Consider the following 57479-nt stretch of genomic DNA (forward strand, 5'->3'; position numbering starts at 1 on the left):
CCCCCCCCCCCCCCCCCCCCCCCCCCCCCCCCCCCCCCCCCCCCCCCCCCCCCCCCCCCCCCCCCCCCCCCCCCACCCCCCCCCCCCCCCCCCCCCCCCCCCCCCCCCCCGCCCCCCCCCCCCCCCCCCCCCCCCCCCCCCCGGGCAGCCCTCAGGGCTGCACGTGCCGCAGGGCGAAGGACAGGGCGACCTCGACCTGGCGGATGGTCTCCTCGATGACCAGGGAGCCGTGGCCGGCGTCGAAGCGGTACACCTCGTGCGGCTTGCCCTTCTCCGCCAGCGCGTCGATGTAGTTGTCGATCTGCCGGATGGGGCAGCGCGGGTCGTTCGCCCCGGCGACGACCAGCACCGGCGCGGTGACGTCGTCGACGTAGGTGATCGGCGAGGACCGCACGTACACGTCGTGGACCTCCTCCGGTGACCCGCCGAACAGCGCGCGGTCGTAGGCGCGCAGCCCCTCCATCTCGTCCTCGTAGGCGGCCAGGTAGTCCGCGACCGGCACCTCGGCGATCCCGGCGGCCCACCGGCCCGGCTGGGTGCCGAGCCCGAGCAGGGTGAGGAACCCGCCCCACGAACCACCGGTCAGGAGGGCGCGGGCCGGGTCCACGACGCCCTCGGCGACCAGGGCGTCGAAGACGGCGGCGACGTCCTCCAGCTCGGTCAGGCCGGGCCGGCCGGTCAGGGCGTCGCGCCACTGGCTGCCGTAGCCGGTCGAGCCGCGGTAGTTCACGTGCACCACCGCGTAGCCGGCGTCGACGTAGGCCGCCCGGCGAGCGCGGTAGGAGTCGTCGTCCTGCGACTCGGGGCCGCCGTGCACCAGGAACGCCGTGGCGTACGGGCCCTCCCCGGCCGGCCGGACCAGCAGCGCGTGCACGTCGCCACCCGGACCGGGCACCCAGCGGTCCTCGACCGGGTAGGCGGCCGGCGGCGCCTCGCCGGGCGCGGCCAGCACGACCGGGCCGTCGGCCCGGCGGATCACCGGCGGCAGTTCGGACGACGACCAGGCCAGCTCCACCGTGCCGTCGGGCCGCACCGTGGCCCCCCGGACGACGCCGCGCGGGGTGTCCAGCTGCTCCAGCGACCCGGAGCCGAGGTCGTAGCGGTACAGCTCGGTGCGGGCGGCGTGGTCGTGCCCGACCAGGAGCGCCGAGCCGTCGGGGTACCAGCCGGCGGTGACGTCACCGGGCAGGTCCAGCACCAGCTCGGTCTCCTCGCCGGTGGCGACGTCCCAGATCAGCAGCTCCTCGCGGCCCCGGCGCTCGTGCCCGACCAGCAGCCGCTGGTCGCCCGTCACGGGGGAGAAGCTCAGTGCGTGCAGCCCCCGGCCCTCGCCGTCCCACTTGTCGGCGACGACCGACAGGTCGCCGGTGCGCAGCACCCGCAGCGCCGGGTACCGGGGGTCGCCGTGCTCGGAGTGGGAGTACACGAGCAGCGCGTCGTCGCGGGACAGCGCGTCGACCGACGCGGGGTCCGGCGAGGTGTAGAAGACCGCTGGGGTACCGCCGGACGGCGCGATCCACAGCTCGCTGCCCTCGTCGGTGGAGCGGCCGATCGCGACCACGGTGCGGCCGATCTCCAGGCCCGCCGGGTAGGCCGGCCCCACCTCGGGGACGGCGACCTCGTCGGAGCCACCGGCGAAGGGCTGGACGCGCCAGACGCCGAACTCGTCGCCGTCGGTGTCGGCGAACCACCAGATCCGTTCGCCGTCGGGGCTGATCGTGGCCGCCAGCGTGCCGTTGGGCCGGTCGGTGACCTGCCGGTGGCCGTCGGTCTCCCGGTCCCAGGCGTACTGCTCGACGACCCCGCTGGCGTCGGAGGCGTACACGTTGCGGTGCGGCGCGTCCTCCGCCCAGTCCGGCAGGCTGATCCGCGGCGCACGGAAGCGGGCCTGCCAGCGGGCGGTGACCTCCGGCGGCAGGGCGGGGGCTGCGGAGGCGGGGCTGGCAGCGTTCTGCTCGTCGGTCACCGGGTCATCTTCCCCCGGCACCGACCACGGCCTCCGCGGCGGGCGCCCGGCCGGCGGGGGGCGGCTCCACGCCGGCGTCGCGGACGTCGCCGATCAGCTGCTCGAGCACGTCCTCCAGCATCACCACGCCGAGCGTCCGGCCGTCGGCGATCACCCGGCCGAGGTGCGCGCCGCTGCGGCGCATCGTCTGCAGCACCTCGGGCAGCGGTTCGTCGGCGGACAGCTCCACGAAGTCCTTGACGGCGCTGTCGGGCACCGGCTGGTCCCGGTGCGACGGCCCGGCGTCCAGCACGTCCTTGACGTGCACGTAGCCGGCGAGCGCGCCGTCGGGCCGGCGCAGCGGGTAGCGGGAGAAGCCGTGCTCGGCCACGACCGACTCCAGCTGCCGGGGCGTGGTCTCCCGGGGCACGGTGACCAGGTCGTCCACGGGCAGCAGCACCGACCGGGCGTCGTTCTGCTCGAAGGTCAGCGCCCCGGCGGCCAGCTCGCTGACCTCGGTGCCCAGCAGGCCCTCCCGCCGGGACTGGGTGATCATCGAGCGGATCTCACCGGCGTCGAAGCTGGCCGAGACCTCGTCGGTGGGGGTGACCCCGAACAGCCGCACGAAGCCGTTGGCGACGGTGTTGAAGAACCAGATGAGGGGCTTGAGCACCCGGACGAGCACGGCCAGCGGCGGGCCGAGGGCGATCGCCGCCCGGTCCGGGCCGGCGATGGTGATGTTCTTCGGCACCATCTCGCCCAGCACCATGTGCAGCACGGTGACCAGCGACAGGGCGATCACCAGCGCGATCGGGTGCAGCAGCGCCTCCGGTACCCCGGCGGCCTCCAGTGGCGCCTCGATCAGGTGGGCGACGGCGGGTTCCCCGATCGCGCCCAGACCCAGCGAGCACAGCGTGATGCCCAGCTGGGCGCCGGCCATCATCTGGCTGACGTTGTGCATCGCGGCCAGCGTCTTCTGTGCGCGCACCGACCCGGCCTCGGCGCGCGGCTCGATCTGGTCGGCGCGGGCGGAGACGAGGGCGAACTCGGCTGCGACGAAGAAGGCGTTGCCCAGCAGGAGCGCGACGAGGACCAGCAGGCTCAACCCGTCGTTCATGCCCGGGCCACCTCTCGCTCGGGCCGGACGGCGGTGGCGCCGGGCGGTCGTGCGGCGTCGTCGGGGCCCGCGTCGGCGGTGTCCTCGCCGTCCCGGACGGAGGTGGGCGTGGCCCGCAGCCGCGCGACTCGCCGCCCCTCGACCGTGTCGACGGTGAGGCGCCAGTCCTCGATCTCCACCGACTCGCCCTCCGCCGGGAGGTGGGCCAGCTGCTCCACGACGAATCCGGCGACGGTCTCGTAGCGCCCCTCGGGCACCGCGATGCCGGTGCGCTCGCGCAGCTCGTCGGGGCGCAGCAGCCCGGAGACCAGCCAGTCGTCCGCGACGCGCCGCAGCTGGCGCAGCGGCCGGTCCGTCTCGTCGGCGATCTCCCCGACCAGTTCCTCGACGATGTCCTCCAGGGTCACGATGCCGTGCGTGGCGCCCCACTCGTCGACCACCAGGGCCAGCTGCAGCCCCTGCTCACGCAGCAGGTCCAGCAGCGGGTCCAGCCGCAGCGACGACGGGACGGCGAGCACCGGCTCGGCCAGCTCCCCGGCGGTGCGCTCGAGCCGGTCCTCGTCGGGGACCGCGACCGCGTGCTTGACGTGCACCACGCCGGTCACCTCGTCGAGGTCGGCGCCGTAGACCGGGAAACGGGAGTTGCCCGACCGGATGGCGGCGTCGATGACGTCGGCCGCGGTCGCCGACGAGCTCAGCGTCCACAGCCGCGTGCGCGGGGTCATGACGTCGGTGGCGAACTTCTCCCGGAGACCCAGGGACCGCGCCAGCAGCCGGGCCGCGACGGGGGAGAGGTCACCCTCCTCGGCCGAGCGCCGGGCGACGGCGGCCAGGCCGTCGGCGTCGCGGGTGTCGTCGAGCTCCTCCCGGGGCTCGAACCCCAGCCGCCGCACGATCGCGTTGGCCAGGTGCTGGAGGGTGCGCACCACGGGGCCGGCCACCGTGGTGAACAGCCGCATCCCGGGGGCGACGACCGAGGCGGTCGGCAGCGGCCGGGCGATCGCCAGGTTCTTGGGGCCCAGCTCGCCGATGATCATCTGCAGGAACGTGGCCAGGAAGATGGCCAGCGCGATCGCGATCGGCGTCGTGGTGCTCTCCGGCAGCCCGAGGGCCGCCAGCACCGGTTCCAGCAGGCCGCCCAGGGCCGGCTCGGCGAGGAAGCCGACGACCAGCGTGGTCAGCGTGATGCCGAGCTGGGCCGCGGACAGCTGGGTGGACAGCCCCCGCAAAGCCGTGACGACGCCCGCAGCGCCGGTCACGCCGGCCTCCGCGGCCTCCTCGGCCTTGCCCCGGTCGACGGTGGTGAGGGAGAACTCGGCCGCGACGAAGAACCCGGTGAGCGCGGTCAGCAGCACGGCTGCCAGCAGGAGCAGCCATTCGGTCACCGAGGGGCAGTGCCCGCAGCGCGTCGGCCGGAAACCGTGCCGTGCTGTGACCTTCCCCCGGAACGCACTCAGGGACCGCCGGATGGCGGTCCCTGAGTGACTGGTCGGGGTGACAGGATTTGAACCTGCGGCCTCGTCGTCCCGAACGACGCGCGCTACCAAGCTGCGCCACACCCCGAGGTGCGTCGACAACTGTAGCCGATGCCTGATCGAGCTCAGCGGCCGCCTTCGGCCCCGCTGCAGGGTCCCACCGCGAGCCTGCGAGTGGTGGGGGCAGCGGGGTCCTTCAACGGGCGGTGAGGGTGAGCAGCGTGGCCTCCGGCGGGCAGGCGAAGCGGACCGGGGCGTACGGGCTGGTGCCCAGCCCCGCGGACACGTGCAGCCAGGTGCCGGTGGGGTGTTCGGGGGTCGGCTCTGCCCAGCGGTGCAGCCAGCGCACGTGTGCGCGATCGATGCCGCAGTTGGTGACCAGGGCGCCGTAGAACGGCACCCGGAGCTGCCCGCCGTGGGTGTGCCCGCACAGCAGCAGGTCGTAGCCGTCGGCGGCGAACCGGTCGAGCACCCGCGGTTCGGGGGAGTGGACCAGCCCGATCCGGACGTCGGCGGCCGGGTCCGCCGGGCCGGCGACGTCGTCATACCGGTCCAGCTTCAGGTGGGGGTCGTCGACGCCGGCGAAGGCGATCCGGGTGCCCGCGACGGTGAGCGACCCGGTGCCGTTGGTGAGGTCGAGCCATCCGCGGCCGGTCATCCCGTCGCGCAGCTCCTGCCAGGGCAGCTCGTCGCCGTGCACCCGCTTGTGGTCGGTCTTGAAGTACTTCAGCGGGTTCTTCGGCCGCGGCGCGTAGTAGTCGTTGCTGGCGAGCACGAACGCGCCGGGGAGGTCCAGAAGCGGGTCGAGGGCGCGCAGGGTCGGCGGGACGGCGTCCATCCCGGCCAGGTTGTCCCCGGTGGTGATCACCAGGTCCGGCTGCAGCCCGGCCAGCCCGGCGACCCACTCCTGCTTGCTCCGCTGGCCGGCGGTCATGTGCAGGTCGGAGATCTGGAGCACGCGCAGCGGAGCGGAGCCGGGCGGCAGCACCGGGACGTCGAAGCGGCGCAGCGTCCAGCGGGTGCGCTCCACCAGGCCCGCGTAGGCGACGGTGGCCGCGCCGGTGGCGAGCACGGCGGTGGGGACGGCGGTGATCGCGCGCATCCCCTGAGACTAGGGGCCCTGGGGAACTGCGTCGCAGCCGTGGTGGCCCAGGTGGCAGGCTCGGCTGCGTGGCTGAGCTGAAGGAACGACTGCGCACCGACCTGACCACCGCGATGAAGGCCCGCGACGAGCTGCGCACCGCGACGCTGCGGATGGTGCTGGCCGCGGTCTCCGCCGAGGAGGTGTCCGGCAAGGAGGCCCGCGAGCTGTCCGACGACGAGGTGCAGGCGGTGCTGCGCCGGGAGGCGAAGAAGCGCCGGGAGGCCGCGGAGGCCTACGCCGGGGCCGGCCGCGCCGAGCAGGCCGAGCGCGAGCGGGCCGAGGAGGGCGTCGTCGCCGGGTACCTCCCCGCTCAGCTCGGGGACGCCGACCTGACCGCGCTGGTGGCCGACGTGATCACCCGCACCGGGGCGTCGGGGATGAAGGACATGGGCCGGGTGATGGGCGCGGTGCAGGGCGCCGTCGCCGGGCGCGCGGAGGGTGGCCGGGTGGCCGCCGAGGTCCGCCGCCAGCTGGGCTGACCCGGCCCCGTCCCGGCAGGCGTACCGACGACGGCGGGGCCGGGCCCGCAGGCCCGGCCCCGCCGGTCGTTCAGTCGGTCGGTTCCCCGCCGGTCTCCGCGGGCGGGTCGGCCGGGGGCGGGTCGGCCGGGGGCGCCGGGGGAGCCGGCTCGGACGGCTGCGCCGGGGGTGCGCTGGACGCCGGTGCCCGGCGCTGGGTGCTGGTACCGCGGTCGTCGGACCGCGTCCGCTCGGTCCGCGGGGGCGCCGGGACCATGCCGCTGCCCTTGGTCCCGGCGGCGACGGCGGGGTCGGCCGGCGGGAGCTCCCGGGTCGGTCCCTGGTCGAGGATCGGCTCCATGGCGTCGTGCCAGATCCGCGCCGGCCGGCCACCGCCGTAGCTGCCGGCGTCCTGCTTCTCCTTGGGGTTGTAGATCATGACGCTGGCCGCGTAGTCAGGCATGAACCCGACGAACACCGCCGAGTCGCGGTCCTGCGAGGTGCCCGTCTTGCCCGCGATGTCGTGGCCGGGGACGTTGGCCGCGGTCCCGGTGCCGATGCGGCTCTGCACGTCGGCGGTCAGCGCGTCGGCCAGGGTGTTCGCCACGGCCGGCGGGATCGCGTCCGGGGTGCAGTTGTCCCCGCTGACGATCGGCTGACCGTCCTCGCCGGTCACCGGCTCCCCGTTGCGGTCGAGGATCGCCACGACCGGCGTCGGGTCGCACTGCGTGCCCTCGGCCCCGAGCGTGGAGTACGCGCTGGCCAGGTAGAGCGGGCTGGTCTCGAACGGGCCGAGGGTGAACGAGGCCATCTCGCCCTCGATGATGTTCTGCGCCTGCTGCTCCGGCAGGTTCAGCCCCATCCGCTGGGCCATCGTCACCGGGCCGCGGACGCTGCCGAGGGTGTCCTCCATCGCCACGAAGTAGGTGTTGGAGGAGCGGGCCAGCGCGTCGTGCATGGTCAGGTTCGTGGGCAGCGTGCCGACGTTCTCGATCGGGCCGTAGGCCTCGCCGCGGGTGGTGCCGCCGTTCTTCTTGAAGACCCGGGAGTAGTAGGGGTCGCTGGTGGTGAGCCGGTAGTTGATCCCGTAGCCGGCGTCGAGGGCGGCGGCGGCGGTGAACACCTTGTACGTCGAGCCCGAGCCCTTGCTGGCCGCGACGTTGAGGTTGACCGACTCGCAGGCGGCGTCGACGGCGCGGTCGCAGCCGTACTTGCGGTTCGCGCTCATCGCCAGGACCTTGCCGGTGCCGGGCTCCACCGCGGTGTAGACGGCGGCGAGGGAGTCGCCCATCGGCACGTGGTTGAGCACCGCCTGGTCCCCGGCGATCTGCATGTCCGGTCGCAGCGTGCTCTGGATGGTCCAGCCGCCGTTGTCGATCTCCTGGGGGGAGAGGCCCAGCGTGCCGGTGAGGTAGCCGTACAGGTAGTCGCAGAAGAACCCGCCGATGAGGGCGTTGGTGCAGCCGTTGGGCGCATTGCCGCCTTCGGCGACCGGGATCGGGGAGGCCTGGACCTCGGCCAGCTCCTCGTCGCTGATGTGCCCGAGCTGGTGCATCCGGGCGAGCACCTGGTCGCGGCGCTGCTGGGCGAGCTCGGGGTAGTCGATCGGGTTGTGCTTGGGGGTCTGCACCAGGCCGGCGAGCACCGCGGCCTGGGGGAGGGCCAGGTCGACGGCGTCCATGCTGAAGTACTTCTGCGCCGCGGCCTGGATGCCGTACGCCCCGCGCCCGAAGTAGGCGATGTTCAGGTAGCGGGCGAGGATCTCGTCCTTGGAGTACTCCTCCTCCAGGGCGAGGGCCAGCCGCGCCTCGCGCAGCTTGCGGCCCACCGTCTCGTCGAGGGCGGCGTCCCGCTCCTCCTGGGTCTCCGCCGTCTCGACCAGGGTCTGCTTCACCAGCTGCTGGGTGAGCGTCGATCCACCCTCGAGGACCTCACCGGCCGCGATGTTCTTCATCAGCGCCCGGGTGGTGCCCTCGACGTCCAGGCCGCGGTGCTCGTAGAAGCGCGAGTCCTCGATGTCGACGATCGCCTGCTTCATCACGTCGGAGATCTGGTCGGGCTCGACCGGCGTCCGGTTGCGGTCGTAGAACTGGGTGATCATCGAGCCGTCGGCGGCGAGCACCGTGGTGTTGCCGTTCGGCGTCTTGTCGGTGAGCTCGACCGGCAGGGCGTCGAGCAGGCTCGCCGAGTTGCGGGCGACCAGTCCGGGCCCACCCACCCAGGGCAGCAGCAGGGCGGCGACGAGGGCACCGGCGACGACGACGGTCGCAGCCAGCTTGGCCAGGGCGCCCAGACGGGGGTTCGCAGACTCGGACATCGCAGGCCAAGGTACCTGTCGGCGGCGTGCCCGTGGAGGCCTCGACCGGCGACGCGCGGACGCCGGGCGTGGCGTCCGCGCGTCGCCGCCCGGGCGCGTCGTCCGGGTGGTCGGACGGGACTCAGGCCGTGTGGTACCGGTTGGCCCGGGCGAACGTGCCCATGTCGTTGAACCGGACGCCGTTGGCGGCGAGCACCGGGTGGATGTCGCGCTCCATCAGCTGCCGCACGTAGAAGGGGTCGGCCACGTAGAAGTGGTGGATCGGGTGGGTGCTGCCGAAGTTCAGGCAGAACACCTGGAACGGGGCCAGGTACCACTTGTTGAACACCTGGGTCTGCTGCAGCACGTTCCCCTGCTCGACGTCGCCCTGGTAGTGCATGTTGCTGCTGATGAAGTGCAGGCAGAAGCCGCGCCAGACGTTGGGGCCGACCCAGACCACGGTGAGCACGGTCAGCGCCTCCAGCAGCCCGGCCGGGACGGCGGCGCCGGCCCAGGCGGCCACGTGCAGCGTGAGGAAGCCGTACCAGATGGTGATCGCCACCGGGGTCAGCCCGATGCTGGCCTTGAGGATGGTGCGCCGCCACAGCGCGTCCTCGGCGTCGGTCGGCCGGGTGGTGACGATCCGGATCAGCGCCGGCACGTACGGGTCGAGCAGGCTGTAGAGCCGGACGGGGCCCCACGGCTTGCCGTTGGTGATCGACACCTCCTCGATGTCGTCGGGCAGGCCGGAGTAGGCGTGGTGCCGCAGGTGCAGCCGGATCCGGTAGACCGGGTTGATGGTGTACGGGCGGATCGCCCAGACGCCGAACAGCAGCGCGTACCGCACGCCCTTGCGGCGGCGGAAGTAGAGCGCGTGGATGAGGTCGTGCTCGACCTCGTGGCCGACCGCGGCGAACGCCGCGGACAGCAGCACGGTCACGTACCAGGGCAGCACGCCGGTCAGGTAGAGCGCGCCGGAGCCGGCGAACCCGGCGACGGCGACGGCGAAGGCGGCCAGCCCGAGTGCGTCCTGGTGCCGCAGCACCGGGTGGTCGCGCCGCAGCTCCTGCGACCGGCGGCGGATCGCCGCGGTGATGACCTTCGTCCGGGCCTTGTCGTCGGCGGAGAGCCCGCTGGTGTCGACCGGGATGTCGACCTCGTCGACGTCGAAGGCGACGGGTCTCGTGGCTCCGGCGGGCGGGGTCGTCGACGTGCCGAACACCCCGATCCCGGACGGCGTCGGCCGCGGCCGGTCGGCGTCGGGGACGTCGACCCCTGGGGCTGTGGTCATGCGGCTGCCTCACTCCTCCGGCTGACGGGTCGCGGCGGACCGTAACGGAGGGTGAGGGGTGGGTCCAGCGAATCGGGTGGTCAGCGGGACACGTTCGGGTGGCGTACGCCTGTCGTTCGCTCCGGAGCGTGAACGGGGGATCAGGCCGCCGGGCGGCGGGCCGGCAGCACCCGGCTGCGCGGGGTGCCGGTGCCGGTGTCGTCCTCGTCAGCCAGCAGCGCGGCCGCCATCACCCGCAGCCCGTCCAGGTCGTGCACGTCGCCGGCCGCGGCCGGGACGGTGCGGACCGGGACCTCTGGGTGCGCGCTGGTGAACCGGTCGGCCAGCCGCTGCTCCCGGGTGGCCTGGGCCATCCGCTCGGCGTGCACCCGCAGCGCCCCGGCCGCGAGCGCGGCGTCCGGGCCGCCCGCCTCCGCGACCGCCTCGGCCGCGGCCTCGGCGCGGGTGGCCGACAGCCCGGTGGTGGCCGGCGGATGGGTGCGGTTGAGCACCAGCCCGGCCAGCGGCATCCCCTCGGTCGAGAGCCGGTCCACGAAGTAGGAGGCCTCCCGGAGGGCGTCGGGCTCGGGGGCGGCGACGACGACGAACGCCGTGCCCGGCTGGCGCAGCAGCTCGTAGGTGGCGGTGGCCCGCTCGCGGAACCCGCCGAACATCGTGTCCAGCGCGGAGACGAACGCCGAGATGTCGTTGAGCAGCTGACCGCCGAGGATCTTGCCGATGATCCGGCTGAACAGGCTGAAGCCCGCGCCGAACAGCCGGACCCCGGCCCGCCCGCCCGCCCGGGCCGGCGCGGTGAGCAGCCGGATCATCGTGCCGTCGAGGAACCGGCTCATCCGGTTCGGGGCGTCCAGGAAGTCCAGCGCCGAGCGGGACGGCGGGGTGTCGACGATCACCAGGTCCCAGCGGTCGCTGGCCCGCAGCTGCCCCAGCTTCTCCATCGCCATGTACTCCTGCGTGCCGGCGAAGGAGGACGAGAGCGCCTGGTAGAAGGGGTTCTCGAAGATCACCTGCGCCCGCTCGGGCGTGGAGTGCGCGGACACGACGTCGTCGAACGTCCGCTTCATGTCCAGCATCATCGCGTTCAGCTCGCCCGAGGCGCCCGGGACCTCGACCTTGCGCGGCTCGTTGTCCAGCTCGACCAGGCCGAGCGACTGGGCCAGCCGGCGGGCCGGGTCGATGGTGAGGACGACGACCTGCCGCCCGGCCTCCGCCGCCGCCACGGCCAGCGCCGCCGACGTCGTCGTCTTGCCCACGCCGCCGGAGCCGCAGCAGACCACGATCCGGGTGGCCGGGTCGCGGACCAGTGCGGCCAGGTCCATCGCCGGCGCCCGGTGCTGCGGGGCGCTCACGCGGCCGCCTCCGCCGTGATGCGCCCTTCCAGGCGCTGGGCGAGCTCGAACAGGCAGCCGAGGTCGATCGGCCCCACCGACAGCGGCAGCTCGACCGTCGGCCGGCCCAGGGCCGCGACGTCGTCCCGCAGCGCGTCCTGCGCCGTCCAGCGGCGGGCGTGCTCCACCGCCTCGGCGACGAGCCCCTCGGCCAACCGCTCACCGCCGGGGAGGTCGGCCGCGGCCAGCGCCGGCGCCAGGTCCGCCGCGCTCAGCCCGCCGTCGGCCGCCCGGGCCAGCGCCTCGGCCGGCAGCAGGGGCTCGCTGGCCATGTTGACGATCACCGAACCGACCGGCAGCCCGGCCTCGCATAGCTCCCCGATCGCGTCGGCGGTCTCCTGCACCGGCATGTCCTCCAGCAGCGTGACCAGGTGGACGGCGGTCTGGGGGGACCGGAACACGGCCATCACCCCGTCGCTCTGGGTCTTGATCGGGCCGGAGCGGGCCAGGCCGGCGACCTCGTTGGTGACGTTGAGGAAGCGGGTGATGCGCCCGGTCGGCGGGGCGTCGACGACGACGGCGTCGTACACCGGCCGGCCGTGCTCCCGGCGGGTGACCGCCTCCTTGATCTTCCCGGTGAGCAGCACGTCGCGCAGGCCCGGGGCGATCGCGGTGGCGAAGTCGATCGCGCCCATCCGGCGCAGCGCGTAGCCGGCCCGCTTGAGGTTGTAGAACATGTCGAGGTACTCCAGGAACGCCGCCTCGACGTCGATGGCCAGCGCCTTCACCTCGCCGCCGCCCCGGGCGACGGCGACCCGGCGCTCCTCGTAGGGCAGCGGCGGGGTGTCGAACAGCTGGGCGATGCCCTGCCGGCCCTCGGTCTCGACCAGCAGCACGGAGTGCCCGTCGGCGGCCAGCGCCAGCGCGAGCGCGGCGGCCACCGTCGTCTTCCCGGTGCCGCCCTTCCCGGTCACGACGTGGCAGCGCACTGAGCGGGGGTCGGGCGTCACCGGATCAGCGTACGAGCGGTCCTCCCCGCCCGCTGGGGCTGCGCTAGCGTCGCGGCATGAGCGAAGCCCGCCGTACCTGGGAGTACGCCACGATTCCGCTGCTGATCCACAACACGAAGGCGATCCTCGACTCGTGGGGCGTCGACGGCTGGGAGCTGGTCACCGTCCTGCAGGGGCCCGGCGGCGGCGACCAGCTGGTGGCCTACCTCAAGCGCCCGACGAGCTGAGGCCGGCGTGAGCACCCCGCAGAGCTGGCACGCCCGGCTGGCCGAGCTCGGTGTCCGGCTGCCCCCCGTGGCGGCCCCGGTCGCCGCCTACGTCCCGGCGATCCGCACCGGTCAGCTGGTCTTCACCTCCGGGCAGCTGCCCTTCGTCGACGGCGGGCTGCGCCGCACCGGCAAGGTGGGCGGCTCGGTCGACGTCGAGGACGCCGCGGCCGACGCCAAGGTGTGCGCCCTCAACGCGCTGGCCGCCGTCGACGACCTGGTCGGGCTGGACGCCGTGGCCCGGATCGTGCGGGTGGTCGGGTACGTCGCCAGCGCGGAGGGCTTCAGCGCCCAGCCGCGGGTGGTCAACGGCGCCAGCGAGTTCCTCGGCCGGGTCTTCGGGGACGCCGGGCAGCACGCCCGCAGCGCCGTCGGCGTCGCCGAGCTGCCGATGAACGCCCCGGTCGAGGTGGAACTCACCGTCGAGCTGCGGTGAGCACGCCGGCGCCGGTCCGGCAGGCGGCGACCGTGCTGGTGGTCCGCGACGGCGCCGCGGGCCTGGAGGTCCACCTGCTGCGCCGCACCCGGGGCATGCCCGCCGCCGGGGGGATGACCGCCTACCCCGGTGGCGGCGTCGACGAGCGCGACGGCGACGTCGAGACCGCCTGGGTCGGGCCGCCGCCGGCGGAGTGGGCGGCCACCTGGGGCTGCGACGAGCGGCTGGCCCGGGAACTGGTCTGCGCCGCCGTCCGGGAGACCTTCGAGGAGGCCGGCGTGCTGCTGGCCGGCCCGCCCGAGGGCGGCGGCGTCGTCCCGGACGTCTCCGGCGCGGACTGGGAGGACCAGCGGCGCGCGCTGGTCGCCCGCGAGCTGTCCCTCGCCGAGCTGCTGGCCGCCCGCGGCCTGGCGGTGCGCGCGGACCTGCTGCGCCCGTTCGCGCACTGGATCACCCCGCCGGCCGAGCGACGCCGGTACGACACCAAGTTCTTCCTCGCCCTGCTGCCCGTCGGCCAGGAGGCCCGGGACGTCTCCGGCGAGGCGGACGAGGCGGGCTGGGCCACCCCGGCGGCCGCGCTGGCCGAGCACGCCGCGGGCACCCGGCCGATGCTGCCGCCCACCGTGCACACCCTCGGCCAGCTGGCTGCCTTCCCCGATGCGGCCGCCGCCCTGGCCGGGTCGCCGCCGGCGCCGGTGGCGCCGATCACCCCGAGGTTCGTGCGCGGGCCCGGCGGCCTCGTCGCCGTGCTGCCCGACGGCACCCGCATCCCGATGGTCCGTCCGGCGACCTGACCACCGCTCCGTGCGCCGGGATCAGGTGACCTGATCGTCATTGCTCCTGGCTCACCTCAGGAGGTGAGCCAGGAGCACGCACGGTGAGCTCAGCTGATCGTGGGGCAGGACGACGGTGGGGCCGGACGCGTGCGCTCGAACGCAGCGAGGCCCCGCTCCCGGTGGGGGAGCGGGGCCTCGCCGACGCGCCGTGGCTCAGCGTGCGCGGCGGCGCAGCCGTTCCTCGTCGAGGACGACGACGGACTTGCCCTGCAGCTGGATCCAGCCGCGGTGCACGAAGTCGGCCAGCGCCTTGTTCACCGTCTCGCGGGAGGCGCCGACCAGCTGGGCCAGCTCCTCCTGCGTGAGGTCGTGCTTGACCCGCAGGCCCTCGCCCTCCCGGCTGCCGAAGCGGTCGGCCATCTGCAGCAGCGCCTTGGCCACCCGGCCGGGCACGTCGGTGAAGATGAGGTCGGCGACCGAGTCGTTGGTGCGGCGCAGCCGGCGGGCCAGCACGCGCAGCAGCTGCTCGCCGATCTCCGGGTGCGCGGTGATCCACGGCCGCAGCATCGTGTTCGGCATCTTGGCCAGCCGCACGTCGGTGACCGCGGTGGCGGTGGCGGTGCGCGGGCCCGGGTCGAAGACCGACAGCTCACCGAACTGGTCGGACGGACCCATGACGGCCAGCACGTTCTCCCGGCCGTCGGGCGCCCGACGGGAGAGCTTGATCTTGCCGGACAGCACGACGTAGAGGCTGTCGCCCGACTCGCCCTCGTTGAAGACCACGCGGCCACGGGGCAGCGTCACCGTCTCCAGCGCGCTGGCCACCGGTTCGGCGGCCTCCTCCGACAGCCCCTGGAAGAGCCCGGACTGGGCAAGTACCTCGTCCACGTGCACCTCTCGCAACGTCCTCGCGGGAGCGATGGCGACCCGCGTTCCCGCAGAGTCTAGGCCCTGTGGCCAGGCTCACCCGTGCGGTCAGTCACCGGCCTGCCCACTCAGAGTGGGGTCGAACCGTCGGCTCGGGGCCGGGCGGCCGTTTCACTCGGGGTCGCGGCCCTCCTCGGCGCGGGTGCTGTCGAAGTCCAGCACCGCCGGCTGGGCCGGTGGGGTCATCGTCTGCGGGCGGCGCCGGCGGCGGGCCCGCCAGCGGCTCATCGCCCGGCGGATGCCCGAGGCGGCCAGGGTGCCCACCTCGCCCGGGGTCGCCGTGTCGAGGAACGCCTCGACCTCGCGCGGTGAGGTGGGCCGGCGCAGCGGCTCCTCGACCCGCTCCATGACGAGCAGGAACGCGATCAGCAGCGGCGGGAACAGGATGACGATGAGGGCGACCACGAGCACCTCCTCGGCGGCGTCTCCGGGCGGGGAGGCCCGGGTGGGAAGACGACGTCCGTCGTGCGGTCGGGTGGTGTGCCCGGCCGGATGCCGGGCGGCGCACCATCATCGAGTATGACGGGCGTGGCGTGTCGGTGCCGACGCCTACCCTCGGGCGCGTGTCCGACCCCGTGACCCCGCCGGCCTACACCCGGCCCGCCGCACCCCGCCGTCCGGCCCGCGCCGCGCGGCTGGGCGTCCCGCCCTTCGACCCGGAGGAGAGCCCGCTCGCCCGCACCCGGCGGGCCCGGCGGATCAACCGGGAGCTGGCGCTGATCCACCCCGACGCGCACTGCGAGCTGGACTTCACCACGCCGCTGGAGCTGCTGGTCGCCACCGTCCTGTCCGCGCAGACGACGGACAAGACGGTGAACAAGGTGACGCCGGCGCTGTTCGCCCGGTACCCGGACGCCGCCGCCTACGCCGGCGCCGACCGCGCCGAACTGGAGGAGATCCTGAAGCCCACCGGGTTCTTCCGCGCAAAGGCCAACTCGGTGATCGGGCTGGGGCAGGCGCTGGTCGAGCGCTTCGACGGCGAGGTGCCCGCCCGGCTGGCCGACCTGGTCACGCTGCCCGGGGTCGGCCGCAAGACCGCCAACGTGGTGCTCGGCAACGCCTTCGGGGTGCCCGGGCTGACCGTCGACACCCACTTCGGCCGGCTGGTGCGCCGGTTCGGCTGGACGGGGGAGGACGACCCGGTCAAGGTCGAGGCCGAGGTGGCCGAGCTGATCCCGAAGAAGGAGTGGACGATCTTCTCCCACCGGGTGATCTTCCACGGCCGGCGCGTGTGCCACGCCAAGAAGCCGGCCTGCGGTGCCTGCGGGCTCGCCTCGTGGTGCCCGTCCTACGGCACCGGCCCGATCGACCCGCAGGTCGCGGAGAAGCTCGTGAAGACCCCGGCCGCCTCGGACACCGAGTGACCCGCCGCCTCCTCGTCGTCCTGGCCGCCGCCCTGCTGGTGGCCGGTTGCTCCGCGGACGACGCCGAACCCGAGCCGCCGGCCCCCGTAGCCCCCGACGTGCAGGCCGACCTGGCGGCCTGCCCCGAGCAGCCCGACGAGCCGGCGCCGGACGGCGAGCTGACCGGGCTGTCGTTCGCCTGCTTCACCGGCGGCCGCCTCGACCTGGGCCGGGCCCAGGGCGCCCCCACCGTGGTCAACCTCTGGGCCAGCTGGTGCGGTCCCTGCCGCGAGGAGCTGCCGCTCGTGCAGGAACTTGCCGACACCGCCGGAGACCGGCTGCGGGTGCTGGGCGTCGACAGCCAGGATCGCACCGCCGCCGGCGCCTCCTTCGCCGACGACGCCGGTGTCACCCTGCCCACCGCCGTCGACGAGGACGGCGAGATCGGCACCGCGCTGGGCTTGCGCGGGCTCCCGCACACGCTGTTCCTCGCCGCCGACGGGTCGGTCGCCCACGTGCAGATCGGCCAGGTGCACTCGCTGGCCGAGTTCCAGGAGCTGGTCGCCGAGCACCTGGGCGTGCAGCTGTGACCGCCGCACCCGAGGAGCTGGCCGATCTCCCCGAGCACGTCCGGCGTCTCGTCGCGGCGGCCGGCGAGCTGCCGCTGTGGCACCGGCACGACCCGCGCGCCGCCCGCTCGGCCAGCGCCCGCCGCTCGGCGGTGCTCCTGCTGTTCGGCGAGGGGCCCGGCGGGCCGGACGTGCTGCTCATCGAGAAGGCCGCGCACCTGCGCCGGCACGCCGGCCAGCCGGCCTTCCCCGGCGGCGGCGCCGACCCGGGGGAGGACTACCCGGTGGCCACCGCGCTGCGCGAGGCCCACGAGGAGGCAGGGATCGACCCGGCCGGGGTCCGGGTGCTCGCCACCCTGCCGGCGCTGTTCCTCGGCCCGTCGGACAACCTGGTCGTCCCGGTGGTCGGCTGGTGGGACGACCCGCGGGACGTGACCGTCGGGGACCCCTACGAGGTCGCCCGGGTGGCCCGGGTGCCGCTGGCCGAGCTGGCCGACCCGGCCAACCGGTTCCGGGTGGGCCACCCCAGCGGCTACGTCGGCCCGGCGTTCGGGGTCGCCGGGATGGTCGTCTGGGGGTTCACCGCCGCCCTGCTCGACGCGGTCCTGGAGGCCGCGGGGCTGGCCCGCCCCTGGGACCAGCGCGACGTCCGGCCGCTCGCCGTCCCCCCGGCGCCGGTCCGCCCGGCCACCGGTGAGCCGCTGGACAGCGACCTCGCCGACCGCGCCGCGCCGACGGTGGCCGACGACGCCGGACGCACAGCCGGTCCGCGTACCGTGCCGGGACCATGAGCGCAGCCCAGGCCCGTGCGCGAGCGCGGCGGAGCCCACGCCGACCGGCACCGGTGCTGCTGGTCGTCCTCGCCCTGCTCGGGGTCGTCCTGGCCGGCTGCTCGAACGAGCAGCCGGCGCTGCCGGAGGCCACCCGCACCGCCGGCGGTGACGTCGGCACGGTGACCACCACGGCCGACGGCGTCCAGGAGATCACCCTGACCACCGGCGACGACTACGTCTTCACGCCGGACACCTTCACCGTCGAGCCGGGCACCGTCCGGGTGACCGTGCGCAACGTCGCCGAGCGGCTGACCCACAACTTCCGCTTCACCCCGGACACGGGCCCGGAACCGATCGAGCCGGCCATCCCGGTGCTCAGCCCCGGGGAGGAGGACACCATCGAGTTCGAGGTGACCGAGCCGGGCGACCACCCCTTCGAGTGCAGCTTCCACATCGCGCTCGGCCAGGTCGGGACGATGACGGTGCGCGCTCCGTGAGCCTGGTCGATCTCGCGCTGATCGTCCTGGCGATGCTCTTCGCCCTCTCCGGGTTCCGGCAGGGCCTGATCGTGTCGGCGACCTCGTTCGTCGGGTTCTTCGGCGGCGCGGTGGTCGGCGCGCAGCTGTCCGGGCCGATCGCCGACGAACTGGCCAGTTCCTCGGTCACCCGGGTGTTCGTCGCGCTGGTCGTGGTCCTCGCCGGTGCCCTGCTCGGTCAGCTGCTGGCCGGTGTGGTGGGGCGCGCGGTGCGCACCTGGGTCACCTGGGAGCCGGCGAAGGTGCTCGACTCGATCGCCGGGGCCGTGGTCTCCGCGGCGGCGGTGCTGCTGGTGGCGTGGATGGTGGCCATCCCGCTGGCCAGCTCCCCGTTCCCCGGGGTGGCCGCGCAGGTGCGGGAGTCGAGCCTGGTGCAGTCGGTCGACCGCGCGGTCCCCGAGCAGGTGCGCTCCCTCTACGAGTCGCTGCGCGACGCGATCGACCGGCAGGGGCTGCCCGACGTCCTGGACCCGCTCACCCCCACCCAGGCGCGCGACGTCCCCGCCCCGGACCAGGCGCTGCTGGCCAGCCCGGTCGTCACGCAGGTCCGGGGGTCGGTGGTGCAGATCCGGGGGATCGCCGGCTCCTGCTCCCGACAGATCGACGGGTCGGGGTTCGTCTACGCCGACGAGCGGGTGATGACCAACGCGCACGTACTGGCCGGGGTCAGCCGGCCCGCCGTCACCGCCGAGGGCCAGACCTACGAGGCCACCCCGGTGTACGTCGACGAGGAGACCGACGTGGCGGTGCTGGCCGTCCCCGGGCTGCCCCAGGTGCCGCTGCGGTTCACGCCGGTGCCCGCCGACACCGGCGACGACGCCATCGTCATGGGCTACCCGGGTGGGGGTGGCCTGTACGTCGGCCCGGCGCGGGTGCGTGACCGCGGGCCGATCAGCGGGCCGGACTTCCGTGCGCTGCGCACCGTGGAACGCGACGTCTACGCCCTCTACGGGCAGGTGCGCGCGGGCAACTCCGGCGGCCCGCTGCTGGCGCCCGACGGCTCGGTGCTCGGGGTGGTCTTCGCCTCGGCCATCGACGACCCGGACACCGGCTACGCGCTGACCTACGACCAGGTCCGGACGGCGGCCGAGCAGGGGCAACGGTCGGCCACGGCGGTGGACACCGGCTCCTGCGAGTAGTCGAAGGCCCCCCGCTTCCCCCACCGCTCGCAGGCTCGCAGCGGGACTCTGCAGCGGGGGCGTGCCGGCGAGATCTGCGGCCTCGGGGGGGGGTGGACGCCGGGATGCAACGAGAGCGCAGATGTCGGGCTGGAGGAAGCGGGTCAGGACCAGGCCCAGTCGGCGATCGCTGCGGTGACCTCGTCCGGGGCCTCCTCGTGCGGGAAGTGCCCGACCCCGGGGAGTTCTCGCCACCGGTAGGCGCCGGCCACGTAGCGGTCGGACCCGCGGGCGGTGGCCGGCAGGACGTGCGGGTCCCGGGCACCGTGCAGCTGCAGCGTCGGTGCGGTGATCGGCGCGGCCATCCGCCGGGCGAACCGCAGCCCGTCGGGCCGCAGCTGTGAGCGGCCGGCCCAGCGGTAGTACTCCATCGCCCCGTAGGCGGCCTGCGGGATGCGGGCCGCCGAGCGGTACCGCTCGACGGCCTCGGCGAAGTCGGCGGTGTGCACCCAGGAGGGGCCCGACCAGCGGCGCATCAGCTCGGCCACCGGGTCGTCGTCGGCGCGGGTCAGGCGCTGCTCGGGCAGCCGGGGCAGCTGGAAGCGCAGGGCGTAGGCCATCGCGCGGCGCTGCTGGGCGGACGACATGCCGGCCCGCAGCCGCCGCGGGTGGGCGGCGGAGACCACCACCAGCCGGCGGACGGTGCGCGGGTGCAGCGCGGCCATCGTCCAGCCGACCAGCCCGCCCCAGTCCGAGCCGACGACCACCGCATCGGTCTCCCCGAGGGAGCGGATGACGGCCGCCGCGTCGGCTGCTGCGGTGGGCAGGTCGTAGCCGCGGGGTGGCTTGTCGCTGGCCCCGTAACCACGCAGGTCGGGGGCGACCACCCGCAGCCCGGCCGCCGCGAGCCCGGCCAGCTGCGACCGCCACGCCCACCAGAACTCCGGGAAGCCGTGCAGCAGCAGGACCAGCGGCCCCTCACCGGCCTCGGCTGCGTGCAGCCGGACGCCGTTGGCGGAGACGTCGCGGTGCGACCAGGGGCCGGGCAGCAGCGCGCTGGTGGCGTCGGGCGGCCCTTCGCCGGGCAGGCTCACCTGGTCAGCGCAGAGGGGCGTGCGCGTCCTGCCGGACGACCTGGCCGTCGCGGACCGTGGGGAGGTCGTGCGTGCGCTGGCCGGGGGCCTCACGCCGCATCACGTCGGGCAGGTCCTGCAGCGTCTCGATGGTGCGCTCGGGCTTCTTGATCTTCTTGACCAGCCGCCAGCCCACGAACCCGACGACCGCGGCCAGCAGGACCAGCAGAGCGAAGACGATGAGGAACGCCGCCCAGCGGGGGAGCCAGACGGCGAGCAGCTCGGCGAGGAAGAAGAAGAAGAAGAACCCGGCGAAGGCGAGCATCGCGCCGGCGGCGGCGAACGCCCCGGCGCCGGCGCCGCCCCGCTTGACGGAGGCGCCGATCTCGGCCTTGGCCAGCTCGATCTCCGAGCGGACCAGGGTGGAGACGTCGGTCATCGCGCTCTTGGCCAGCGTGCCGACCGAGGGCTCGGTGGCGCCGGCGACGGTCGATCCCGGCTGCGGGTGCGTCGGCACACTGTGGGCCACGGGTGGCTCCTCCCTCATCGGCGCCGGGCGGACTCCCGGCGCATCGGACTGCTGATGATCGTGCCGCATGCGGGCGCTCGTCGCCGTCCGGGGTCACTCGTGGGGAGGGCACTCCCGTCGTGCACCGGACTCCGCCGGACGCGGGGCGCACGACGGCAGGCCACGGAGCTCGTGCTCTGCCCACCGCCGGTGGGCAGAGCACGAGCCGCGTGACGCACTGGAACGGCCACCCTCCAGGGGCCCGCGCCGAGCCTGCGAGGGGGCTTTCAGTCGTCGGAGCCGCTGGAGGGCAGCTTGGCGCTGATGAGCTCCATCACCGAGGAGTCGGTCAGGGTGGTGACGTCGCCCAGCTCCCGGTTCTCGGCCACGTCGCGGAGCAGGCGGCGCATGATCTTGCCCGAGCGCGTCTTCGGCAGCTCCTGCACGACCATGATCTGCCGCGGGCTGGCGATCGGGCCGATCTCCTTGCGCACGTGCAGCCGCAGCTCCTTGACCAGCTCGTCACCCCGGTCGACGGCGTCCCCGCGCAGGATGACGAAGGCGACGATGCCCTGGCCGGTGGTCGGGTCGGTGGCGCCCACGACGGCCGCCTCCGCCACGGTCGGGTGGCTGACCAGGGCCGACTCCACCTCGGTGGTGGAGATCCGGTGGCCGGACACGTTCATCACGTCGTCGACCCGGCCGAGCAGCCAGATGTTGCCGTCGGCGTCCTTCTTGGCGCCGTCGCCGGCGAAGTAGACGTTCTTGCCGAACCGCGACCAGTAGGTGTCGACGTACCGGTCGTCGTCGCCCCAGATGGTGCGCAGCATCGACGGCCACGGCTCGGTGAGCACCAGCAGGCCGGTGGAGTCGTCGGCGAGCTCGTTGCCCTCGTCGTCGACGACCTTCGCGGAGATGCCGGGGAACGGGTGCTGGGCGGAGCCGGGGACGAGCTTCGTGACGCCGGGCAGCGGGGTGATCATGTGGCCGCCGGTCTCGGTCTGCCACCAGGTGTCCATGATCGGGCAGCGGCCGCCGCCGATGTTCTTGTGGTACCAGAGCCACGCCTCGGGGTTGATCGGCTCGCCGACCGAGCCCAGCAGTCGCAGCGAGGAGAGGTCGAAGCCGGCCGGGACGTCGTCGCCCCACTTCATGAAGGTGCGGATCGTGGTCGGCGCGGTGTACAGGATCGTGACGCCGTACTCCTGCACGATCTCCCACCAGCGGCCCCGGTGCGGGGTCTCCGGGGTGCCCTCGTACATCACCGAGGTGGCCCGGTTGGCCAGCGGCCCGTAGACGATGTAGCTGTGGCCGGTGACCCAGCCGACGTCGGCCGCGGTCCAGAAGACGTCGGTGTCCGGCTTGAGGTCGAAGGTCGCCCAGTGGGTGTAGCTGACCTGGGTCAGGTAGCCGCCGGAGGTGTGCAGGATCCCTTTGGGCTTCGCCGTCGTGCCCGAGGTGTACATGATGTAGAGCGGGTGCTCGGCGTCGAAGGCCTGCGCCTCGTGCTCGGTCGACTGCCCGGCGACCAGGTCGTGCCACCAGACGTCGCGGCCCTCGGTCCACTCGACGTCGGTCTCGGTGCGCTTGACCACCAGCACGCTGCGCACGCCGCCCGACCCGTCCGACGCGACCTTGGTCAGCGCCTCGTCGACGTTCGGCTTGAGCGGGCTCGGCGCGCCCCGCCGGTAGCCGCCGTCGGCGGTGATGACGACCTTGGCGTCGGCGTCGGTGATCCGGCTGGCCAGCGCATCGGGGGAGAAGCCGCCGAAGACGACCATGTGGACGGCGCCGATGCGGGCGCAGGCCAGCATGGAGATCACCGCTTCCGGGATCATCGGCAGGTAGATCGCGACCCGGTCACCGGCGGTCACCCCCAGCTCGGTGAGCGCGTTCGCGGTGCGGCAGACCTCGTCCCTGAGCTGGGCGTAGGTCAGCGTGCGGGTGTCGCCGGGCTCGCCGACCCAGTGGTAGGCGACCTGGTCGCCGTGCCCGGCGTCCACGTGCCGGTCGACGCAGTTGACCGCGACGTTGAGCTTCCCGCCGACGAACCACTTCGCGAACGGCGGGTTGCTCCAGTCCAGCGCCTGTTCCCACGGCTGCGCCCAGTCCAGCCGGCGGGCGGCGTCCTCCCAGAAACCGACCCGGTCGGCCGCGGCCCGCTCGTAGGTGTCGGGCCCCGCGTTGGCGGAGGTGGCGAGCGCCTCCGGGGGCGGGAACCCGCCCTCGGGCAGCTGGCTGGACAGGCCCTGGGCGTCGTTCGTCTGGGTCTCGCTCATGCGCCACCTCCGGATCCGGGCGCCACCCACCGGCGAGGCGGCGCTGTCTCTGCTGCACAACCTATGGCCCCGGTCACCTCCTCGTCAGGTGCCCCCGCGCGTCACCCTGGAACGCGGCCGGGCGAAACTGTCGCGGTGGACGCCGGGTCGATGCGGTTCGCCGGGCTGCCCGGTGCATCGGGGCTCGGACTGCTCCCGCCGCCGTCGGCGGTCGCCGTCCCGGCGACCCGGCTGGCCGACCCCGACTGGACCCGCGAAGTGCTCGCTGCCCGGGTGCCCCGGCAGGGCACCGGCGACCCGCGGGTGCTGGCCACCGTGTGGTGGTACTCGGCCTCCAGCGTGCTGCTCGGCCCCGTCGTGGCCGGGCTGGTCACCGGCGTGCCGGTGTCCGCCCGGCTCGCCGACACCACGCTGCACCTGCTGAGCGGGCATGCCCCGGTCGCCGCGACGGCCGGCGATCCGGCCGGCGGTGGCGCCCCGGCCGGTGACCTGCGCGCCGCCCTCGCGGCCGTGATCACCGCGGTGGCCTCGGCCGGCGGGCTGCGGGAGCGGCCGCTGTGGGCGATCGCCACCGACTCCCTCGCCAACCGGCTCCTCGCGCTGGGCCGGGCCACCGGCGACGTCGCGGCAGCGACCGCCCTGGCCGGCCCGCTGGCCACGGAGATCGGCCCGCCGCTGCCCGCGCCGCGCTTCACCGACGTCGCCGGCGTCCGGTTCACCCGCCGGGCCTCCTGCTGCCTGCTGTACCGGGTGCCGCACGAGGCCACCTGCACCGCCTGCCCGCGGCGCCCCCCGGCGCAGCGACGGATCCTGCTCGAGGACGCCGCGGCGCGGCTGCGGCCGGACTGAGCGCGGCTCTTCTGCACCGCCCGTCACACGCGCCGCCCACGCCTCAGGCACTCCGGACCCGGAGCGCTCGCGCGGTTACCGTCGGTGTCTGTGACGGGGGCGTCCTTCCCGGTGCGCCGGCGACGTGCGGCCGCGGACGCGTGGAACCGTGCGCGCGTCTGGTGATCGGGAGTGTCGATGAGCGTGTCCACTGAGGTCGTCGAGCGCCGGCGGGCCGGCCGGAGCGTGGTCCCGGTCCCGGCCGACGTCCTCGGCGCCCGGGAGCCTGCGGACGACGGAGCCGGTGGCCGGCCGCCGCAGTGGCGACGCCCCGGCCTGTGGGCCTTCCCGGTGTACCTGCTGCTGCAGGTCGCGCAGCTGCTCGTGCTGCGGGCGGTGGCCCCCCGGTTCTTCTGGCTGGACGACGCGCAGCTGCAGTTCACGCCCATGTCCTGGTGGCTGGGCAACAACTTCTCCGGCGGGATGCCGCCGCTCATGGACCCCGACCAGGGCATGTCGGCGAACCTCACTGCCGACATGCAGTACGGCGTGCTCGACGTGATCCGGTGGCCCTTCCTGCTGCTGGCCGGACAGCAGGGCGACCTCCAGTTCCTGGCCACCGCACAGGCCTGGCTGGCGATCTGCGTGCTGGGCACTGCCTCGCTGTTCGTGCTGCTGAACCACCGGGTGCACCCCGCGCTGGCCATCGCCGGTGCCCTCGGGGCCTCCACCGGGGGCTTCCTGGTCTGGTGGGGCAGCGCGTGGTCGGCGCTGATGTGGAGCGTGGCCGCGCTGGTCTGGCTGTGGGCCGCGCTGACCTCGCGCCGGTGGTACGCGCCGATCGGGGTGGGCCTCGCCCTCGCCGCGGTCATCTGCGCCGGCAACCCGTACATCCTCCCGCTGGTCCCGGTCCTGCTGCTGGCGCAGCTGGCCGAGCGCTGGCGGACGGACGGGCGGGCGGTGCTGCGGGACCGCTGGACGCTGGCGACCGTGGTCGCGGTGGTGGCCGGGGTGGCGTTCAGCGTGCCGACCCTGGTCAACGCCCTGGACGTGGCGCAGTGGATGTGGCGACCGCACCCGGAGTACACGGTCGCCTCCGCCGGCGGCAGCCTGAACCTGCTGGACATCGTGGTCGGCGGCAGCACCCAGCTCACCGACCGCAACGTGCCCATGCTCAGCACCCTGCTGTTCGCGCTCCCGATGCTGGCGCTGGTCGACTGGCGTCGCGCGGTCGGCCGTCCCGGGGTGCTGACGGCCGGCGCGCTGTGGGTGGTCTCCCTGGCCCTCACCCAGCTGCCCACCTACGTGTTCGGCTTCCGCTACCCCTTCCGGCTGCTGGCCGTCGTGCAGGTCGCCTTCGCCCTGCTCGCCCTGCTCGCCTTCGCCCGGGCCCGGTGCGTCACCCGGCACCGGCTCCTGGTCGCCGGCGCACTGGTGCTCCTGCAGGCCGCGCTGGCGGTCTCCCGCGCGCCGGTGCTGTGGCGCTACCACGTGCTCAACGCGGTCCTCGTCGCCCTGGCCGTCGCCGCCCTGGTGCTGCTGTTCGCCTCCCCGGCCGCCCGGTCGTGGACCGCGGGCCGGCGCTGGCTGCGCCCCCTCGCTGCGACCGGTGTCGTGCTGCTCGCGCTGACGCCGCTGCTGGTGCAGCTGCGCGTGGAGCAGGTCGTCCAGTTCCGGGTCGAGGAGTACGTCACGGGCCCGGACGACTCGGTGGACCTGTACCGGCCGATGACCAACGGGTACGACGTGGGGACGACCGTCGCCGAGTTCCGGGACAACGCCTACGCCGCCGACGCCTCGCTGACGGTCTGGCCGTTCGGCGCGTTCAACGACGGCAACGACCGCGGCTGGGGGCGGGGCGTGCTCGGGGGGAACGCCAACCTGCCGGCGGACTCCCGGGTCGGCTACGGCTCGCTGGCGGTGTGGCCGAAGGGCGTGCAGGAGCACGTCAAGGCCGACTACGCGAACGGCCTCGCCCACGCCCAGCCCGGGCTCATGCAGGTCCCCGACGGGGTCGACGTCCCCTGGGTCGACCTGCTGTCGGGCAACCGGGTGCTGCTGGGCATCGAGGACTCGGTGCCGGACGACGTCGCCGAGTACTTCGCGGACACCTGGACCCTGGTGGGGGAGCAGGACGGCTGGCAGGAGTACGAACGCCCCGACCCGCTGCCGGGCCGGGTGACCTCGGTGGACGACGTGACCGTGGCGGCCGCCGGTCCGGAGGACGGCCTCGCCCACCTGGGCGAGCCGATGGAGACCTACACGGTGTCCACCGGGGACTCCGCCGGGCGCCTGGTGTTCCGCACGGCCTACTGGAACGGCTTCTCCGCCACCCTGGACGGCGAGCCGGTGCCCGTCTCGGCCTTCGACGGGGCGACCCTGCAGGTCGAGGTGCCCGGCGGCGTCACCGACGGACGCCTGGAGATCTCCTTCGCCCCGATCGGCGCCCGGCTGCTGCCGTACTGCGCAGTGGGGGCGGCGTTGGTGCTCCTGCTCTCCCCGCTGCCGGTCCTGCTGGGGCGGCGCCGCGGCCGCAACGCGGACTGAACGCACCCGGGCCCCCGGCGCACCGGGGGCCCGGGTGGTCAGAGTCGAGGGCTCGTGAAACCGCCTTCTGCCGCGAGGTCCTGACGGCGCCAGCCCCCTGAGCCCGACGAGGACTGAGGACCGATCGACCCCACTCGGACTGCCCACTGGCGTGCGAGAGCGTCGGGGCAGCGACGGGAGGGGAAGGCGTGGCGGGGAGCGATGGTTCTTGATCATTCCGTTACTCCGGGTGATCTTGTCCTCGCTCTTCGCTCCTGTCAGCGTCTCTTCGACGCCCGAACATGTGCGTTTCGAGTCCGCCGTGACTCGATCGTGGCTTGTCTCTCTCGATGAGGTCACGTGCACGTTCGGTATCACTTCAGCCCTGTCCCGAAGTGGCGGAGCAAGGGCGTGCTCGGCGTCGCAATTGCCAGTGCGCTGCTCGTCGAGACGTTCGTCGTGGTGGGGCATGCGAACGCAGCGCCACCCGCGCCTGATGCTCCCGCTCAGGAGGAGCCCGCCCGTGGCCCGGGCGGCGGCCTTGAAGCTCCGGATGCGGCCTCCGCTCGCACGATCGCCCGGCTTGAAGGGGAGAAGGTCGAGGTCGTCGGCGACCGCACCGAGACGTCGACCACCTGGGCGTTGCCGGACGGGTCGATGTCGACCGGGCTGGCGTCCGGTCCGGTCTGGATCCGCACGGGCGATGGCGATGGGACGTCGTCCGCCGATTGGGCCGCGGTCGACCTGACCCTCGAACTCGCGGACGACGGCACGGTCCAGCCGAAGGCGCACCCGGCCGACCTCGTGCTGGCCGGCGAGGGCACCTCGGACGACGGCCTGCTCGTCTCCATGAACCGTCAGAACGGCGAATCGGTCGGCATCGAGTGGACTGGATCGCTGCTGGCGCCCCGGCTGGAAGGACCTCGAGCGACGTATGAGGACGTTCAGCCAGGCGTCGACCTCATCGTCGAGGCCACCCGCACCGGCTACGAGCAGTTCTTCGTGCTCACCGAGCGCCCGCAGGAAGGCGAGGCGCCGGACCTGACGCTGCGCGTCCGCAGCGACGGGCTTGACGCCGGCACGACGCCCGATGGGGGGATGCAGTTCACCGACGAGTCCGGGAACGTGGTCGCGCAGTCCGGTACCCCCCTCGCGTGGGACGCGGGTGTCGACGGCGAGCGGCTCCATCCGGTCACCCAGCCGTGGACCCCCAGCGACGGACCCGGTTTGGCCACGGCCCCTGAGCCGGAGTGGCACGCCGATCCCAGTGCGGAGTCGCCGAACCCCGAGCCTTCGACTGGCGGAACGGACGATCCGGCGCTCCCCGAGATGTCAACCGATGAAACGCCCCCCGGTGCTGCGCTGGGTCAGCAGGGCGACGTCGCGGCCGAGCAGGCCAAGGCAAATCCCGGGCTGCCCTTGAGCGCCGCCGCAGAGGTGGTCGAGCCCGGCGTCGTGGAGCTGGACCTGGCACCCGAGGAGGAGTTCCTCCAGGACGCGGCCACCGAGTACCCGGTCGTCGTCGATCCGGAGCAGAACTACACGGGGTGGTTCGACACCTGGGTCCAGCACGGGTATTCCACCGATCAGTCCGGCAGCCCAGAGCTCCGGATCGGCACCTTCGACGGTGGAGCGACCGTGGCCCGCTCCTTCATCAACCTCGACATGGGAGGCATGAAGGGAAAACTCATCCAGCACGCCACGCTGTCGCTGTACAACTGGCACTCCTGGTCCTGCTCGGCCCGCAACTGGGAAGTCTGGTCCACCGACCAGGCCGGAACGGGCACCCGCATCAACACGCAGCCGACCTGGTGGCATCGCTGGGCCACGTCGAATGGCACGAAGGGCCACTCGAGCGCGTGTGGTGAGGGTGGGTCGAAGCCAACATCACCGGTCTGGTGCAGGCGTGGGCCAACGACCATGCGGGAGCCGTTGCTGTCGGGGTGAAGGCAGAGAACGAGCGGGACAACTACGGCTAGAAGAAGTTCGTCTCCGCCAACGCATTCGAGGTCCCTCCCACCCTGTTCATCCGATGGAACACCCCACCCGGTAAGGCGACTGGGCTCAAGACGGTCCCCGGCATGACCTGCTACGGCACGTGGTGGTCCACCAGTGCCACCCCGAGCCTGGCGGCGACCGCGAACGACGCAGATCCGGGCACCCAGGTCACGATGACATTCGTCCTTTACCGAGGGCGCACGAACACGGAGATCTGGCGCGGGACGGCCGCGAAGGTCATGGCCGGCCAAGTCGGTTCGGTCAAGGTGCCGGCCGGCAAGCTCGCGGAGAAGGGGGAGTACTCCTTCTCCGTCATCGCGTCGGACGGCATCCAGTCGACCACGTCGGATCGCTCGTGGTCGATGTACGTCGACACCACGGCGCCGGCTGCTCCGATCGTCACGTCGACCGCCTATCCGTCCAACGACAGCTGGAACGGTGTCGCGAACCAGGCAGGCTCGTTCACCGCGACGATGCCGGCGCCAGATGACACCCAGGTCGTGTTCGAGTGGGGGCTCGACAACGGTGCCGTGACCAACAGGGCTGTGGCCTTCGACGGCACGACGGCCTTCAACAAGACCACCTTCAGCGTCACCCCGCCGACCAACGGTCCGCACACGCTCAAGGTCAGGTCGCTGGACAAGGCGGGCAACCGGTCGCCGATCGTCGAGTACCGGTTCAACGTGGGCCGTGCAGGGCTGGTCTCGCCCGTCGAAGGCGATCAGGTCGTGCGCCGAGTCCGCCTCGACGTCCAGGGGCAGTCCGCCTTCTCTTACGTCCGGTACGCCTGGCGGCGCGGACCGGACGCGCCGGCGAGTCAGGCGATCGCTCTCGGTGCACTGACGAAGGCCAATGGCGATCCGGTCACCACGACCTGGACGAGTCTCTCCGCGATGGGCGACTACGCGACCTGGGACGCTGGCCTCACGTTGGGGCATGTCCCCGGTCCGGTCCAGGTACAGGCCATCGTGGCGAAGGACGCCAACGGCACGGAGGCCTACGGGACCCAGTGGGTGACGGTGACCGTCTCGCCCGACGCTGACCACGCGGCTAGCGATGACGTCGGTCCAGGTGCGGTCAACCTGCTCACCGGCGACTACATCTTGTCCAGCACCGATGTGGACGAGTTCGGCCTGTCGTTGGGACGGACAGCGTCATCCCGGCAGCCACGAGCGGGGCTGGAACCCCAGCGAGAACTGTTGAGCCTGCCGCAGCAGACGATGTCCGATGCCACCGGCTACACAGGCGGCAACGCGACCTTCAGCCGCATCGTCGGTCGATGGCACAGCGGCGGAAGCGCACTCCAGATCAATCCGAACGGGTCGTCGAGCGACTCGTACGTGGAGCTCAAGGCGCCGGATCTGGCGAAGGGTGCCACCTATCGGGTGACCGGTTGGATCCAGGCCTTCGCGCACACCATCGACCTCACGCCGGACAACGATGCGCGCGGTCTGCGGATCTACGCAGAGTGGCGAGATGCCGCGGGCAAGCTCCAGTCGGCGGTCTCGAATGCACCGACCCGCACGGACATGTGGCAGCAGCTCACCCTTGAGTTCACCGTGCCGGCCGACGCGGCATCGGGTGCTCGGATCAGGTTGTACAACGGCTTTACCAAGACCTCCGAAGCGATGGCCTATGACGACATCTCCGTACGGGAGATCTGGTCGCCCCTCGGCCCGGAGTGGTCGCTCGGCGTGGCCGACGAGATGGCCGGCACGGCGTACGACTACATCAGCCTGCCGTATCCGGACGTGGCGTCGCTGCACCTGGCGGGTGGGGGAGAGCTCTGGTTCACCCAGGGCGCCAACGGGCAGTGGTGGCCGCAGCCCGGCGCTGAGTCGCTCTCGCTCACCTCGCCTGCGACGGGTCAGTGGCGGCTCACCGAGATCGACGGCACGGTCAGCCAGTTCGCCGTCCAACCCGGGTCGACGAACGCCAAGCTGACGTCCACGTCCCCGCCCGCGGCTTCCGGCGCCACTCGCTTGGTCTACGAGACCGTCAACGGGCGGCTGCGGCTGACGAGGCTGATCGCCGCCGTCGAGCCGGGCGTGGACAACTGGCCGACTAACCAGCAGGCCTGCACCGGCGCCGTTCCGGCGGTGGGGTGCGAGGTGATGCAGCTCGTCTACTCCACGTCCACCACGGCCACGGCTTCGCGGTTCGGCTCCTACGGCGACCGGCTGAGCGAGGTGCGCCTCTGGTCCGCGGTGCACGGCGATGCCGCGACCAGTGCGGTGGGAACTGTCCGCTACGCCTACGACGATCGTGGCCGGCTCCGGGAGGTCTGGGACCCCCGCATCGAACCGGCGCTCAAGACGACCTATGCGTACGACGGCGATGGCCGCGTCACCACGATGACGCCGCCGGGTGAGCTGCCGTGGTCGTTCGACTACGGCACGGGTGGCGCCAACTCGACGATCGGCAAGGGCGATCTGGTCGACCGCTCCTCTGGCCGCTTGCTCCGTGTCTCCCGCGCCTCTCTGGTGCCGGGCACGGTCGGCGAGGCGGGACCGGACACGACGACCACCCTGGTGTACGCGGTGCCGCTGACCAGGTCGGCCGGTGGACCGTACGACCTGGGGCCGGCTGATCTCGCAACATGGGCGCAGAACAGTGCGCCGACCGATGCGATAGCCGTCTTCGGCCCCGAGGACGTGCCGTCGGTCACCACGGCCGAGAAGGCGACGCCGGGCGCAGACGGGTACCGCGCAGCGACCGTCCACTACCTCGACTCTTCGGGGCGTGAGGTCAACACGGCAACGCCCGCCGGTCCGGACGCGCCTGCCGCAGGGTTCATCGACACCGCTGAACAGGACCGGTACGGCAACGTCGTCAGGTCGCTGGATGCGACGAACCGCCTGCTGGCCCTGGACCAGATGCCGTCGTCCGCAGCCGATCTCGCAGAGCTGAACCTGACCCAGTCAGACTCGGCCGCCCGGGCCGAGGCGTTGTCCACCCTCCGCACGTACGGGGCGCACGGCCTGGACCTGCTCAGTGAGCGCGGACCGCTGCTCCAGCTGGCCGTCGGCAACGACCCGAACAACGTGCGGCTCGTCCACGACCTGGTGACCTACGTCTACGACGCGGGCAAGCCGGACGGTCTCGCCTACCACCTGGTCACCACACAGACCGAGGCGCTGCTCGTGGCGGGTGCCGAGGAGGAGCTGCTCGACGTCGAGGTCACGGTCAACGGCTACGACCCGATCGACGGCGCCTCCAAGATCGGCCCGACGTCCGGTTGGAAGACGGGGCAGCCGACCTCGATCACCTACGACGCCGGGCCGGGCGGAGCGAACCTGAAGGCGCTCGTCCGTTACGACGCCCAGGGGCGTGCGGTCGAGTCCCGCCGGAGCGGTTCGACCGGCACGGACGCCGGCACCAACCTGGCGCTGTACTACACCGCCGGCACGCACCCGACCAACCCAGCGTGCGGTGGGAAGCCGGCGTATGCCGGGCTGCCGTGCATGAACTACGTGGCCGGGGCGGTCACCGGCCACAACGCATCGCGGATGGCCACGAACCTGCCGGTCAAGCAGGTGACTGCCTACAACCGGTACGGGTCGGCGATGGTGGTCACCGAAACGGCGACCGGTCCCTTGAACGGGTCGACGGTCACCCAGTCCCGGACGACGACGACCGAGTACGACGCTGCCGACCGCGTCGCGTCGGTGACGATCACCGGCTCGAACGCCGGGCAGGCGGTCGCCAGGACGGTGAACCGCTACGACCCGGCGACCGGGGACGTGACGGTCATCGACGGCGTTGATCCGGCGAGTGGTTCGGTGCGTTCGTCGGTCAAGAAGACGTTCGACCAGCTGGGGCGGATGACCCGCTACGAGGACGGCAACGGCGGCTGGACCGCCAGCGTGTTCGACCGGTACGGCAAGCCGGTCGAGGTGACCGACAGCCTCGGGACGACGGCGTCGTTCACCTACGACCGCGCCAAGGAGCCGCGCGGGTTCCTCACATCGGTGCAGGACTCCGTCGCCGGCACGATCTCGGCCACGTATGGCCCGGACGGCCAGGTGACCAGTCAGACGCTCCCCGGCGGCGTCGAGTTGCGCATCGGTTACGACGCCAACCGCGCTCCCGTCACCCGCACGTACCTGCGGAGCTCCGATGAGGAGGTCATCGCCTCGTCGGCGGTGGTGGAGAACAGCAGCGGGCAGTGGGTCACGCACACGACGGCGGCCGGGGCGAAGCAGTTCACCTACGACCGGTTGGAGCGGCTGACCGACGTCCGGGATCTGAACGGTGGGACGTCGACCTGTGCGTGGCGGAAGTACGCCTACAACGACCGCGGTGGGCGTACGGCGCTGAAGACGGCGGTGTCGGACACCTCGGTGTGCGCGGATCCGGGTGCTGTGGGTACGCCTTCGGTGAGTGCCGTCAGCTATACGTACGACTCGGCCGATCGGCTGGTGACCGAATCGGCGGTGCCGGCAGGGGCGTGGGTGTACGACCCGCTGGGGCGGACCACGACCGCTCCGGTGCGGGGCAGCCCCGGTGCCACGGTTGCGAACGAGTACTTCGTCAACGACCTGGTCGCCGCGCAGACGATTCCGGGTGTAGCCCGGCAGACCTGGGCGCTGGATGCGATCGGCCGGTTCGCCTCCTACTCCAATGCCGCGTGGGCTGTGGGTGGGGACGGGGTGGCCGGGTGGCAGGAGGCGGTCACCAAGGTCAGTCACTACGACTCGGACAGTGATTCGCCGGCGTGGATCGCTGAGGACGTCTCGCTGCCCGACGAGGTGACCCGCTACGTCGACGGCCTGGACGGTTCGCTGGCGGTGCAGACCGGCAAGTCCGGTTCTCGGGTGCTGCAGTTGATCGACCTCCACGGCGACGTGATGGCCACGCTGCCGATCCGGGACGGCGAGTCCACCGCCTACTGGGCTGGGCTGGTGCACCAGGCCGCCGATGAGTTCGGCAACTCGACCGACCTGACCACCGGCGCTGCTCGGGCGACCGATGGGTCGGCACCAGGGCGGGAGGGCCGGTACGGCTGGCTCGGTGGGGCGCAGCGCTCGGCCGACGCGCTGGCCGGCGTCATCCTGATGGGAGTTCGCCTCTACGACCCGGGCACCGGTCGGTTCTGGTCGCCGGACCCCGAACCCGGCGGCAACGCCACTGCTTACGACTACTGCTCCGCCGACCCGGTCAACTGCACGGACCTCGACGGCCGCTGGTCCTTCTTCAAGAAGATGCTGAAGAAGGTGGCCGTGGTCACCGCAGTCGTGGCCACCGTCGTCCCCGGCCCCATCGGGGCAGCGGCGGGAGCGATATCCGCCGGCGCCTACGCGGCTACGGGAAACAAGCGCAAGGCCCTGGAGATGAGCATCACTGCCGCGGCGGCGATGGTGCCTGGTGGCGGGGCGATGGTGAAGGTCGGCATGGCTGCGGCCAGGTCCGCGGGCAAGGTCTCTGCCCGAGCTGGCCGCTCCGTAGTGAAGGCTTTCAAGGGGCGTAACAGCTGCCGACTGGGGAACAGCTTCTCCCCCGGGACCGGCGTCCTCATGGCTGACGGAACGACCCAGCCGATCAGCCAGATCGATGTCGGTGACCTCGTCACCACCCGTGATCCCGAGACGGGCGAGGTGACCTGGCAGCCGGTGCTGGACGTCATCGTCGGCCACGGCGAGAAGCACCTGATCAAGGTGGTGACCGCACCGGCACAGGCCAGCGCTCTCGACGACGGCCAAGTCGCCGACGGCGATGCGCGGGCCGACACGTGGATCGCCACCGCCAATCACCCCATCTGGGTGGAGGGTGAAGGCTGGACCGAGGCAGACGACCTGGCCCTCGGCGACCTGCTCATGGGTGCGGCCGGTGACTACCGCGTCGTGCAGGACCTTGACGACCGAGGCTGGCTTCTTGGGCAGACTGTCTACAACCTCAGCGTCGCTAACGTCCACACGTTCGTGGTCGGCGACGAAGGCGCTGGCTCTCTGGTCCACAATTGCAGTGCCGTGGGACCAAGCAGTCAGCAAGCCAACCTTCGCGCCCTTATAAAGAACGACACAATTTCGAAGACCATTCGAGGTGAACTTGCCAATCTAGCGCGGCAAGGTAAGCGCCTGAGGGTGGATGGAATGCAGATGGCGCACCGGCGAACTCACGAAGCAGCCAGAGGGTGCGGTTACCAGTGCTCTGTGCTCCAGACGCGGCAGAACCACATGCGGCAGCACAAGTACGATAACTGGGGTAAGAAGAATCGTCGCAAGCGACAGATCTGACGCTAAAAATGCCGTACTATGGGCGCCTACTGACCGGAATCGAGCGAATCGAGGGAATGGTGATGGACGAGCTTCCTCTGCATATCGGAAAGAAGAGTGTTGAGCTACGAGAGCTTCGGGCGAGCATCCAGCGAGATGGCGCTCTTTGGGGGTGGGGTACCGATCGCGGACTGATCCCTTGGGAGGATCGAGAGGGTCGGACGATGCTCGTATTCTGGAAATCCTCGGAACGAGCCATCGAAGAGAATGCGGACGAGGATGCGGGGCCGGAGGAAAAGCCAGTTCGCCTCACGGTCGACGTGCTTTTGGAGAAGCTGGACGGTTGGGCGGAGGCTGAAGTGTCGGTCTACGGCCTTGAGAGCCGGAACGGGAGAATCTTGTACTCGCTCACACCGGAGGAGTTCGCGGACCTGTTGAACGGCGAGCCGCCTGGTCGACGACCTTTGCCATAAGGGCGCGGTTCGGGCCCTGGTGTGTGCACGCCTTCCATGTAGTGCAGGGTTGATCTCGCTGGTCGGTCGGCAGGCGGGGGTCACGAGTTCGAGCTGTTCGACGCGCACGCCCCCGGCATCTTGAGGGCTGCGGTGTCACCGGTAGTGCTGACACTCGGCTCGCGTGAGTGCCAGGACGCGTCCTGGCCGTCCGTGCGTGGGCCCGGGGACCGGTTCGGGAGGTGCCAGCCGTGGCGCACGACGACCGGCGCCTGAGCGTGCTGCGAGCGATAGTCCAAGACTACCTCTCCACCAACGACCCGGTGGGGAGTAAGTCGCCGGCGGCCCGGTACAACTTCGGGGTCTCCTCGGCCACGATCCGCAACGACACGGCGGTGCAGCAGGGCTGCATCACCCAGCCGCACACCAGCGCCGGGCGGGTGCCCACCGACGAGGCCTACCGCCTGCCCATCGACTGATCAGACATGCTGGGCGTTCGGGTGAGGCTTCAGGATCACCAAACTGACGCGCGGGGTTCACCGACGTCGCCCGGCCCGGGGGCGGAGCAGTCCGGTTCACCCGCCGCGCCTCCTGCTGCCTGCTGTACCGGGTGCCGCACGAGGTCACGTGCACCGCGTGCCCGCGGCGTCCCCCGGCGCACCGCGCGGTGCTGCTGGAGGACGCCGCGGCGCGGGTGCCACCGGACTGAGGGTCAGCCGCAGATCGCGGTGTCGATCGTCTCCTCGAGCCGGATGCCCTGCTCCTCGGTGCTCGGGTCGCCGGTGACCGTGACGACTGCGCCGCGCCCGTCGCTGGTGACCGCGTTGCGGGTGTGCGAGCCCGGCAGGTCACCGCCGTGGCCCCACGCGACCCCGCCGCAGCTGAGCGTGTAGGTCTGCAGCCCCAGCCCGTACTCCTCCGCGCCGCGCAGCGCGGTGTCGACGGCGGGCACCGTCCGCTGCATCTCGGCCAGCAGCTCGGGGGCGAGCTGCTCCCCACCGATCAGGGCGTGGCTGAAGCGCAGCAGGTCCCGCGGCGTGGAGACCAGCGCCCCGGCGGCCCAGCCCAGGGACGGGTCGAGCTCGGTCACGTCGACCGGCGGGCCCTCGGGCTCGACCGGGGAGTAGGAGTGCGGGTGGCGGCCGCGCAGTTGCTGCTCGCCCTCGCCGGGCCAGTAGGTGTCCCGCAGGCCCAGCGGCTCGATGACCCGCCGGGTGATCTCCTCCCCGACCGGGCGGCCGGTCACCCGCTGCACCAGCAGCCCGGCCAGCACGTAGTTGGTGTTGCTGTACTCGAAGCCGCCGCCGGGCGGGAAGAGCGCCGGCTGGCCCAGGCCGGCGGCCAGCAGGTCGTGCGGCTCGTAGAAGCCGGAGTAGCCGCTGGCCTGCCACTCCTCGATCAGCACGTGGTCGTAGTCGGGGATGCCACTGGTGTGCTGCAGCAGCTGGCGCACGGTGATCTGCCGCCCGTCGATGCCCTCGCCGCGGACCAGCCCGGGCAGGTACGTCTCGACCGGCTCGTCCAGGGCGACCCGCCCCTCACCGACCAGCTGCAGGACGACGGTCGCGGTGAACACCTTGGTGTTGCTGGCGACGCGCACCTCCCCGTTCCGGGGCACCGGCGCGCCGGTGTCGAGGTCGCCCACGCCGGCGGTCAGGTCGCGCACCCGGCCGCGGGCGTCGCTCACCGCCGCCAGGGCGCCGGGGTACCCGTCGTCGGTGACCAGGGCGTCGAGCTCGTGCTCGAGGGCGGCGTGCGGGGTGTGCCGGGGCGGACCGGCGAGGGCGGGTGGAGCGAGCAGGCCGACGGCGAGCAGGCCGCTGAGCGCGGTGCCGGCGGCGACGACGCCGACGTGGCGGGCGGTGGACGGGCGGGCGGTTCCGGTCACGGTCACTCCCTGGGGTCGGACGACGGACGTCCCGACCCTCGTCCGTCCCGGCGGGCCGATCCATCCCGCTGGCACGACACCCCCGGTACCCCCTGCACCACCTCAGGCGGTCGATGCCTCGCCCGGGTCGGCGCGGTGCAGGTCGGTGACCCGGGGGAACGGCGTCAGGGAGAAGACCGCCTCGACCGGCACCCGGAAGAAGTCGGCGATGCGCAGCGCGATCGCCAGGCTGGGGCTGTACTCGCCCCGCTCCAGGTAGCCCACGGTCTGGTAGTGCACCCCCAGGGCGTCGGCCAGCTCCCGCCGGGTCACCCCCTGCTCGGCGCGCAGCAGCGCGATCCGGTTGTGCACACCCTCGGTCACCTGACCCACTGCAGCGCCGCCTCCCGCGCGGCCTGCACCTGCGAGCCCGACTGCCGCCGGGCCATCCGGCGCAGCACCCGCGGTGCGAGCAGACAGCCCACCACGGCCCACGCGGCGAGCACGAGGAGGGCCACCCCGGGGCGCCAGACGTCGCCGAGCTCGGCGACCGCCGCGTCCTCGGGGAGGAACGCCCAGCGCAGCCCGTGGCCGAGCCAGTAGACCGGGAAGACCTGGGCGACGGCCTGCACCCACCCCCACAGCGCCTGGATCGGCACGACGATCCCGGAGATCCCCAGCAGCACGAGGACCGGGAGCATCCCCCAGGTGCCCACCTTCTGGACGCTGGGCACCACCGAACCGATGACCATGCCCCAGGGCAGGAACGCGAGCAGGGCGACCGCGATCAGCCCGACGGTGACGGCCCAGCCGGCCGCTCCCCGGTGCATCACGTCGTCGAAGAGCAGCAGGCTGGGCACGAGCAGCACCAGCAGGGTCGGCACCAGGTTCAGGCTCTGCAGCGTGAGCTGTCCGGTGACGTAGCCGGGCATGCCGGCCGGCAGCGCCTTGTGCCGCAGCAGGGTGCCGTCCTCCCGCTCCATGGCCAGCGCGTACGCCGGGCCGATGACCACGCCGAACACGAGCAGCCCGCCGAGGATGCTGGGCAGCGCGAACGACGGGTACAGCAGGCCGGTGCCGCTGATCTCGTCGTCCCGGTTGATCCACAGCCAGCCCAGGGTGATGCCGCCCATGAACAGGTAGAAGCCCTGGTCCTGCGGGCTGCGCAGGCCCTGCAGGAACTCGGTCCAGCCGCGGCGCAGCCCCAGCCCGATCGCGTGCCGGGTGGCGTTCACCGGGTCACCTCCACCAGCTCGGGGGGACGGGGGGCCGACTCGGACCGGTGCACCATCGCCAGGTAGGTGTCCTCCAGGTCGGCCCTGCGCACCTCCAGGTCGGTCAGCTCCTCGCCGTGCTGGGTCAGGAGCTCTCGGACAAAGGGCACCGGTTCCTCGGTGGCGTGCACGAACACCTCGCCGGCGCAGGTCCAGCGCACCTCGGCCTGCCCGGCCACCTGCCGGGCGAGGGCGTCCGGGCTGCCGTCGGCGACGATCCGTCCTTCGGTGAGGATGAGGATCCGGTCGGCCAGCCGTTCGGCCTCGCTGAGGTCGTGGGTGGTGAGCAGGATGCTGGTGCCCTCGAGGTCGGAGAGCCGGTGCACCAGGTCGTGGAAGTCCCGCCGGGCCTCCGGGTCGAACCCGGCGGTCGGCTCGTCCAGGAACAGCAGCTCCGGCCGGCCGATGATGCCGACGGCGACGTCGAGGCGGCGGCGCTGCCCGCCGGAGAGGGTGGCGATCTTCCGGTCGGCGCCGTCGGTGAGGCCGACCGTGGTGAGCAGCCACTCGACGTCGTAGGGGCGCGGGTGCTCCGGCGTCGCGTAGGGGGCGTAGTAGCCGCCGAGGTAGGACAGCAGCCGGCGGGGCGTCCAGCGGGGGTGGTCCCGCCAGGACTGCAGCACCACCCCGATCCGGGCCCGCCAGGCGTCGTCGCCGGTGGCCGGGTCGGTGCCGAGCACCTCGACGGTACCGCCCGAGGGCAGCCGGAAGCCCTCCAGGACCTCAATGGTGGTGGTCTTGCCGGCGCCGTTCGGGCCGAGCAGGCAGACGACCTCGCCGGGGTGGACGTCGAAGTCGACGCCGGTGAGGACCGGCCGTGGTCCGTAGCTCATCCGCAGGTCGCGGACCCGGACGACGGGCTCGGGAGGCGGGGGTGTCGAGGGGACGGCGTGCACGTGCACCACTCCTTCGGCCGCTGGGTGCGGTCATAGTAGGAGTGCTACATCGGCAGTACTAGTGCTTTGTGCGCGCACGCGCGGACACGCCGCGTGGCGGGGGCCCGGGTCAGGCCGGCGGCGCGCCGAGGCCGACGACGTCGCCGACCACCCAGACCGCTGGCGGTCGGATGCCGGCCTCCGCGATCGCCTCGCCCAGGCCGGCGAGGGTGGTGCGCACCGTCCGCTGGCTCGGGGTCGCCCCGTCGGCGACCACGGCGACCGGCGTCTGCGGGTCGCGGCCGTGCTCGACCAGCGTCGCGGCGATCCGCGGCGCGGTGTCCACGCCCATCAGCACGACCACCGTGCCGCGCAGCCGGCCCAGCGCCGCCCAGTCGACCAGCGACGCCGGGTGCCCGGGCGGCACGTGCCCGGAGACGACGACGAACTCGTGGGTCATGCCGCGGTGGGTGACCGGCACCCCGGCCAGCCCCGGGACGGCGATCGCGCTGGTCACCCCGGGGACGACCTCCACCGGCACCCCGGCGGCCGCGCACGCCTCGAGCTCCTCCCAGCCCCGGCCGAAGACGAACGGGTCGCCGCCCTTGAGCCGCACCACCCGCTTGCCGGCCAGCGCCCGGGAGACCAGGAACTCGTTGATCTGCTCCTGCGCCATGGACCGCCCGCGCGGCAGCTTGGAGGCGTCGATCACCTCGACCTCGGCGGGCAGCGAGGCGAGCAGGCCCTGCGGGGCGAGGTGGTCGGCGACGACGACGTCGGCGGTCGCCACCGCGTGCCGCCCCCGGACCGTGACCAGGCCCGGGTCGCCGGGCCCGCCGCCCACCAGCACGACGCTGCCGGCGGCGCCCTCGGTGGGGCGGGCGGCGCGGTCGGAGATCGAGCCGTCGATCAGCCCGGTGAGCACCGCGTCGCGCACGCCGATGGCCCGCTGCGGATCGCCCCCGCCGTGCACGCCGACCACCAGGTCGCCCTGTCGGCCGACCGCGGGGGTCCAGGCGCTGGAGGCCGACCGGTCGTCGGCGCGGGCGCAGAACACCCGGGCCCGCTCGGCCTCCTCGGCGATCGCGGCGTTGACGTCCGGGTCGTCGGTCGCGGCGACGGCGTACCAGGCGCCGGCCAAGTCGCCGCGCACGTACCGGCGGGGGTGCCAGGTCACCGAGCCGGGGGCGACGAGGGCCTCCAGCGCCGGGGTGACCTCGGGGCTCACCACGGTGACCAGGGCGCGGGCCTCGAGCAGCCCGGCCACCCGGCGGTGGGCCACCTGCCCGCCGCCGACCACCACGACACGGCGTCCGGCCAGGCGCAGCCCGACCGGGTAGACGGCGGCCGGGGCGGGGTCAGGCGCGGTCATCGGTCTCCTCTGCCAGGGCGGCCGGTCGGGGTGGCAGATCAGCGGCGACGTCGGCGGTGACCCGCTCCAGGATCGCAGCCAGCGCCTGGCCGAACGCACGGGAGGTCCCCGGGGCGCGCACCGCGACCCGCAGATGGTCGCCGGTCAGCCCCGGGAAGGTGTCCCCGCGGCGCACTGCCCAGCCCGCCTCCCGGAGCAGGTCACGGACCCGGGCGCCGCCGGGTACCCGCAGCAGCACGAAGGCCGAGGCGGGGTCGCCGATGACCTCCACCCCGGCCGGGAGGGCGGCCAGCAGCTCCCGCCGGTGCGCGGTGAGCTGGTCGGCCACCGCTGCGGCCTCGGCCCGGGCGCGGTCGGTCGTGCAGGCGACCAGCGCGGCCAGCGCCGGGGTGGAGACCGGCCAGTGCGGCTGCTGCGCGGCGAGCGCGGCGACCAGGTCGGTCGGGCCGAGGGCGTAGCCGACCCGCAGCCCGGCCAGCCCCCAGGTCTTGGTCAGGCTGCGCACCACCAGCAGGCCGGGCAGGTCGGTGCGGTGCGCCAGGGACGCCGGCTCGCCGGGCACCGAGTCGGCGAACGCCTCGTCGACCACCAGCACGCGACCGGGCCGGGCCAGCGCCGCCACCGCCTCTGCAGAGTGCAGCACCGATGTCGGGTTGGTCGGGTTGCCGAGCACCACCAGGTCGGCGTCCTCGGGCACCGCGGCGGGGTCGAGCCGGTACGCCGGGGCGGGCAGCAGCAGCCGCTCGACCGGGTGGCCGGCCGCGCGCAGCGCCGCCTCCGGCTCGGTGAACGAGGGGTGCACGACGACCGCCCGCCGCGGGGTGAGCGCCCGGGCGAGGAGGGTGAAGGTCTCCGCCGCCCCGGCGGTGAGCAGCACCTCGCCGGGTGCACGCCCGTGCGCGGCGGCGACGGCGGCCCGCGCCGGGCCGGGGTCGGGGTAGCCGGCGCTGGCGTCCAGCGCCTCGTGCAGCACCGCCCGCAGCCAGGCCGGCGGGGCGTCGGCCCGCACGTTCACCGCGAGGTCGACCAGCCCGGGCCCGACCTCGGCGTCGCCGTGTGGCCGCAGGTCGACGTCGTCCCCCCCGTCCTCGCCGTCGTTCCCGCCAAAATGGCCATTTTGGCGGGAACGGGTTGCGACCGCCACGGTCACCCGGCCGACCACGGTCTTGCCGACGACGAGCTGCCCCCCGCCGAGCAGCGCGGCGGCCTCGGCGACCGAGCCGGTGCCCACCGCGGCCGCGACCCGCGCCGAGGGCGCCGGCACGGGCACCGCCGCCAGCGCCGGTGCGGGATGGCCGGCCAGCGGCCAGCCCCGCCGCTCCGCGGCCTCGCGGAGCCCGGGCTCCGCGGCCCGGGCGTCCAGCGTGGCCAGGCCGACCGAGCCGGCGTCCGCAGGCAGCACGGCGTCGACCGCGGCCAGCACCTCCTCGGCGGTCACCCCGGAGGCGGCGCCGACCCCGACGGTGATCACGCCCGGACCCCGGGGGAGTCGGGCAGCGCGGCGAGCAGGGCGTCGGCGTCGCGCGGGAGGGCGCCCCCGGGCAGCAGCCCGAGCTCGCGCAGCCGGGCGCCCACGGTCAGTGCCCAGGGGCGGTCCAGCCGGGCGCGGGCCAGCAGCGCGTCGTCGCTCAGCACGGCCTCCGGCGTCCCCTGCACCACCCGGCCGTCGACGACGACGGCGACCTCGTCGGCCCAGCGCAGCGCCAGGTCGACGTCGTGGGTGCTCATCACCACGGTCGAGTCGGCCTCCTGCAGCCGGGCGAGGGCGGCCAGCGCCTCGCCGACCGCGGTCGGGTCCAGCCCGGCGGTCGGCTCGTCCAGCAGCAGCACGCAGGGGCGCATCGCCACCGCGCCGGCCATCGCCACCCGCTTCCGCTCGCCGTAGGACAGCTGGTGGGTGGGGCGGTCGGCCAGGTGGGTGACCGCCAGCAGCTCCAGCGCCTCGGCGACCCGGGCGCGCACCTCGTCCTCGGTCAGGCCCAGGTTGACCGGGCCGAAGGAGACGTCCTGCGCGACGGAGGCGCTGAACAGCTGGTCGTCGGGGTCCTGGAGCACCAGCTGCACCGCCTGCCGGTGCGCGCGCAGCCCCTTCCGGGTGTGGTGCAGCTCGGCGCCGTCCAGCGTCACCCGGCCGCGGGCGGGCTCCAGCGCGCCGGACAGGCAGCGCAGCAGCGTCGTCTTCCCCGAGCCGTTGGCGCCCAGCACCGCCAGCCGCCGGCCCGCCGGCACGGTCAGCGAGGCGCCGTCGAGCACCGGCCGGCGGCGGTCGTAGCCGACGGTGAGCCCGGCCGCGGCCAGCGTCAGGTGACTCACGCGAGCACCCCGACGGTGACCAGCGCGGCCAGCCCGGCGACGGTGAGCGCCTCGAACCGGCGCGAGCCCGGCAGGGTCTCGGGCAGCACCCGCAGGCCGGTCTCCATGCCCCGGCCGGCCAGCCCGTCCTGCAGCCGCCGGGCCCGGTCCCAGGAGCGGGTCAGCACCGCGGCGGCGAGCACCCCGCTGGAGCGGTAGGAGCGGCGCACCGAGGAGTGGCCCATCCGCGCGGTCTGCGCCTCCCGGATGGTGGTCAGGCTGGTCAGCAGCACGAACAGCAGCCGGTAGGTGACCGAGGCGACCTCCACCACCGCGGCCGGCACCCGCAGCCGCTGCAGCGCGGGCAGCAGGTCCGACATCGGCGTCGTCGTCGCCAGCAGCAGCACGGCGGCGCTGCCGGCCAGCGCGTGCCCGACCAGCCCGCCGGCCCGCTCCGCGGCGTCCGGAGCCCAGCCGAGCCCGCCGTCGCCGACCTGCACCACCGCGGTCAGCGCGCCGATGGTGATGAACGCCAGCGGCAGCCGGATGGCCCGGCCGAACGTCCGCGCCGGCACCCGGGCCGGCCCGAGCGCCAGGACCACGGCGACCAGCCCGACCAGCACGCTGCCCGGCCAGGCCGGCAGCACCAGCGCGCTGAGCACGAGCCCGCCGGAGAGCAGCAGCTTGTCGGCCGGGGAGCGCCGCCGCCAGGTGCTGGCCCAGGCGGCGTCGTCGATCGCGAGCCCGGTCACGGCCCCGTGGTGGGGGTCTCCGTTGCCCGGGGCGCCGTCCGGCGGCCGCGCAGCCGGCCGAGCACGTAGCCGAGCACGCCGCCGCCGAGGGCGGCCTGCAGCGCGAACAGGCCGGACTCGATCTCCGAGGAGCCGGGGGAGAAGACCGACTCGAACCACGGCTCGTAGCCCGGGTCGGACTCCTGCACCAGCTCGGTGGCCTGGCTGTCGGTGCCGGCGTACTCGCTCTCCCGGTCCAGCAGCAGCGGGGTGGCGAACAGCGCGATCACGGCCAGCACGAGCAGCGCGGTGACCAGGTGCCGCCTCATCGGAGCCCCTCCCCGGGTGCTTGGTCGCGCGAAAGCGCGGGTGCTTGGTCGCGCGAAAGCGCGGGTGCCTGGTCGCGCGAAAGCGCGGGTGACTGGTCGCGCGAAAGCGCGGGATCGGGGTCGGGGGCCGGGCGGAGGACGCCGAGGCGCTCGAGCTCGGGCCGGGCGTTGACGGTGAGCACCCGGAACAGCAGGACGCCGAGCAGCCCCTCGCCGACCGCCAGTGGCACCTGCGTGAGCGCGAAGACGCCCAGGTACTTCAGCGCGGCGCCCGCCAGCCCGCTCTCCGCGTCCGGGAAGGCCAGCGCCAGCTGCAGCGACGTCGTCACGTAGGTGGCCAGGTCGGCCAGCGCCATCGCGGCGAACACCCCGGGCAGCAGCCCGCCGCCGCAGCGGCGCACCAGCCGGTAGGCCCCGTAGCCGACCCACGGCCCGACCACCGCCATCGAGAACGCGTTGGCGCCCAGCGTGGTCAGCCCGCCGTGGGCGAGCAGCAGCGCCTGGAACAGCAGCACCACCGTGCCGAGCAGCGCCATCACCGGGGGCCGGAACAGGACCGCACCCAGCCCGGTGCCGGTCGGGTGGCTGGAGCTGCCGTTGAACGAGGGCAGCTTGATCGCGCTCAGCACGAAGGTGAACGCGCCGGCCGCGCCGAGCAGCAGGGTCGACTCCGGGTGCTCGCGGACCTCCTTCACCACCGCGCGGGCGCCGTGCACCACGAACGGGGCCGCGACGAGGGTCCAGCCGACGGCGTGCGGCGCGGGCAGGAACCCCTCAGCGATGTGCATGGCCGACCTCCTGGGCGAGCCGCGCGGCGGCGGTGACGAAGCGGGTGGCCATCCCCGGTGATCCGGCCCAGTTCAGGTGCAGGTAGGACGCGTGCACGTTGCCGCTGACGAAGCCCTCCGGGCCGTCGGCGCTCCACTGCCAGGCCGGGGTGGGCCCCGCGCCCGGGGCGGCGGTGGTCCGGTGGAACTCGTGCCCGCGCACCCGGGTGCCGGCCGGGGCCAGCACGCTGTCGGTCAGCGCGACCGCCGCCCGGTAGCCCAGGGTCAGCCGCGGGTGCATCGCCGTCGTCGTGGGCAGCACACCGCACATCGGCTCGCCGTCCAGTTCCTGCGAGAGGTACAGCAGCCCGGCGCACTCGGCGGCGATGGGGCCACCGCGCGCGGCGAGGTCGGCGATCGCCGTCCGCAGGCCGACGTTCGCGCTCAGTGCGGATGCGTGCACCTCGGGGAAGCCGCCGCCGACCACCAGCGCCCGGGTGCCGGCGGGGAGCGCGTCGTCCCGCAGCGGGTCGACCGTGCAGACCTCCGCGCCGGCGGCGGTGAGCAGCTCGGCGGTCTCGGCGTAGCCGAAGGTGAACGCCGGGCCGCCGGCGACGGCGACCACCGGCCGGCCCTCGACCCGGGTGACCTCCGCCGCCGGGTCCCAGGGTTCGCCGGGCAGGTCCGGTGCGGTGCGGGCCAGCCGCAGGACGGCGTCCAGGTCGACCGACGACTCGACCACCGAGCCCAGCGCACGGACGGTGCGGACCGCCTCGGCCGACCGCTCGGCGGCCGGGACCAGGCCGAGGTGGCGGGAGGGGGTGGACAGGTCCTCGATCCGGCGGACCGCACCCAGCACCGGCACCCCGGCCGCGCCGAGCGCCTCGCGCAGGATCGCCTCGTGCCGGTCGGTGCCCACCCGGTTGAGGACCACGCCGCCGATCCGCACCGTCGGGTCGAAGGTGGCGAACCCGTGCACCAGGGCCGCGACGCTGCGGGCCTGCGAGGCCGCGTCGACGACCAGCACCACCGGCGCCCGCAGGTGGGTGGCCAGCTGCGCCGTCGACCCGTAGCCGGGCTCGACGCTGGCGTGCGCGGCGCCGTCGAACAGCCCCATGACCCCCTCGACCACCGCGACGTCGGCGCCGCGGGAGCCGTGCAGGAACAGCGGGGTGATCCGGTCGTCGCCGACCAGCCACGGGTCGAGGTTGCGTCCCGGGCGGCCGGCGGCCAGCCCGTGGTAGCCGGGGTCGATGTAGTCCGGCCCGACCTTGTGCGGGCTCACGGTGAGCCCGCGGGCGGTCAGCGCGGCGATCAGGCCGGTGGTGAGCGACGTCTTGCCGGCGTTGGACGACGGCGCGGCGACGACGATCCGCGGGATGCGGGTGCTCATCGGCGAGCCCACGCGCCGAGTGCGCACTTCTGGTCGCCGACACGCACGGACACGCGGGGGCGGGCGACTGCAACTCCGCACTGGGCGGGGGACGGGGCCGGGCGGGTCACCACTCGATCCCCCGCTGGCCCTTCTGGCCGGCGTCCATCGGGTGCTTGACCTTGGTCATCTCCACGACCAGGTCGGCGGCCTCGATCAACGCCGGCGGGGCGTCGCGCCCGGTGATGACGACGTGCTGGCTGCCCGGGCGAGCGGACAACGTCGCAACCACGTCCTGGATGTCCACCCACCCCCACTTCAGCGGGTAGGTGAACTCGTCGAGCACGTAGAACCGGTGCGCCTCGGCGGCCAGGTCGCGCTTGATCTGCGCCCAGCCCTCGGCGGCGTCGGCGGCGTGGTCGGTCTCCTCGCCGTGCTTGCGCGACCACGACCAGCCCGAGCCCATCTTGTGCCAGACGACCGGGCCGCCCTCGCCGGTCTCGGCGTGCACCCGGCCCAGCGCGGTCAGCGCGTTCTCCTCGCCGACCTTCCACTTGGCGCTCTTGACGAACTGGTAGACCGCGATCGACCAGCCCTGGTTCCAGGCCCGCATCGCCATCCCGAAGGCGGCGGTGGACTTGCCCTTCATCTCCCCGGTGTGCACCGCCAGCAGCGGCCGGTTGCGGCGCTGCCGGGTGGTGAGCCCGTCCTGCGGCACGACGGCGACCTGCCCCTGCGGCATCAGGCGGCCTTCCGCACGTCGCGGACCGTGCTGGCCAGGGACTCGGCGCCCAGCTCCTCCAGCCGCAGCGTCTGCGCGCCCAGCTGGAGCCCCAGGGACGCCGCCAGCCCGAGCCGCACCGGCCCGGACTCGCAGTCGACGACGACACTCGCGACGTCCGCCGCCGCGAGCAGCCCGGCCGCCCGGCGGGCGTCGCCGAGGTGGTCACCGCCGCGGGCGCCGGTGGCCCGGCCGTCGGTGACGACGACGAGCAGCGGGCGGCGCTGCGGATCGCGCACCCGCTCCAGCCGCAGGGTGTCGTGCGCCTTGAGCAGCCCGGCGGCGAGCGGGGTGCGCCCGCCGGTGGGCAGGCCGGTCAGCCGGGCGGCGGCGGCCTCCACCGACCAGGTGGGCGGCAGCGCCAGCTCGGCCTCGCCGCCGCGGAAGGTGATCAGCCCGACCTTGTCCCGGCGCTGGTAGGCGTCCAGCAGCAGGGAGAGGACGGCGCCCTTCACCGCGGCCATCCGGGAGCGGGCGCCCATCGAGCCGCTGGCGTCGACGACGAAGAGGACGAGGTTGCCCTCACGGCCCTCGAGCGTGGCCTGGCGCAGGTCGGCGCGCTTGACCCGCAGACCGGTGCCGCTGCGCCCACGGGCCCGCTGGTGCGGCGCGGCGGCGACGATCGTGTCGACCAGGTGCAGCTTGGTGACGCTGCCCTCGGGACGGCGCGACCCGACCACCCGGCCGCGTTCGCTGCGCGCCCGCGACCGCCGTCCCGCGGCGCCCGCGCCGATGCCGGGCACCTCCAGCCGGCGGGTGCGGAACGGGTCCGACGGCGCGACGGCGGCCTTCTCCGGCGTGGGGGCGGCATCGGTGTGCCCGCCGCCCTCACCCCGCGGCGCCGTCGTCGGCTGCTCGCCCCGCGCTTCCTCGCGAGAAAGCGCGGGTGCTTCCTCGCGAGAAAGCTCGCCTGGGGGGCTGCTGCCGGCGGGGGGTGGTGGGGGAGCGCCGCGGTCCCCGCCGCCATCGCCGCCGCCATCGTCGGGGCCGTCGGTGGGGTCGGTCGGGTCGTCATCCGGTGGCGTCGGGTCGTCGGGGCGGGAGTCCTCCAGCGCGCGGTCGAGCGTCTCGTCGTCCAGGCCGGGGGCGTCGAAGGGGTTGCGCCGGCGGCGGTGGGGGAGGGCGAGCCGGGCGGCGACCCGGACGTCGTCCTCGGTGACCTCCTCGCGGCCGCACCACGCGGCGTGCGCGATCGCCGCCCGGGCGGTGACCAGGTCGGCGCGCAGCCCGTCGACGTCGAAGGCGGCGCAGACGCTGGTGACCTGGCGCAGCGCGCCGTCGGAGAGGACCACGCGGGGCAGCCGGGCGCGGGCCTCGGCGATCTGGCGGGCCAGCGCGGACTCCTCGTCGGCCCAGGCGGCGGCGAAGGCGGCCGGGTCGGCGTCGTAGCCGAAGCGGCGGCGGACCACCTCGGCGCGCAGGTCGGCGTCCCGGGGGGCGGCGACCTCGACGGTGAGCCCGAACCGGTCGAGCAGCTGGGGGCGGAGCTCGCCCTCCTCCGGGTTCATGGTGCCGACCAGCAGGAACCGGGCGGCGTGCCGCACCGAGACGCCCTCGCGCTCGACGTAGGCGCGGCCCAGGGCGGCGGCGTCCAGCAGCAGGTCGACCAGGTGGTCGTGCAGCAGGTTGACCTCGTCGACGTACAGGACGCCGCGGTGCGCGCCGGCCAGCAGCCCGGGCTCGAAGGACTTCACGCCCTCGGTGAGCGCCCGCTCCAGGTCCAGCGAGCCGACCAGCCGGTCCTCCGAGGCGCCGACCGGCAGCTCGACGAGCCTGGCCGGGCGGGTGACCGCCGGGGAGTCGGACGGGTGCGGGCCGTCCGGGCACTCCGGGTCGGGGGCGGCGGGGTCGCAGGCGAAGCGGCAGCCGGCGACGATGTCGACCGGGGGCAGGACGGCGGCCAGGGCGCGCACCGTCGTCGACTTGGCGGTGCCCTTCTCCCCGCGCACCAGCACCCCGCCGACGGCGGGGGAGACGGCGTTGAGCAGCAGGGCCAGGCGCATGTCGTCCATGCCGACGACGGCGCCGAAGGGATAGGTCATGAGCAGACCACGGGTCCTCTCCCCGGGTGTCCACGCCCGGAGGTGGCAGGAGGCGACGGCGGGAGTTCCTGACTCCCCGGTCGGGACCGGGTCACAGTGGCGGGACCGCGCCGGAGTCGCACCGGGCTTCCTCCACTGCCGTCGCAGTTGGAGCGTCATTCGACCACGGGGACCCCGGGTGGGGACAGGGGCGTGTCCCTTGACGAAGCGGAAAGTCGCCCGCCACACTTTCCGACATGGAAACCAACGGGATCGGCCGGGACGACGCCGCCGCCCAGCTGGCGGCGCTGCAGGCCGACCGCGCCGCGCTGGCCGACCGCGTCGTGCCTCCGTGGTGGTACGACGCGGCGCTCGGGCTGCTGTTGTTCGGCTTCCTCGCCAGCTACGCCCTCGACTCGCCCTGGGTTACCTTCCCGGCGCTGGTCGTGTTCGGCGCCTGCCTCGCCGCGCTGATGGCCGCCTACAAGCGCATCACCGGGATCTGGGTGAACATCGACGCGCGGTCGATGCTCGTGTGGACCGTCGTCGTCTTGGTCGTCCTGGTGCCGGCCTTCGTGCTCGCCGACGGGTACGGCCACCACTGGGTGATGGTCCCCGCGGGCGCCGTCCTCGGCGTCGCGGTCACCCTCTTCGGCCGGCGCTGGAGCCGGGCCTACGCCGCCGAGCTGCGGGGCCGGCGGTGACCGGCGGTCCGCTCGACGGGGACGGGCCGGTGGCCACCCGTGACCAGGCGGCCGCGCAGCTCGCCGCGCTGCAGTCCGACCGGGCCGCGGTGGCCGACCGCCTGATGCAGCCGTGGTGGTACGACGTCGCCCTGGCGCTGCTCCTCTTCGGCTTCTTCAGCAGCTACTCGTCCCACAGCATCTGGGTGATCGCCGGGGCGCTGGTGCTCTTCCTCGCTGGGTGCGCGGGGCTGATGGCGGCGTACCGGCGGATCACCGGGGTCTGGTGGGACGCCCGGAAGGTGGGGCCGGTCCAGGGGCGCGTCCAACGGGCCACGCGCTGGTGGGCGATCGGCTTCCTGGGGCTGTACGGCGTCGGTGCCGCGGCCGAGTTCCTGCTCGACCTGCGTGGTGCCATGGTGGTGGTGGCCGCGTTGCTGGGGGCGTCGGCGGGGCTGCTCAGCCGCTGGGTCACCCGGATCTACGTCGCCGGCCTCCGCGAGGGCCGGTGACCGCCGTCGAGCCGCAGTTCGACGCGGTCGTCCACGCCCCGCCGCGACTGCAGGTCTGCGGGCTGCTCGCCGCCGTCGACACGATGGAGTTCGCCGCCGTCCGCGACGCCGTGGGGGTCAGCGACTCGGTGCTGTCCAAGCACGTCAAGCAGCTGGAGGAGGCCGGGTACGTGCAGGTGCGGAAGGCGACGATCGCCTCCCGGCAGCGCACCAGCCTGGCGCTGACCAAGGCCGGGCGGGCCGCCTTCGACGCGCACGTCGCCGAGCTCCGCCGCATCGCCGGCCTCTGAAGGCCCGGACGGCCGCTGCGGCAGAGTGCACGGCGTGGAGCGGGGGCGACGGCGGCTGCTGGCCGACTGGGCGGTGGTCCTGCTCGCCGCGGTGCTGCTGGCGCTGGTCATGGACCGGCTCTCCGTCCCGTCCCCGGCGTTGTTCGGCGGGCTGGCCGCGGGGCTGGGCCGGGCGCTGATCGGCCGCACGCAGCTGGTGCTGCCGCGGCCGGCGCTGACCGGGGCGCAGGCGCTGATCGGGGTCTCGGCCGGGGCGCTGGTGCAGCCGGAGACCCTCCGGGTCGTCGCCGACCACTGGCTGCCGGTGCTCTCGATCACCGTGGCGACCCTGCTGGTCAGCCTGGCCGCCGGGCAGCTGATGCGCCTGCAGCGCGGGATCAGCGCGGTCACCGGTGCCTTCGCGATGGTCGCCGGCGGGGCCTCCGGGATCACCGCCATGGCCCGGGACCTCGGCGCCGACGCCCAGCTGGTCGGGGTGCTGCAGTACCTGCGGGTGCTGGTGATCGTGGTGGCGATGCCGGTGGTGGCGACGACGGTCTACGGCGCCTCGCCGGGCGGTGGAGCGGCGCCGGTCGACGACGGCCCGGGCTGGGCCGCGGGGCTGCTGTTCACCGCGTTCTGCGGAGCGGCCGGGCTGGTGCTCGGCCGCGTGGCCCGCATCCCGGTCGGCGCGCTGCTGGGGCCGCTGCTCGTCGCCGCCGCGCTGGACCTGACCGGCGTCGCCCAGGGCGCCGGGGTGCCCGGGCCGGTGGAGTCGGCCGCCTTCCTGGCGATCGGGCTGCAGGTGGGCCTCGGGCTCACCCGGTCGAGCCTGCGGGTGGTCGGCCGGGCGCTGCCGCTGGCGATCGCGCTGATCGTCGGCGTCATCGTCGCCTGCGCCGGGCTCGGGCTGCTGCTGTCCGCGACGGCCGGCGTCAGCCGGCTCGAGGGCTACCTGGCGACCACCCCGGGCGGGCTCTACGCGGTGCTGGCCACCGCCAGCGGCAGCGGGGCGGATGCGACGTTCGTGCTCGCTGTCCAGGTGCTGCGCCTGTTCGTGATGCTCTTCACCGCCCCGCTGCTGGCCCGCTGGCTGAAGCGGGGGCAGCCGCCGGCCTGACGGCCCCCGGGTCGCGCGTTCCGCGGTGGCCATGTGTCAGGCCGCGCTGACGTGGCATCTCCTGGGCATGGCAGCCGACGAACCGCGAACCGACGCCGCTGCCCAGGCAGCTCCCGCCTGGCTGGTGCGATCCGCCGCCGTCGGCGGCCGGGTGCTCGTGCTGGTGGTCCTCGGGTGGCTGCTGGCCGGGCTGGCCGGGCAGCTCACCCTGGTGCTCGCCGCCGTGCTCACGGGGCTGCTGATCGCGGGAGTCGCCGCGCCGGCGGTGCGCTGGGCGAGCGGCCGGGGCGTGCCGCGGTGGGTGTCCGCCGGTCTGGCCGTGCTGCTGTTCCTGGCGGTGCTGGCCGGCGTCGGGCTCGGCCTGACCGCCCGCATCGCCGCCCAGCTGCCCCAGCTCCGCGACGCCCTGGACCGGCTCTCCACCGAGCTGTCGGACCGGTTCGGCGTCTCGGTGCCCTCCCTGGGTGAGCTCGTGGGCGGTGGTGGGCAGGGCGACGCCGGCGTGGGCGCGCTGGTCGGGCCGGCCCAGACCCTCCTGGAGGTCCTCCTGGGCGCCTTCCTCACCCTGGCGCTGGCGTTCCTGTTCTTGACCAGCGGCCCGGGCATGTGGCAGTGGCTGCTCGGCAAGTTCGGCGGCCGGCTCCGGGAGGACGTCGACGCCGGTGGCCGGGCGGCGTGGGGGACGGTGGGTGCCTACGTGCGCGGGCTGACGGTCGTGGCCCTGTTCGACGCGGTCGGCATCGGGCTCGGCCTGCTGCTGCTCGGCGTCCCGCTGGCGCTCACCCTGGCCGTGCTGCAGTTCGTCGGGTCCTACGTGCCCACCATCGGGGCCTTCGTCGCCGGCGCGCTGGCCGTCGTGGTGGCCTACGGCGCGTCGGGGCTGGGCACCGCCGTGCTCGTGCTCGTGCTGGTCGTGGTCGTCCAGCAGCTGGGCAACGACGTGGTCGAGCCGTACGTGATGAAGAGCCGGCTGCCGATCAACGCCGCGGTGGTCCTCATCGCCGTGACGGCCGGCGGGCTGCTCTGGGGGATCGCGGGGGCGCTGCTCTTCGTGCCCCTGGTCGCGGCGGCCTCGGCGGCCGGCCACGAGGTCTGGGCGCGGCACGGATCACGCCCGATCGCCGGCGGTTGACCCCCGGCGCTGCGGGACGGGTCGCCCGTCCGTGCCTACCCTGGTCGGGGCCGCCCACCGGCGGGGCACAGGCACCGAGCGAGGGAGACCGCTCTGTCCGAGGACGACACGACCGCGACCGGCACCCCCGAGGACGGGGGTGCCGTGCTGCTGTTCGTCGGCGGGCCGCTCGACGGCCGGGTGGAGGTGCGCGAGGCGCGCCACGGCGACCCCCTGCCCACCGTCACCCACGTCCACCTGCACGGTGGGCCGAAGGTGGTGCACCGGTACGACCTGCAGAGCCTGCCCGGGGGCGCCGGCGTCTACCACCTGCGGCCCCGCGTCCCCGTGCACGAGAGCGAGCCCTCGGCCGACTGACGGTCAGCGGCCGAGCCGGCGGCGGACCTCGGCGGCGACCTGGTCGAACCGGGCCCGGTCCAGGGTGGCCCCCTCCCGCCGGACGTCGCCGGCGGCCAGGCGCAGCACGCGGTCGACGCGCACCTCGCTGGGCCGGCCCCGCCGGTCCCAGGGGCCGCTGCCGATGTCGACCCAGTGCCGGCCGTGCCGGGCCTCGTCCGCGGCGTCCCGGTCGTGGTCCTTGCTGGTGAGCATCAAGCCCAGCAGCGCCTCGCCGTCCCGGCCGACCACCAGCACCGGTCGGTCCTTGCCGCGACCGTCGGCCTCCTCGAACGGGACCCACGCCCAGACGATCTCCCCGGGATCGGGGCGACCGTCGTCCCGTGGCCGGTAGTCCAGCTCGACCGGCCCGTCGTGGTCGGGGGTCGCGCGCCGGGTGACCGGCCGTGCCGCCCGAGGGGGACCCGCCGTCCGCACCGCCGCCGTCAGCCGGCCCAGCACTCCGCGCCATCCCGTCGCCATGTCCGGACCGTAGGCGGCCGGCCACGCGGCGTGCCGATCAGGGACACGCCGGGCGCGGATCGAAACCGCCGCGTCGGTCGTACCGCCCGAACCACACAGCTGTGATCCTCACGACGAACGGTGCCTGTCCGACAGCAGACGGGTCACATCGTGGTTGGGACGACCAACGGTGGGCCACTACAGGACGACGCCGGTGACCACGGCCGCGAGTGGGGAGAGAGGGGCATGCGATGAGCACAGCCCAACCGGTCCAGCCGGTGAGCGTCGCGGGCCCGTCCACGGTCCGGGCCAGTGCCCTGGCCGCGTGGCAGCTGGTCGAGGACGCGCGCTACCGGCCCGAGCGCCGGGCCCGTGCCGACCGGATCCGGCTGCTCGCCCAGCGGGCGGTCGCCGCCCGCAGAGCCGAGCGGGAGGAGCTCGCCGGCTGAGCTGCCCGAGCTACAGCTCCTGGGCGAGCTCCGCGCGGATCGTCGCGTCGTCGGGCAGCGGGGTCTCCAGCCGGCAGTGCTCCCGCAGCACCTCGCCGAACGGCGTCATCGTCGACCGGTCGACGTGGGTGCTCGGGTCCCACAGCCCCGAGCGCATGACCGCCTTGCCGCACTGGAAGTAGGCGCGGGTCACCTCGATCACCAGCACCGACCTCGGCGCCCGGCCGAACTCGGTGAGGTCGACGCCGAGGTCGTCGGGGGCGACGAGCGACGTCGTCCCGAACACCTTGAGCGTCTCCTCGGCGCCGGGCACGAAGAACAGCAGCGCGGCCCGCGGGTTCTCCGCCAGCTTGCGCAGGCTGTCGACCCGGTTGTTGCCGGTGCGGTCGGGCAGCGCGAGGCGGTGCTCGTCGAGCACGTGCACGAAGCCCGGGTCGCCGCCGCGCGGGCTGATCTCCGGCCAGCCGTCGGCACCGGCGGTGGAGAGCGTGGCGAAGGGGGAGAGCCCGATGAACGCGGCGCAGTGCCGGTCGATCCGGTCGATCTCCTTGTCCAGCACCAGCCGGCTGGGCGGGCGGTAGCCGGCGAGCACCTCCTGGTCGGAGCGCGCGGTCCCGGCGAGGCTGCTGTCCACGCCCCGACGGTAACGGTCGGGCGGTCGCCGTCGGTCGGTAGCGTGGCCGCCCGTGCCCGAGGTGTGGAGTGCCCCCGTCCGCTTCGTCGAGTGCGACCGGCAGGGCGTCGTCTTCAACGGCCACTACCTGACCTGGGCCGACGAGGCGCTGGGCGCGTGGTGGCGGGCCGTCGGGGTCGACTGGACGGCGCTGAACGCGGCCGGCGTCGAGTACTACGTGCGGGCCAGCGCCCTGGAGTGGACGGCCCCGGCCCGGCACGGCGACGTGGTGGCCGTCGACGCCGACCTGGAGCGGCTGGGCACCACGAGCGTGACGCTGCGGTTCACCGTCCGGGTGGCCGGGCGCACGTGCTGCACCGTCCGGTCGACCTACGTGGTGACCACCGCCGGCCGGCCGGTGCCCTGGCCGGACGACGTCCGCGCGCTGCTCACGGCGCCCAGCTGACGGCCGACGGAGCGGTCAGCGCGGGCCGGGCCCGGCGGTCAGCACCGGCAGGTCGGCCGGCGGGCCGGACTCGACCAGGCGCCACAGCGCGTCGGTGTCGGCGTGGTCGGCGATCAGGTCGCCCAGCGCGTCCAGCCGGGCCTCGCGCACGGCGGCGAAGTCGGTGTCCGGCGCCGCGGTGAACCGGCGGCCGGCGAGCCCGGCGACCACGGTGAGGAACGCCCGGCGGAACCCGTCGTTCTCCAGCGCGCCGTGCCACGTCGTCCCGAACACCGCCCCGGCCCGGGCGCCGTCCAGGAACGGCTCCGCGGCTGGGCTGACGGAGAGCGGGTCCACGGTGACCACGCCGTGGTGGATCTCGTACCCCTGCACGGGCTGGCCGAGTGCCGAGCCCACCGGGCGGGCCAGGGTCTTCTCCCGCGCGAAGCGCACCTCGGTGGGCAGCAGCCCGAGGCCGGGGACGACGCCGGCGCGCGACTCGACCTCGTCGGTGATGGTGCGGGCGAGCATCTGGTGGCCACCGCAGATGCCGAGCACCGGCCGGCCCTCGGCGGCCCGCCGGGAGACGGCGTCGGCGAGGCCGGTCTCGCGCAGCCAGTGCAGGTCGGCGACGGTCGACCGCGACCCGGGAAGCACGACCAGGTCGGCGTCGGCGAGCTCCTCGGGCCGGGTCGCCCAGCGCACCAGCACACCGGGCTCGGCGGCGAGCGCGTCGAGGTCGGTGAAGTTCGACAGCCGCGGCAGCCGGGCCACCGACACCCGCAGCACGTCCTCGCCGTGCGGCGCCAGGGCCGGGCCGCGGACCGTGTCGACCCCGAGGGAGTCCTCCACGTCCAAATGCAGTCCGGTCCGCCAGGGCAGCACCCCCAGGGCCGGCCGGCCGGTGAGGTCGCGCAGCTGGTCCAGGCCCGGGGCGAGCAGCCGGGCGTCGCCGCGGAACTTGTTCACCAGGAAACCGGCGACCAGCCGCTGGTCGGCCGGTGGCATCAGGGCGACGGTGCCGTAGAGCGCGGCGAACACGCCGCCGCGGTCGATGTCGCCGACCACCACGACCGGCAGCTGCGCGGCGGTGGCCAGCCCCATGTTGGCGATGTCGTCGGCGCGCAGGTTGATCTCGGTGGGGGAGCCGGCGCCCTCGCAGACCACCACGTCGAACCGGGAGCGGAGGTCGGCCAGGCAGGCCAGCGCCTGCTCGAGCAGGGCGGCCTTCATCGGCCGGTAGGACAGCGCCGTCACGTCGGCGACCGGCTTGCCCAGGACGACGACCTGGCTGGCGTTCTCCCCGCCCGGCTTGAGCAGCACCGGGTTCATCGCCGCCTCCGGCTCGACCCGGGCGGCCGCGGCCTGCATCACCTGCGCCCGGCCGATCTCCGCGCCGTCGGCGGTGACCATGGAGTTGTTGCTCATGTTCTGCGCCTTGAACGGCGCGACCGACACGCCCTGGCGCACCAGCCAGCGGCAGATCCCGGCGGTGACGACGGACTTGCCGGCGTCGGAGGTGGTGCCGGCGACGAGCAGTGCGCCGTTCATGCAGCGGTCGGGGTGGTGCCCCAGCCGGCCTTCTCCTGGCCGGAGAGCTCGGCGATCGCCTCCATCACCCGGTCGGTGACCTCGCGGCGGGTCTTCGCCTTGCCCGCCATGCCGCGGTGCTCGGGGAAGGTCAGCGGCTCGCCGAAGGTGACCCGGATCCGGTGCGGCCGCGGCCAGCGCGCGTCGATCGGCTGCACCCGGTCGGTGCCGTGCACGGCGACCGGGACCACCGGGCAGTCGGCGGTGAGCGCCAGCCAGGCCACGCCGGTCTTGCCCCGCGCCAGCCGGCCGTCCCGGGACCGGGTGCCCTCGGGGTAGATGCCGAAGGCGCCGCCGGCGCGGAGCACCCCCATCGCGGTGTCCAGTGCGGCCTGCGCCGCCCGGGAGGCCTCGCGCTCCACCGGGAGCGCGCCCAGCGCGGTGAACAGCGTCCGGGTCAGCCAGCCCCCGATGCCCGAACCGCGCCAGTACTCGGCCTTGGCCAGGTAGCCGACCCGGCGGGGGGCCATCAGCGGGATGACGATGCTGTCGATGAACGAGAGGTGGTTGCTGGCCAGGATGACGGGCCCGGTGGCCGGCACGTTGTCCCGGCCGACGACGGTGGGCCGGAAGGCCACGAGGAACAGCGGCCGCAGCACGAACCGGGCGAACAGGTAGAACACGCGCCGGCCTCCCCTCGCTCGTCCCGCACCCGGACCGGGGCTCCGGTGCCGGGCGGTCCCGGCATCTTCTCCGACGGGCGCCGGGGCGGGACGAGCGGGGGCCGACGGAACGGCTGCCGGGTCAGACGCTGCGGTCGGGCGGGCAGGCGTCGTGCAGGATCTCGCGGACGTCGGCGGGCAGGGGGCGGCGGCCGCTGGCCGAGTCGATGATCGACGCCGCGACGTCGCGCACCTTCCGGTGGGTGTGGCTGGAGATGTGCGCGAGCAGGTCGAAGGCGACCTGGTCGCCGCAGCCCATCAGCAGCATCACGATGCCCTTGGCCTGCTCGATGGCCGCCCGGCTGGCCATGGCGGTGCGCAGCTGCTCGACCTCGGTCTCCAGCCGGTGCACCTGGTCGGCGGGGGCGGCGGCCGGCGGGCGGGCGCGCTCCTCGGTCAGGTCGACGAGCAGGCCGGCGAGCGCGACGACCCTGCCCGACCCGTCGGTCTCCGGCTCGCAGACCAGCAGGACGCAGCGCAGCTGACCGTCGGGACGGACCAGCCGGTGCTCACGGGTGAACGGGGCGCCCGTGGTGCTGGCGATGCCCAGCGCCGTCCGGACGGCCGGGCGGTCGTCACGGTGCACCTGCGAGAGCAGCAGCTGGGCCGACGGCGCGACGGCGGCCGGGTCCAGTCCCTGCAGCGCGAAGAGCTCGGGCGACCACGACCACTGCCCGGTGACCAGGTCGCCGCGGAAGCGCCCGGTCAGCCGGCCGGGGGGCTGGACGGTGGAGGCGCGGAGGTTCTCCCCGACCGGGCGGGCGGCGGGGATCGTGCTGGGGGTGGCGGTCGTGGTGGA

General features: G+C 74.1%; 54 protein-coding genes, 1 tRNA gene, 1 pseudogene and 1 riboswitch (1 of these 57 running past the window's edge). Of the genes and pseudogenes, 24 read left to right on the forward strand and 32 right to left on the reverse strand.

The annotated features are described in order from the left end of the window. Positions 1-151 precede the first annotated feature (151 nt). The 5 genes from ACI79Y_RS06285 to ACI79Y_RS06305 all read right to left on the reverse strand — a co-directional run bounded on the left by ACI79Y_RS06285 (position 152) and on the right by ACI79Y_RS06305 (position 5639). Positions 152-1966 (reverse strand): S9 family peptidase, encoded by a 1815-nt coding sequence (locus ACI79Y_RS06285; RefSeq protein WP_457157647.1) that lies wholly within the window; start codon positions 1964-1966, stop codon positions 152-154. A gap of 4 nt (positions 1967-1970) precedes the next feature. After that, on the reverse strand, positions 1971-3062 hold the full coding sequence (locus ACI79Y_RS06290) for a hemolysin family protein (protein WP_457157648.1): 1092 nt from the start codon (positions 3060-3062) through the stop codon (positions 1971-1973). Then, entirely contained in the window at positions 3059-4447 is a 1389-nt protein-coding gene (locus tag ACI79Y_RS06295; RefSeq protein ID WP_457157649.1) for a hemolysin family protein, read from the reverse strand. The genes ACI79Y_RS06290 and ACI79Y_RS06295 overlap by 4 nt, the downstream gene beginning before the upstream one ends. 101 nt (positions 4448-4548) lie before the next feature. Beyond that, a tRNA-Pro gene (locus ACI79Y_RS06300) sits at positions 4549-4625 on the reverse strand. 108 nt (positions 4626-4733) lie between these two features. After that, positions 4734-5639, reverse strand: coding sequence for a metallophosphoesterase (locus ACI79Y_RS06305; RefSeq protein ID WP_457157650.1), 906 nt, complete (start codon positions 5637-5639; stop codon positions 4734-4736). Positions 5640-5707: 68 nt separating this feature from the next. On the opposite strand from ACI79Y_RS06305, the gene ACI79Y_RS06310 reads away from it, so the two are divergent. After that, on the forward strand, positions 5708-6160 hold the full coding sequence (locus ACI79Y_RS06310) for a GatB/YqeY domain-containing protein (RefSeq protein ID WP_457157651.1): 453 nt from the start codon (positions 5708-5710) through the stop codon (positions 6158-6160). Between the two features lie 70 nt (positions 6161-6230). On the opposite strand, the gene ACI79Y_RS06315 is transcribed toward ACI79Y_RS06310, so the two are convergent. From ACI79Y_RS06315 to ACI79Y_RS06330, 4 genes are all read right to left on the reverse strand, one after another. After that, positions 6231-8456: a transglycosylase domain-containing protein gene (locus ACI79Y_RS06315; RefSeq protein WP_457157652.1), complete on the reverse strand. Its 2226-nt coding sequence runs from the start codon at positions 8454-8456 to the stop codon at positions 6231-6233. A 121-nt stretch (positions 8457-8577) separates the two neighbouring features. Continuing rightward, positions 8578-9726, reverse strand: a complete 1149-nt coding sequence (locus tag ACI79Y_RS06320) for a fatty acid desaturase (RefSeq protein ID WP_457157653.1) — start codon at positions 9724-9726, stop codon at positions 8578-8580. Between the two features lie 140 nt (positions 9727-9866). Continuing rightward, positions 9867-11075: an ArsA family ATPase gene (locus tag ACI79Y_RS06325; protein WP_457157654.1), complete on the reverse strand. Its 1209-nt coding sequence runs from the start codon at positions 11073-11075 to the stop codon at positions 9867-9869. Beyond that, positions 11072-12064, reverse strand: a complete 993-nt coding sequence (locus ACI79Y_RS06330) for an ArsA-related P-loop ATPase (RefSeq protein WP_457157655.1) — start codon at positions 12062-12064, stop codon at positions 11072-11074. The genes ACI79Y_RS06325 and ACI79Y_RS06330 overlap by 4 nt, the downstream gene beginning before the upstream one ends. Positions 12065-12120: 56 nt before the next feature. On the opposite strand from ACI79Y_RS06330, the gene ACI79Y_RS06335 reads away from it, so the two are divergent. From ACI79Y_RS06335 to ACI79Y_RS06345, 3 genes are read left to right on the forward strand one after another with little or no spacing between them, the layout of a single operon-like run. Then, positions 12121-12291, forward strand: a complete 171-nt coding sequence (locus ACI79Y_RS06335) for a hypothetical protein (protein ID WP_166521355.1) — start codon at positions 12121-12123, stop codon at positions 12289-12291. Positions 12292-12298: 7 nt separating this feature from the next. Further along, complete coding sequence (locus ACI79Y_RS06340) at positions 12299-12766, forward strand: RidA family protein (protein ID WP_457073570.1); 468 nt, start codon at positions 12299-12301, stop codon at positions 12764-12766. Then, positions 12763-13560, forward strand: a complete 798-nt coding sequence (locus ACI79Y_RS06345) for an NUDIX hydrolase (RefSeq protein ID WP_457157656.1) — start codon at positions 12763-12765, stop codon at positions 13558-13560. The genes ACI79Y_RS06340 and ACI79Y_RS06345 overlap by 4 nt, the downstream gene beginning before the upstream one ends. Before the next feature lie 195 nt (positions 13561-13755). Here ACI79Y_RS06345 and ACI79Y_RS06350 read toward each other — a convergent pair whose 3' ends face one another. Both ACI79Y_RS06350 and ACI79Y_RS06355 read right to left on the reverse strand, forming a co-directional pair. Further along, positions 13756-14436: a Crp/Fnr family transcriptional regulator gene (locus ACI79Y_RS06350; protein ID WP_457157657.1), complete on the reverse strand. Its 681-nt coding sequence runs from the start codon at positions 14434-14436 to the stop codon at positions 13756-13758. A gap of 144 nt (positions 14437-14580) precedes the next feature. Further along, complete coding sequence (locus ACI79Y_RS06355; protein WP_457157658.1) at positions 14581-14874, reverse strand: hypothetical protein; 294 nt, start codon at positions 14872-14874, stop codon at positions 14581-14583. 158 nt (positions 14875-15032) lie between these two features. Here ACI79Y_RS06355 and nth point away from each other — a divergent pair, with 158 nt between their 5' ends. The 5 genes from nth to ACI79Y_RS06380 are packed head-to-tail and all read left to right on the forward strand — an operon-like array spanning position 15033 to position 18829. Further along, positions 15033-15833, forward strand: a complete 801-nt coding sequence (nth, locus tag ACI79Y_RS06360; RefSeq protein WP_457157659.1) for an endonuclease III — start codon at positions 15033-15035, stop codon at positions 15831-15833. Beyond that, positions 15830-16402 carry a TlpA family protein disulfide reductase gene (locus ACI79Y_RS06365; RefSeq protein ID WP_457157660.1) on the forward strand — a complete coding sequence of 191 codons (573 nt, stop codon included), beginning with the start codon at positions 15830-15832 and terminating at the stop codon, positions 16400-16402. Before nth ends, ACI79Y_RS06365 begins: the two co-directional genes overlap by 4 nt. Beyond that, positions 16399-17172: an NUDIX hydrolase gene (locus tag ACI79Y_RS06370; RefSeq protein ID WP_457157661.1), complete on the forward strand. Its 774-nt coding sequence runs from the start codon at positions 16399-16401 to the stop codon at positions 17170-17172. The genes ACI79Y_RS06365 and ACI79Y_RS06370 overlap by 4 nt, the downstream gene beginning before the upstream one ends. Further along, positions 17169-17651, forward strand: coding sequence for a plastocyanin/azurin family copper-binding protein (locus ACI79Y_RS06375; RefSeq protein ID WP_457157662.1), 483 nt, complete (start codon positions 17169-17171; stop codon positions 17649-17651). The genes ACI79Y_RS06370 and ACI79Y_RS06375 overlap by 4 nt, the downstream gene beginning before the upstream one ends. After that, positions 17648-18829 (forward strand): MarP family serine protease, encoded by a 1182-nt coding sequence (locus ACI79Y_RS06380; protein WP_457157663.1) that lies wholly within the window; start codon positions 17648-17650, stop codon positions 18827-18829. Before ACI79Y_RS06375 ends, ACI79Y_RS06380 begins: the two co-directional genes overlap by 4 nt. Before the next feature lie 143 nt (positions 18830-18972). Here ACI79Y_RS06380 and ACI79Y_RS06385 read toward each other — a convergent pair whose 3' ends face one another. The 3 genes from ACI79Y_RS06385 to acs all read right to left on the reverse strand — a co-directional run bounded on the left by ACI79Y_RS06385 (position 18973) and on the right by acs (position 22668). Next, the gene (locus tag ACI79Y_RS06385; protein WP_457157664.1) at positions 18973-19902 is read right to left on the reverse strand and encodes an alpha/beta fold hydrolase; all 930 of its coding nucleotides are present in this window, start codon (positions 19900-19902) and stop codon (positions 18973-18975) included. Positions 19903-19906: 4 nt separating this feature from the next. Further along, a complete protein-coding gene (locus ACI79Y_RS06390) occupies positions 19907-20410 on the reverse strand; it encodes a phage holin family protein (protein ID WP_457157665.1) in 504 nt (167 codons plus the stop codon). Between the two features lie 266 nt (positions 20411-20676). Next, positions 20677-22668, reverse strand: a complete 1992-nt coding sequence (gene acs, locus ACI79Y_RS06395) for an acetate--CoA ligase (protein WP_457157666.1) — start codon at positions 22666-22668, stop codon at positions 20677-20679. A 135-nt stretch (positions 22669-22803) separates the two neighbouring features. Between acs and ACI79Y_RS06400 the strand changes: the two genes are divergently transcribed. From ACI79Y_RS06400 to ACI79Y_RS06430, 7 genes and pseudogenes are all read left to right on the forward strand, one after another. Continuing rightward, positions 22804-23517, forward strand: coding sequence for a (2Fe-2S)-binding protein (locus ACI79Y_RS06400; protein ID WP_457157667.1), 714 nt, complete (start codon positions 22804-22806; stop codon positions 23515-23517). 177 nt (positions 23518-23694) lie between these two features. Then, positions 23695-26043, forward strand: a complete 2349-nt coding sequence (locus ACI79Y_RS06405) for a hypothetical protein (RefSeq protein ID WP_457157668.1) — start codon at positions 23695-23697, stop codon at positions 26041-26043. Positions 26044-26433: 390 nt separating this feature from the next. Further along, the gene (locus tag ACI79Y_RS06410; RefSeq protein ID WP_457157669.1) at positions 26434-27969 is read left to right on the forward strand and encodes a DNRLRE domain-containing protein; all 1536 of its coding nucleotides are present in this window, start codon (positions 26434-26436) and stop codon (positions 27967-27969) included. 134 nt (positions 27970-28103) lie between these two features. Continuing rightward, complete coding sequence (locus tag ACI79Y_RS06415) at positions 28104-34256, forward strand: polymorphic toxin-type HINT domain-containing protein (protein WP_457157670.1); 6153 nt, start codon at positions 28104-28106, stop codon at positions 34254-34256. 62 nt (positions 34257-34318) lie between these two features. Continuing rightward, entirely contained in the window at positions 34319-34708 is a 390-nt protein-coding gene (locus ACI79Y_RS06420; RefSeq protein ID WP_457157671.1) for a hypothetical protein, read from the forward strand. A gap of 230 nt (positions 34709-34938) precedes the next feature. After that, positions 34939-35166, forward strand: coding sequence for a hypothetical protein (locus tag ACI79Y_RS06425; RefSeq protein WP_457157672.1), 228 nt, complete (start codon positions 34939-34941; stop codon positions 35164-35166). Between the two features lie 107 nt (positions 35167-35273). Further along, positions 35274-35396, forward strand: a pseudogene (locus ACI79Y_RS06430) ((2Fe-2S)-binding protein); the annotation flags it as partial. A 3-nt stretch (positions 35397-35399) separates the two neighbouring features. On the opposite strand, the gene ACI79Y_RS06435 reads toward ACI79Y_RS06430, so the two are convergent. From ACI79Y_RS06435 to ACI79Y_RS06495, 13 genes are all read right to left on the reverse strand, one after another. Continuing rightward, positions 35400-36575 carry a serine hydrolase domain-containing protein gene (locus ACI79Y_RS06435; protein ID WP_457157673.1) on the reverse strand — a complete coding sequence of 392 codons (1176 nt, stop codon included), beginning with the start codon at positions 36573-36575 and terminating at the stop codon, positions 35400-35402. A 102-nt stretch (positions 36576-36677) separates the two neighbouring features. Beyond that, complete coding sequence (locus ACI79Y_RS06440) at positions 36678-36938, reverse strand: helix-turn-helix transcriptional regulator (protein ID WP_457157674.1); 261 nt, start codon at positions 36936-36938, stop codon at positions 36678-36680. After that, positions 36935-37789: an ABC transporter permease gene (locus ACI79Y_RS06445; RefSeq protein WP_457157675.1), complete on the reverse strand. Its 855-nt coding sequence runs from the start codon at positions 37787-37789 to the stop codon at positions 36935-36937. Before ACI79Y_RS06445 ends, ACI79Y_RS06440 begins: the two co-directional genes overlap by 4 nt. Further along, a complete protein-coding gene (locus ACI79Y_RS06450) occupies positions 37786-38724 on the reverse strand; it encodes an ABC transporter ATP-binding protein (protein WP_457157676.1) in 939 nt (312 codons plus the stop codon). Before ACI79Y_RS06450 ends, ACI79Y_RS06445 begins: the two co-directional genes overlap by 4 nt. A 109-nt stretch (positions 38725-38833) precedes the next feature. Further along, positions 38834-40075, reverse strand: a complete 1242-nt coding sequence (cobA, locus tag ACI79Y_RS06455) for a uroporphyrinogen-III C-methyltransferase (protein ID WP_457157677.1) — start codon at positions 40073-40075, stop codon at positions 38834-38836. Next, a complete protein-coding gene (gene cobC / locus ACI79Y_RS06460) occupies positions 40062-41546 on the reverse strand; it encodes an Rv2231c family pyridoxal phosphate-dependent protein CobC (protein ID WP_457157678.1) in 1485 nt (494 codons plus the stop codon). Before cobC ends, cobA begins: the two co-directional genes overlap by 14 nt. Beyond that, a complete protein-coding gene (locus tag ACI79Y_RS06465) occupies positions 41543-42388 on the reverse strand; it encodes an energy-coupling factor ABC transporter ATP-binding protein (RefSeq protein WP_457157679.1) in 846 nt (281 codons plus the stop codon). Before ACI79Y_RS06465 ends, cobC begins: the two co-directional genes overlap by 4 nt. Next, positions 42385-43119, reverse strand: coding sequence for a cobalt ECF transporter T component CbiQ (gene cbiQ / locus ACI79Y_RS06470; protein WP_457157680.1), 735 nt, complete (start codon positions 43117-43119; stop codon positions 42385-42387). Before cbiQ ends, ACI79Y_RS06465 begins: the two co-directional genes overlap by 4 nt. Beyond that, positions 43116-43427 carry an energy-coupling factor ABC transporter substrate-binding protein gene (locus tag ACI79Y_RS06475; RefSeq protein ID WP_457157681.1) on the reverse strand — a complete coding sequence of 104 codons (312 nt, stop codon included), beginning with the start codon at positions 43425-43427 and terminating at the stop codon, positions 43116-43118. The genes cbiQ and ACI79Y_RS06475 overlap by 4 nt, the downstream gene beginning before the upstream one ends. Beyond that, entirely contained in the window at positions 43424-44215 is a 792-nt protein-coding gene (locus tag ACI79Y_RS06480) for an energy-coupling factor ABC transporter permease (RefSeq protein ID WP_457157682.1), read from the reverse strand. The genes ACI79Y_RS06475 and ACI79Y_RS06480 overlap by 4 nt, the downstream gene beginning before the upstream one ends. Continuing rightward, positions 44202-45587 (reverse strand): cobyrinate a,c-diamide synthase, encoded by a 1386-nt coding sequence (locus ACI79Y_RS06485; protein WP_457157683.1) that lies wholly within the window; start codon positions 45585-45587, stop codon positions 44202-44204. The genes ACI79Y_RS06480 and ACI79Y_RS06485 overlap by 14 nt, the downstream gene beginning before the upstream one ends. Positions 45588-45693: 106 nt before the next feature. Further along, positions 45694-46308 (reverse strand): cob(I)yrinic acid a,c-diamide adenosyltransferase, encoded by a 615-nt coding sequence (gene cobO, locus ACI79Y_RS06490; RefSeq protein ID WP_457157684.1) that lies wholly within the window; start codon positions 46306-46308, stop codon positions 45694-45696. Continuing rightward, on the reverse strand, positions 46308-48389 hold the full coding sequence (locus tag ACI79Y_RS06495; protein WP_457157685.1) for a putative cobaltochelatase: 2082 nt from the start codon (positions 48387-48389) through the stop codon (positions 46308-46310). Before ACI79Y_RS06495 ends, cobO begins: the two co-directional genes overlap by 1 nt. 62 nt (positions 48390-48451) lie before the next feature. Further along, positions 48452-48522, reverse strand: a riboswitch (cobalamin riboswitch). 103 nt (positions 48523-48625) lie between these two features. Between ACI79Y_RS06495 and ACI79Y_RS06500 the strand changes: the two genes are divergently transcribed. The 6 genes from ACI79Y_RS06500 to ACI79Y_RS06525 all read left to right on the forward strand — a co-directional run bounded on the left by ACI79Y_RS06500 (position 48626) and on the right by ACI79Y_RS06525 (position 52441). Beyond that, on the forward strand, positions 48626-49072 hold the full coding sequence (locus ACI79Y_RS06500) for a hypothetical protein (RefSeq protein ID WP_457157686.1): 447 nt from the start codon (positions 48626-48628) through the stop codon (positions 49070-49072). A 29-nt stretch (positions 49073-49101) separates the two neighbouring features. Next, positions 49102-49563 carry a hypothetical protein gene (locus tag ACI79Y_RS06505; protein WP_457157687.1) on the forward strand — a complete coding sequence of 154 codons (462 nt, stop codon included), beginning with the start codon at positions 49102-49104 and terminating at the stop codon, positions 49561-49563. Next, the gene (locus tag ACI79Y_RS06510; RefSeq protein WP_457157688.1) at positions 49560-49853 is read left to right on the forward strand and encodes a transcriptional regulator; all 294 of its coding nucleotides are present in this window, start codon (positions 49560-49562) and stop codon (positions 49851-49853) included. Before ACI79Y_RS06505 ends, ACI79Y_RS06510 begins: the two co-directional genes overlap by 4 nt. Positions 49854-49887: 34 nt before the next feature. Further along, positions 49888-50952: an AbrB family transcriptional regulator gene (locus ACI79Y_RS06515; protein ID WP_457157689.1), complete on the forward strand. Its 1065-nt coding sequence runs from the start codon at positions 49888-49890 to the stop codon at positions 50950-50952. 67 nt (positions 50953-51019) lie between these two features. Next, entirely contained in the window at positions 51020-52084 is a 1065-nt protein-coding gene (locus ACI79Y_RS06520) for an AI-2E family transporter (RefSeq protein WP_457157690.1), read from the forward strand. Positions 52085-52228: 144 nt separating this feature from the next. Next, a complete protein-coding gene (locus ACI79Y_RS06525) occupies positions 52229-52441 on the forward strand; it encodes a hypothetical protein (protein ID WP_457080254.1) in 213 nt (70 codons plus the stop codon). A gap of 3 nt (positions 52442-52444) precedes the next feature. Here ACI79Y_RS06525 and ACI79Y_RS06530 read toward each other — a convergent pair whose 3' ends face one another. Continuing rightward, a complete protein-coding gene (locus ACI79Y_RS06530; RefSeq protein WP_457157691.1) occupies positions 52445-52942 on the reverse strand; it encodes a type II toxin-antitoxin system PemK/MazF family toxin in 498 nt (165 codons plus the stop codon). 230 nt (positions 52943-53172) lie between these two features. Here ACI79Y_RS06530 and ACI79Y_RS06535 point away from each other — a divergent pair, with 230 nt between their 5' ends. Continuing rightward, complete coding sequence (locus ACI79Y_RS06535; protein WP_457080258.1) at positions 53173-53370, forward strand: hypothetical protein; 198 nt, start codon at positions 53173-53175, stop codon at positions 53368-53370. A 10-nt stretch (positions 53371-53380) separates the two neighbouring features. Here ACI79Y_RS06535 and ACI79Y_RS06540 read toward each other — a convergent pair whose 3' ends face one another. Further along, positions 53381-54004 carry an MSMEG_1061 family FMN-dependent PPOX-type flavoprotein gene (locus ACI79Y_RS06540; protein ID WP_457157692.1) on the reverse strand — a complete coding sequence of 208 codons (624 nt, stop codon included), beginning with the start codon at positions 54002-54004 and terminating at the stop codon, positions 53381-53383. Between the two features lie 52 nt (positions 54005-54056). On the opposite strand from ACI79Y_RS06540, the gene ACI79Y_RS06545 reads away from it, so the two are divergent. Continuing rightward, complete coding sequence (locus ACI79Y_RS06545; RefSeq protein ID WP_457157693.1) at positions 54057-54449, forward strand: acyl-CoA thioesterase; 393 nt, start codon at positions 54057-54059, stop codon at positions 54447-54449. A 15-nt stretch (positions 54450-54464) separates the two neighbouring features. Here ACI79Y_RS06545 and ACI79Y_RS06550 read toward each other — a convergent pair whose 3' ends face one another. From ACI79Y_RS06550 to ACI79Y_RS06560, 3 genes are all read right to left on the reverse strand, one after another. Next, complete coding sequence (locus ACI79Y_RS06550) at positions 54465-55979, reverse strand: cobyric acid synthase (protein WP_457157694.1); 1515 nt, start codon at positions 55977-55979, stop codon at positions 54465-54467. Then, a complete protein-coding gene (locus ACI79Y_RS06555; RefSeq protein ID WP_457157695.1) occupies positions 55976-56641 on the reverse strand; it encodes a lysophospholipid acyltransferase family protein in 666 nt (221 codons plus the stop codon). Before ACI79Y_RS06555 ends, ACI79Y_RS06550 begins: the two co-directional genes overlap by 4 nt. Positions 56642-56762: 121 nt before the next feature. Continuing rightward, positions 56763-57479: the 3' portion of a PAS and ANTAR domain-containing protein gene (locus tag ACI79Y_RS06560; protein ID WP_457157696.1), read on the reverse strand. Its footprint extends 9 nt past the window's final position; only the last 717 of its 726 coding nucleotides appear in the window; its start codon lies off the right edge, out of view; its stop codon occupies positions 56763-56765.

It is taken from the genome of Modestobacter sp. SYSU DS0875, assembly GCF_054050915.1.

Coding starts and splice junctions, on each gene's coding strand:
- ACI79Y_RS06290 (WP_457157648.1), bottom strand. CDS start 3,062: ATGAACGACGGGTTGAGCCTGCTGGTCCTCGTCGCGCTCCTGCTGGGC.
- ACI79Y_RS06315 (WP_457157652.1), bottom strand. CDS start 8,456: ATGTCCGAGTCTGCGAACCCCCGTCTGGGCGCCCTGGCCAAGCTGGCT.
- ACI79Y_RS06335 (WP_166521355.1), top strand. CDS start 12,121: ATGAGCGAAGCCCGCCGTACCTGGGAGTACGCCACGATTCCGCTGCTG.
- ACI79Y_RS06415 (WP_457157670.1), top strand. CDS start 28,104: ATGACCTGCTACGGCACGTGGTGGTCCACCAGTGCCACCCCGAGCCTG.
- ACI79Y_RS06530 (WP_457157691.1), bottom strand. CDS start 52,942: ATGGCGACGGGATGGCGCGGAGTGCTGGGCCGGCTGACGGCGGCGGTG.
- ACI79Y_RS06535 (WP_457080258.1), top strand. CDS start 53,173: ATGAGCACAGCCCAACCGGTCCAGCCGGTGAGCGTCGCGGGCCCGTCC.
- ACI79Y_RS06485 (WP_457157683.1), bottom strand. CDS start 45,587: ATGAGCACCCGCATCCCGCGGATCGTCGTCGCCGCGCCGTCGTCCAAC.
- ACI79Y_RS06520 (WP_457157690.1), top strand. CDS start 51,020: ATGGCAGCCGACGAACCGCGAACCGACGCCGCTGCCCAGGCAGCTCCC.
- ACI79Y_RS06305 (WP_457157650.1), bottom strand. CDS start 5,639: ATGCGCGCGATCACCGCCGTCCCCACCGCCGTGCTCGCCACCGGCGCG.
- ACI79Y_RS06375 (WP_457157662.1), top strand. CDS start 17,169: ATGAGCGCAGCCCAGGCCCGTGCGCGAGCGCGGCGGAGCCCACGCCGA.
- ACI79Y_RS06405 (WP_457157668.1), top strand. CDS start 23,695: ATGAGCGTGTCCACTGAGGTCGTCGAGCGCCGGCGGGCCGGCCGGAGC.
- ACI79Y_RS06320 (WP_457157653.1), bottom strand. CDS start 9,726: ATGACCACAGCCCCAGGGGTCGACGTCCCCGACGCCGACCGGCCGCGG.
- ACI79Y_RS06550 (WP_457157694.1), bottom strand. CDS start 55,979: ATGAACGGCGCACTGCTCGTCGCCGGCACCACCTCCGACGCCGGCAAG.
- cobO (WP_457157684.1), bottom strand. CDS start 46,308: ATGCCGCAGGGGCAGGTCGCCGTCGTGCCGCAGGACGGGCTCACCACC.
- cobA (WP_457157677.1), bottom strand. CDS start 40,075: ATGACCGCGCCTGACCCCGCCCCGGCCGCCGTCTACCCGGTCGGGCTG.
- ACI79Y_RS06420 (WP_457157671.1), top strand. CDS start 34,319: ATGGACGAGCTTCCTCTGCATATCGGAAAGAAGAGTGTTGAGCTACGA.
- ACI79Y_RS06495 (WP_457157685.1), bottom strand. CDS start 48,389: ATGACCTATCCCTTCGGCGCCGTCGTCGGCATGGACGACATGCGCCTG.
- ACI79Y_RS06475 (WP_457157681.1), bottom strand. CDS start 43,427: ATGAGGCGGCACCTGGTCACCGCGCTGCTCGTGCTGGCCGTGATCGCG.
- acs (WP_457157666.1), bottom strand. CDS start 22,668: ATGAGCGAGACCCAGACGAACGACGCCCAGGGCCTGTCCAGCCAGCTG.
- ACI79Y_RS06480 (WP_457157682.1), bottom strand. CDS start 44,215: ATGCACATCGCTGAGGGGTTCCTGCCCGCGCCGCACGCCGTCGGCTGG.
- ACI79Y_RS06500 (WP_457157686.1), top strand. CDS start 48,626: ATGGAAACCAACGGGATCGGCCGGGACGACGCCGCCGCCCAGCTGGCG.